Annotated in this window: 51 protein-coding genes (1 of these 51 cut by a window edge); 28 read left to right on the forward strand and 23 right to left on the reverse strand. The window is 71.8% G+C overall.

What is annotated here, in order from left to right:
- Positions 1 to 245 precede the first annotated feature (245 nt).
- Together AB0469_RS29570 and AB0469_RS29575 are read left to right on the forward strand one after the other, a co-directional pair.
- A complete protein-coding gene (locus AB0469_RS29570) occupies positions 246 to 2,297 on the forward strand; it encodes a TPM domain-containing protein (RefSeq protein WP_366454607.1) in 2,052 nt (683 codons plus the stop codon).
- Positions 2,298 to 2,358: 61 nt separating this feature from the next.
- The gene (locus AB0469_RS29575) at positions 2,359 to 3,075 is read left to right on the forward strand and encodes a PspA/IM30 family protein (RefSeq protein WP_366454503.1); all 717 of its coding nucleotides are present in this window, start codon (positions 2,359 to 2,361) and stop codon (positions 3,073 to 3,075) included.
- A gap of 150 nt (positions 3,076 to 3,225) precedes the next feature.
- Here the strand turns inward: AB0469_RS29575 and AB0469_RS29580 are convergent, their stop codons facing one another.
- The 7 genes from AB0469_RS29580 to AB0469_RS29610 form a co-directional block, all read right to left on the reverse strand.
- Positions 3,226 to 5,790: a SpoIIE family protein phosphatase gene (locus AB0469_RS29580; RefSeq protein WP_366454608.1), complete on the reverse strand. Its 2,565-nt coding sequence runs from the start codon at positions 5,788 to 5,790 to the stop codon at positions 3,226 to 3,228.
- A gap of 236 nt (positions 5,791 to 6,026) precedes the next feature.
- The gene (locus tag AB0469_RS29585; protein WP_366454609.1) at positions 6,027 to 6,455 is read right to left on the reverse strand and encodes an ATP-binding protein; all 429 of its coding nucleotides are present in this window, start codon (positions 6,453 to 6,455) and stop codon (positions 6,027 to 6,029) included.
- 154 nt (positions 6,456 to 6,609) lie between these two features.
- The gene (locus AB0469_RS29590; RefSeq protein ID WP_366454504.1) at positions 6,610 to 7,032 is read right to left on the reverse strand and encodes a (deoxy)nucleoside triphosphate pyrophosphohydrolase; all 423 of its coding nucleotides are present in this window, start codon (positions 7,030 to 7,032) and stop codon (positions 6,610 to 6,612) included.
- A 33-nt stretch (positions 7,033 to 7,065) separates the two neighbouring features.
- A complete protein-coding gene (locus tag AB0469_RS29595; protein ID WP_366454505.1) occupies positions 7,066 to 7,269 on the reverse strand; it encodes an SPOR domain-containing protein in 204 nt (67 codons plus the stop codon).
- Positions 7,270 to 7,467: 198 nt separating this feature from the next.
- Positions 7,468 to 8,220 (reverse strand): GntR family transcriptional regulator, encoded by a 753-nt coding sequence (locus AB0469_RS29600; protein WP_366454506.1) that lies wholly within the window; start codon positions 8,218 to 8,220, stop codon positions 7,468 to 7,470.
- 138 nt (positions 8,221 to 8,358) lie between these two features.
- A complete protein-coding gene (locus AB0469_RS29605) occupies positions 8,359 to 9,495 on the reverse strand; it encodes a DUF4190 domain-containing protein (protein ID WP_366454507.1) in 1,137 nt (378 codons plus the stop codon).
- Between the two features lie 165 nt (positions 9,496 to 9,660).
- A complete protein-coding gene (locus tag AB0469_RS29610; RefSeq protein WP_366454508.1) occupies positions 9,661 to 11,235 on the reverse strand; it encodes a S8 family peptidase in 1,575 nt (524 codons plus the stop codon).
- Positions 11,236 to 11,456: 221 nt separating this feature from the next.
- Here AB0469_RS29610 and AB0469_RS29615 point away from each other — a divergent pair, with 221 nt between their 5' ends.
- The 3 genes from AB0469_RS29615 (at position 11,457) to AB0469_RS29625 (ending at position 14,585) form a co-directional block, all read left to right on the forward strand.
- A complete protein-coding gene (locus AB0469_RS29615; RefSeq protein WP_366454509.1) occupies positions 11,457 to 12,569 on the forward strand; it encodes a pyridoxal-phosphate dependent enzyme in 1,113 nt (370 codons plus the stop codon).
- 220 nt (positions 12,570 to 12,789) lie between these two features.
- Positions 12,790 to 13,599, forward strand: a complete 810-nt coding sequence (locus AB0469_RS29620; protein WP_366454510.1) for an isocitrate lyase/phosphoenolpyruvate mutase family protein — start codon at positions 12,790 to 12,792, stop codon at positions 13,597 to 13,599.
- Between the two features lie 44 nt (positions 13,600 to 13,643).
- Positions 13,644 to 14,585: an EamA family transporter gene (locus tag AB0469_RS29625; RefSeq protein WP_366454511.1), complete on the forward strand. Its 942-nt coding sequence runs from the start codon at positions 13,644 to 13,646 to the stop codon at positions 14,583 to 14,585.
- Positions 14,586 to 14,737: 152 nt separating this feature from the next.
- On the opposite strand, the gene AB0469_RS29630 is transcribed toward AB0469_RS29625, so the two are convergent.
- From AB0469_RS29630 to AB0469_RS29645, 4 genes are all read right to left on the reverse strand, one after another.
- Complete coding sequence (locus tag AB0469_RS29630; protein WP_366454512.1) at positions 14,738 to 15,529, reverse strand: trypsin-like peptidase domain-containing protein; 792 nt, start codon at positions 15,527 to 15,529, stop codon at positions 14,738 to 14,740.
- A complete protein-coding gene (locus AB0469_RS29635) occupies positions 15,526 to 16,620 on the reverse strand; it encodes an alpha/beta hydrolase-fold protein (RefSeq protein ID WP_366454513.1) in 1,095 nt (364 codons plus the stop codon). Before AB0469_RS29635 ends, AB0469_RS29630 begins: the two co-directional genes overlap by 4 nt.
- Positions 16,621 to 16,870: 250 nt before the next feature.
- Entirely contained in the window at positions 16,871 to 18,004 is a 1,134-nt protein-coding gene (locus AB0469_RS29640) for an alpha/beta hydrolase-fold protein (protein WP_366454514.1), read from the reverse strand.
- A gap of 141 nt (positions 18,005 to 18,145) precedes the next feature.
- Positions 18,146 to 18,583, reverse strand: coding sequence for a MarR family transcriptional regulator (locus tag AB0469_RS29645; RefSeq protein WP_366454515.1), 438 nt, complete (start codon positions 18,581 to 18,583; stop codon positions 18,146 to 18,148).
- 77 nt (positions 18,584 to 18,660) lie between these two features.
- Here AB0469_RS29645 and AB0469_RS29650 point away from each other — a divergent pair, with 77 nt between their 5' ends.
- The 6 genes from AB0469_RS29650 (at position 18,661) to AB0469_RS29675 (ending at position 23,484) form a co-directional block, all read left to right on the forward strand.
- The gene (locus AB0469_RS29650) at positions 18,661 to 19,632 is read left to right on the forward strand and encodes a superoxide dismutase (RefSeq protein WP_366454516.1); all 972 of its coding nucleotides are present in this window, start codon (positions 18,661 to 18,663) and stop codon (positions 19,630 to 19,632) included.
- A gap of 122 nt (positions 19,633 to 19,754) precedes the next feature.
- Positions 19,755 to 20,369 (forward strand): DUF308 domain-containing protein, encoded by a 615-nt coding sequence (locus tag AB0469_RS29655; protein WP_366454517.1) that lies wholly within the window; start codon positions 19,755 to 19,757, stop codon positions 20,367 to 20,369.
- Between the two features lie 184 nt (positions 20,370 to 20,553).
- The gene (locus AB0469_RS29660; RefSeq protein ID WP_366454518.1) at positions 20,554 to 21,435 is read left to right on the forward strand and encodes a peptidoglycan-binding domain-containing protein; all 882 of its coding nucleotides are present in this window, start codon (positions 20,554 to 20,556) and stop codon (positions 21,433 to 21,435) included.
- A 304-nt stretch (positions 21,436 to 21,739) separates the two neighbouring features.
- On the forward strand, positions 21,740 to 22,120 hold the full coding sequence (locus AB0469_RS29665) for a CPCC family cysteine-rich protein (protein ID WP_366454520.1): 381 nt from the start codon (positions 21,740 to 21,742) through the stop codon (positions 22,118 to 22,120).
- Complete coding sequence (locus AB0469_RS29670; protein ID WP_366454521.1) at positions 22,117 to 22,848, forward strand: HEAT repeat domain-containing protein; 732 nt, start codon at positions 22,117 to 22,119, stop codon at positions 22,846 to 22,848. Before AB0469_RS29665 ends, AB0469_RS29670 begins: the two co-directional genes overlap by 4 nt.
- A 3-nt stretch (positions 22,849 to 22,851) precedes the next feature.
- The gene (locus AB0469_RS29675) at positions 22,852 to 23,484 is read left to right on the forward strand and encodes a DUF6000 family protein (protein WP_366454522.1); all 633 of its coding nucleotides are present in this window, start codon (positions 22,852 to 22,854) and stop codon (positions 23,482 to 23,484) included.
- A 247-nt stretch (positions 23,485 to 23,731) separates the two neighbouring features.
- Here the strand turns inward: AB0469_RS29675 and AB0469_RS29680 are convergent, their stop codons facing one another.
- The 3 genes from AB0469_RS29680 to AB0469_RS29690 all read right to left on the reverse strand — a co-directional run bounded on the left by AB0469_RS29680 (position 23,732) and on the right by AB0469_RS29690 (position 28,715).
- Positions 23,732 to 26,614, reverse strand: a complete 2,883-nt coding sequence (locus AB0469_RS29680; protein ID WP_366454523.1) for an N-6 DNA methylase — start codon at positions 26,612 to 26,614, stop codon at positions 23,732 to 23,734.
- Between the two features lie 207 nt (positions 26,615 to 26,821).
- Positions 26,822 to 27,358 carry an NUDIX domain-containing protein gene (locus AB0469_RS29685; protein WP_366454524.1) on the reverse strand — a complete coding sequence of 179 codons (537 nt, stop codon included), beginning with the start codon at positions 27,356 to 27,358 and terminating at the stop codon, positions 26,822 to 26,824.
- A 1-nt stretch (position 27,359) separates the two neighbouring features.
- Positions 27,360 to 28,715 carry a tetratricopeptide repeat protein gene (locus AB0469_RS29690; RefSeq protein WP_366454525.1) on the reverse strand — a complete coding sequence of 452 codons (1,356 nt, stop codon included), beginning with the start codon at positions 28,713 to 28,715 and terminating at the stop codon, positions 27,360 to 27,362.
- Between the two features lie 194 nt (positions 28,716 to 28,909).
- On the opposite strand from AB0469_RS29690, the gene AB0469_RS29695 reads away from it, so the two are divergent.
- The 4 genes from AB0469_RS29695 to AB0469_RS29710 all read left to right on the forward strand — a co-directional run bounded on the left by AB0469_RS29695 (position 28,910) and on the right by AB0469_RS29710 (position 31,903).
- Entirely contained in the window at positions 28,910 to 29,659 is a 750-nt protein-coding gene (locus tag AB0469_RS29695) for a hypothetical protein (RefSeq protein WP_366454526.1), read from the forward strand.
- Positions 29,660 to 29,737: 78 nt separating this feature from the next.
- Positions 29,738 to 30,649 carry an aminoglycoside phosphotransferase family protein gene (locus tag AB0469_RS29700; RefSeq protein ID WP_366454527.1) on the forward strand — a complete coding sequence of 304 codons (912 nt, stop codon included), beginning with the start codon at positions 29,738 to 29,740 and terminating at the stop codon, positions 30,647 to 30,649.
- Positions 30,650 to 31,342, forward strand: a complete 693-nt coding sequence (locus AB0469_RS29705) for a class I SAM-dependent methyltransferase (protein ID WP_366454529.1) — start codon at positions 30,650 to 30,652, stop codon at positions 31,340 to 31,342.
- A gap of 15 nt (positions 31,343 to 31,357) precedes the next feature.
- On the forward strand, positions 31,358 to 31,903 hold the full coding sequence (locus tag AB0469_RS29710; RefSeq protein ID WP_366454530.1) for an HAD domain-containing protein: 546 nt from the start codon (positions 31,358 to 31,360) through the stop codon (positions 31,901 to 31,903).
- A gap of 203 nt (positions 31,904 to 32,106) precedes the next feature.
- Here AB0469_RS29710 and ychF read toward each other — a convergent pair whose 3' ends face one another.
- A complete protein-coding gene (gene ychF / locus AB0469_RS29715; protein WP_366454531.1) occupies positions 32,107 to 33,195 on the reverse strand; it encodes a redox-regulated ATPase YchF in 1,089 nt (362 codons plus the stop codon).
- A gap of 136 nt (positions 33,196 to 33,331) precedes the next feature.
- Between ychF and AB0469_RS29720 the strand changes: the two genes are divergently transcribed.
- On the forward strand, positions 33,332 to 33,838 hold the full coding sequence (locus tag AB0469_RS29720) for a DUF6542 domain-containing protein (RefSeq protein ID WP_366454532.1): 507 nt from the start codon (positions 33,332 to 33,334) through the stop codon (positions 33,836 to 33,838).
- Positions 33,839 to 33,841: 3 nt separating this feature from the next.
- Here the strand turns inward: AB0469_RS29720 and ppgK are convergent, their stop codons facing one another.
- Together ppgK and AB0469_RS29730 are read right to left on the reverse strand one after the other, a co-directional pair.
- Positions 33,842 to 34,591, reverse strand: coding sequence for a polyphosphate--glucose phosphotransferase (gene ppgK, locus AB0469_RS29725; RefSeq protein ID WP_366454533.1), 750 nt, complete (start codon positions 34,589 to 34,591; stop codon positions 33,842 to 33,844).
- Between the two features lie 32 nt (positions 34,592 to 34,623).
- Positions 34,624 to 35,631, reverse strand: coding sequence for a 4-hydroxy-3-methylbut-2-enyl diphosphate reductase (locus AB0469_RS29730; RefSeq protein WP_366454534.1), 1,008 nt, complete (start codon positions 35,629 to 35,631; stop codon positions 34,624 to 34,626).
- Between the two features lie 86 nt (positions 35,632 to 35,717).
- On the opposite strand from AB0469_RS29730, the gene AB0469_RS29735 reads away from it, so the two are divergent.
- From AB0469_RS29735 to AB0469_RS29750, 4 genes are all read left to right on the forward strand, one after another.
- Entirely contained in the window at positions 35,718 to 37,091 is a 1,374-nt protein-coding gene (locus AB0469_RS29735) for an APC family permease (RefSeq protein ID WP_366454536.1), read from the forward strand.
- 33 nt (positions 37,092 to 37,124) lie between these two features.
- Positions 37,125 to 38,384, forward strand: a complete 1,260-nt coding sequence (gene xseA, locus AB0469_RS29740) for an exodeoxyribonuclease VII large subunit (RefSeq protein WP_366454537.1) — start codon at positions 37,125 to 37,127, stop codon at positions 38,382 to 38,384.
- A gap of 25 nt (positions 38,385 to 38,409) precedes the next feature.
- A complete protein-coding gene (locus tag AB0469_RS29745) occupies positions 38,410 to 38,649 on the forward strand; it encodes an exodeoxyribonuclease VII small subunit (RefSeq protein WP_366454538.1) in 240 nt (79 codons plus the stop codon).
- A gap of 96 nt (positions 38,650 to 38,745) precedes the next feature.
- Positions 38,746 to 39,333, forward strand: a complete 588-nt coding sequence (locus AB0469_RS29750) for a malonic semialdehyde reductase (protein WP_042815071.1) — start codon at positions 38,746 to 38,748, stop codon at positions 39,331 to 39,333.
- Between the two features lie 183 nt (positions 39,334 to 39,516).
- Here AB0469_RS29750 and AB0469_RS29755 read toward each other — a convergent pair whose 3' ends face one another.
- Positions 39,517 to 40,035, reverse strand: a complete 519-nt coding sequence (locus AB0469_RS29755; RefSeq protein WP_366454610.1) for a DUF4245 domain-containing protein — start codon at positions 40,033 to 40,035, stop codon at positions 39,517 to 39,519.
- Between the two features lie 226 nt (positions 40,036 to 40,261).
- Here AB0469_RS29755 and glpX point away from each other — a divergent pair, with 226 nt between their 5' ends.
- Positions 40,262 to 41,293, forward strand: a complete 1,032-nt coding sequence (gene glpX, locus AB0469_RS29760; RefSeq protein WP_079429574.1) for a class II fructose-bisphosphatase — start codon at positions 40,262 to 40,264, stop codon at positions 41,291 to 41,293.
- Between the two features lie 95 nt (positions 41,294 to 41,388).
- Here the strand turns inward: glpX and AB0469_RS29765 are convergent, their stop codons facing one another.
- Both AB0469_RS29765 and AB0469_RS29770 read right to left on the reverse strand, forming a co-directional pair.
- A complete protein-coding gene (locus AB0469_RS29765) occupies positions 41,389 to 41,760 on the reverse strand; it encodes a WhiB family transcriptional regulator (protein WP_366454611.1) in 372 nt (123 codons plus the stop codon).
- 167 nt (positions 41,761 to 41,927) lie between these two features.
- On the reverse strand, positions 41,928 to 42,620 hold the full coding sequence (locus AB0469_RS29770; protein WP_366454539.1) for a DUF1707 domain-containing protein: 693 nt from the start codon (positions 42,618 to 42,620) through the stop codon (positions 41,928 to 41,930).
- Positions 42,621 to 42,768: 148 nt separating this feature from the next.
- Between AB0469_RS29770 and AB0469_RS29775 the strand changes: the two genes are divergently transcribed.
- Positions 42,769 to 44,433 (forward strand): fumarate hydratase, encoded by a 1,665-nt coding sequence (locus tag AB0469_RS29775; protein WP_366454540.1) that lies wholly within the window; start codon positions 42,769 to 42,771, stop codon positions 44,431 to 44,433.
- Positions 44,434 to 44,475: 42 nt separating this feature from the next.
- Here AB0469_RS29775 and AB0469_RS29780 read toward each other — a convergent pair whose 3' ends face one another.
- Positions 44,476 to 45,042, reverse strand: coding sequence for a hypothetical protein (locus AB0469_RS29780; RefSeq protein ID WP_366454541.1), 567 nt, complete (start codon positions 45,040 to 45,042; stop codon positions 44,476 to 44,478).
- Positions 45,043 to 45,240: 198 nt separating this feature from the next.
- Between AB0469_RS29780 and AB0469_RS29785 the strand changes: the two genes are divergently transcribed.
- Positions 45,241 to 45,849 (forward strand): hypothetical protein, encoded by a 609-nt coding sequence (locus AB0469_RS29785; RefSeq protein WP_366454542.1) that lies wholly within the window; start codon positions 45,241 to 45,243, stop codon positions 45,847 to 45,849.
- 93 nt (positions 45,850 to 45,942) lie between these two features.
- Positions 45,943 to 46,722 carry a glycerophosphodiester phosphodiesterase family protein gene (locus AB0469_RS29790; protein WP_366454543.1) on the forward strand — a complete coding sequence of 260 codons (780 nt, stop codon included), beginning with the start codon at positions 45,943 to 45,945 and terminating at the stop codon, positions 46,720 to 46,722.
- Positions 46,723 to 46,867: 145 nt separating this feature from the next.
- Here the strand turns inward: AB0469_RS29790 and AB0469_RS29795 are convergent, their stop codons facing one another.
- Positions 46,868 to 48,397 (reverse strand): ricin-type beta-trefoil lectin domain protein, encoded by a 1,530-nt coding sequence (locus AB0469_RS29795; RefSeq protein WP_366454544.1) that lies wholly within the window; start codon positions 48,395 to 48,397, stop codon positions 46,868 to 46,870.
- 108 nt (positions 48,398 to 48,505) lie between these two features.
- On the opposite strand from AB0469_RS29795, the gene AB0469_RS29800 reads away from it, so the two are divergent.
- The 3 genes from AB0469_RS29800 (at position 48,506) to AB0469_RS29810 (ending at position 53,089) form a co-directional block, all read left to right on the forward strand.
- Entirely contained in the window at positions 48,506 to 49,909 is a 1,404-nt protein-coding gene (locus AB0469_RS29800) for a class II fumarate hydratase (protein WP_366454545.1), read from the forward strand.
- A 121-nt stretch (positions 49,910 to 50,030) separates the two neighbouring features.
- The gene (locus tag AB0469_RS29805) at positions 50,031 to 50,750 is read left to right on the forward strand and encodes a DUF402 domain-containing protein (RefSeq protein WP_366454546.1); all 720 of its coding nucleotides are present in this window, start codon (positions 50,031 to 50,033) and stop codon (positions 50,748 to 50,750) included.
- A 251-nt stretch (positions 50,751 to 51,001) separates the two neighbouring features.
- On the forward strand, positions 51,002 to 53,089 hold the full coding sequence (locus AB0469_RS29810; protein WP_366454547.1) for a SpoIIE family protein phosphatase: 2,088 nt from the start codon (positions 51,002 to 51,004) through the stop codon (positions 53,087 to 53,089).
- A 106-nt stretch (positions 53,090 to 53,195) separates the two neighbouring features.
- On the opposite strand, the gene AB0469_RS29815 is transcribed toward AB0469_RS29810, so the two are convergent.
- Positions 53,196 to 55,493, reverse strand: coding sequence for a transglycosylase domain-containing protein (locus AB0469_RS29815; protein WP_366454548.1), 2,298 nt, complete (start codon positions 55,491 to 55,493; stop codon positions 53,196 to 53,198).
- Between the two features lie 243 nt (positions 55,494 to 55,736).
- On the opposite strand from AB0469_RS29815, the gene AB0469_RS29820 reads away from it, so the two are divergent.
- Positions 55,737 to 56,392, forward strand: the 5' portion of a protein-coding gene (locus tag AB0469_RS29820; protein ID WP_366454549.1) for an SPFH domain-containing protein. Its footprint extends 259 nt past the window's final position; the window shows 656 of its 915 coding nt (coding positions 1–656); it begins with the start codon at positions 55,737 to 55,739; its stop codon lies beyond the right edge, outside the window.

The following is a 56,392-nucleotide window of genomic DNA, read 5'->3' on the forward strand; positions in this document are numbered from 1 at the left end:
CCCAACCCTTCTCCGCGACCGCCCCGGGGGACACCGCCCCCGCCCCGTCCCGGCCGGCCGTCCGGGTTCCGCCCTGCCCGGACCCCGCCCCCGGCCCCTCGCGGGGGAGATGGCGGGCCCGTACCGCGAGAACACCGCCCCCGCCCCTCCGGGTGCGGGCCCACACGACCCCCCATACCCTCCCAAATGTGCACCCGCCGCGAAGCTGGACGCCGCGACAGCGCCCCGCGCTGCGCTTCGTCGGCGTGCTGCTGGCGCTGGTCGGGTGGGTACTGGTGGCCGCGCCCGCGGCGCGGGCGGACGATCCCATCACCCTCGACCGGGGGCAGATCACCGACCGCGTGGGCGCCCTCGGCAGCCGCAGGCCGGAGGTCACCGCCGCCCTGGAGCGGCTGTACTCGAACCGGCGGATCCAGCTCTTCGTCACCTACGTGCACGACTTCTCCGGCCGCTCCCCCCAGAGCTGGGCCGACGCCACCGCCCAGAAGAACGGCTTCGGCCAGGACGACCTGCTGCTGGCGGTGGCCACCGGTACACGCCAGTACGCCTATTCGGCCGACGTGGAGTCCGGTTTCACCGAGGCGCAGCTCGCGGACGTCGCCCGGACCGCCATCGAGCCGGCCCTGCGGCAGAACGACTGGGCGGGCGCCGCGATCGGCGCGGCGAACGGCTACGACGCGGTGCTCGGCGGCAAGCCCGTGCCCACGCCCTCCATCACCCCGGGCCCGCCCGACCCCGGCGGCGGGGCGGCGCGCGGGGAGGGCGGCATCGGGGACTACGTGCTGCCGGTGGTGGTCGTCGGCGGGGCCGGGGCGCTCGGGGTGTACGCGTACCGGCGCAGCAGGCGCAGAGGGGCCGGGGGCGGCGGCCGCGGGACGGCGACCCGCCACCCCGGCTGGGACGGCCGGCGGGCGGAGCCCGTCCCGCTCCCCGAGCTCGACGCCCGGGTCGGGACCCTCCTGGTGGAGACCGACGACGCGGTCCGCACGAGCACCGAGGAACTCGGTTTCGCGGCGGCCCAGTTCGGCGAGGAGGCCGTCGCCGCGTTCACGGCGGCGGTGGCGTACGCCCGGGGCGAGCTGACGCAGGCCTTCCGGCTGCGCCAGCAGCTGGACGACGCCCACCCCGAGGACGACGCGACCCGCCGCCGGATGCTCGACGAGATCCTGGCCCGCTGCGCGGAGGCCAACCGGCGGCTGGACGCCGAGTCGGCGGCCTTCGACCGGCTGCGGGACCTGGAGCGGAACGCTCCCGCGGCGCTGGCCGCCGTGGAGGCCCGCTTCCGGGAGCTGAGCGGCCGGACGACGACGGCCGGGGCGACGCTGACGGCCCTGGCCGGCCGGTACGCGGACTCCGCGTCCGCGCCGGTCGCCTCCAACGCCGGACAGGCCGAGGACCGGCTGCTGTTCGCGACGACCAGCCTCGGCGAGGCGCGGGCGGCGCTCGACGGCGGGGACAGCGGCCGGGCCGCCGTGCACGTCCGGGCCGCCGAAGGGGCGGTGGACCAGGCGGCGACCCTGGTGGACGCGGTGGAGCGGCGGGCGCAGGAGCTGGCGGAGGCCGCAGGGAAGCTGCCGGGCGCCCTGACCGAGACGGAGGCCGACCTCGCCGACGCGCACGGCCTGCTCACCGGCACGGCCGCGGGCTCCTCCACGGCGGACCTGCGGGGCCGGATCGCCCGGGCGGAGGCCGTACGGGACGAGGTGCGGCGGGAGCAGGCGGCCGGCCGGTACGACCCGATCGACGCGCTGCGCCGGGTGGAGGAGGCCGACGCGGCCCTGGACCAGGCCCTGGCGGGGGTGCGCGAGCAGGAGTCGGGGCGGCGGCGGGCGGCGGCTCTGCTGGACCAGGCCCAGCTGTCGGCCCGCAGTGCGATCGGCGCGGCGGCGGACTACGTCACCACCAGCCGGGGAGCCGTGGGCAGTGAGGCCCGTACCCGGCTGGCGGAGGCGCAGCGGCGCCTGGAGCGGTCGGTGTCCCTGGCGGGGCCGGACCCGGCGGAGGCGCTGGCGCAGGCGCAGCGGGCGGACTCCCTGGCCCGGCAGGCGCAGCGGCTGGCGGAGCAGGACGTACGGGAGTACCGGAACCCGTACGCCGGGCAGCAGGCGGGCGGCGGCCGGGGCGGGGCCGTGCTCGGCGGGATCATCCTCGGCGAACTCCTGCGCGGCGGCGGTCGCGGCGGCTTCGGCGGCGGGGGCCGGGGGGGCGGCGGTTTCGGCGGCGGGGGCGGGAGCGGCCCGGGTTCCTTCGGCGGTGAGGGCACCCGGGGCCGCCTGGGCGGCGGCGGCCGCTTCTGAACGACGCCCCCCACCGCGCTCCACCGCCCCGGCCCGCATCCACCCCCAGGAGGGACCCGTCATGAGCAAGCAGACCATCCTCGGCCGTGTCACCCAGCTGGCGAAGGCGAACATCAACGCGCTGCTGGACCAGGCGGAGGATCCGCAGAAGATGCTCGACCAGCTGATCCGCGACTACTCGAACAACATCTCGGAGGCCGAGCAGGCGGTGGCCACCACGATCGGCAACCTGCGGATGCTGGAGGCCGACCACCAGGAGGACGTGGACGCGGCCGCCGAATGGGGCGTCAAGGCCCTCGCCGCGAGCCGGAGGGCGGACGGGCTGCGGGCGGCGGGCGCGGCGGCGGAAGCGGACCGGTTCGACAACCTGGCGAAGGTGGCCCTGGGCCGGCAGATGCAGTCGGAGAAGGAGGCGGCGGTGGCGGAGCCGGTGATCGCCGCCCAGACGGAGGTGGTCGGCAAGCTGAAGGCGGGCCTGGACTCCATGAAGGAGAAGCTGACGGCGCTCCAGGCCAAGCGGGACGAGCTGGTGGCCCGGGAGCGGACCGCGCGGGCGCAGAACACGATGCTGGACGCGGTGAAGAACATCGACGTCCTGGACCCGACCAGTGACCTGCACCGCTTCGAGGAGAAGGTCCGGCGCGAGGAGGCGCTGGCCCAGGGGCGGCAGGAGCTGGCGGCCTCCTCGCTGGACGCGCAGTTCGAGTCGCTGGAGGAGCTGGGCAGGGCCTCGGAGATCGAGGCCCGCCTGGCCGCCCTCAAGGCCGGGGCGGCGTGAGCCGACGGCCCCCGGCCCGGGCGGCCCGAGGCGGACGGCTGAGGCGGGCGCCCCCGGCCCGGGGACGTCCGTCCCTCCTCACCCGCGCACGCCGACTCACCCGCGCACGCCGACTCACCCGCGCGTGCCGACCCGTCCGCGCACGCCGACTCACCCGTACATGCTCAGCAGCTGCTCCGCGGAGAGTTCGGTGGCGGCCTCGCCCGGGGTGCCGCCGGGCATCGGGAGCGGGAGTTCGAACCAGACGGTCTTGCCGCGGTGGGTGCGCCGGGTGCCCCAGCCGGCCGAGAGCAGGCCGACCAGCTGGAGGCCGCGGCCGCCCTCGTCGGTGTCCCGGGCACGGCGGCGGCGCGGCTGGGCGAGGTTGGCGTCCCAGACCTCGCACACCAGGGTGCGGTCCAGCAGCAGCCGCAGCCGGATCTCGCCCTCCCCGTACCGCAGGGCGTTGGTGACGAGTTCGCTGACGAGCAGTTCGGTGGTGTCGAGGAGGCCCTCCAGGCCCCACGCGGGCAGCTTGGCCCGGGCCAGTTCGCGGGCCCGGCCCACCGAGCGGGCCTCGCGGGGCAGTTGCCAGTCGCCGACGGCGTCCACGGACAGCCCCTGGACCCGGGCCATGAGCAGGGCGATGTCGTCCTCGCCGTGGCGGGTGTGCAGGGTGTTCAGGACCTGGTCGCAGACCTCCTCCAGCGGGCGGGCCGGGTCGGCGACCGCGCCGCGCAGGCCGCGCAGGCCCTCCTCCAGGGGGTGGTCGCGGGACTCGACGAGTCCGTCGGTGTAGAGGGCGAGCAGGGCGCCTTCGGGGAGTTCCACCTCGACTTCCTCGAAGGGTTCGCCGCCGACCCCGAGCGGCATCCCGGTCGGGATCTCCAGCAGCAGGCCGGGGCGGGGGTCGGCGCCGTCCTCGGTGGGTTCGACGAGGACGGGCGGCATGTGGCCGGCGTTGGCGATGGTGCAGCGCCGGGTCACCGGGTCGTAGACGGCGTAGACGCAGGTGGCGAGGTAGACCTCCGAGCGGTCGGCGTCGCGGGAGTGCAGGGCGGAGCGGGAGGCCTGTTGGGCGCCGCCGGGGGCGCCGAGGCCGCGGGCGACCTCGTCGAGGGCGGTGAGCACTTCGGCGGGTTCGAGGTCCAGCAGGGCGAGGGTGCGCACGGCGGTCCGCAGCTCGCCCATGGCGACGGCGGCGCGCAGTCCGCGTCCCATGACGTCGCCGACGACCAGGGCGGTGCGGTGGCCGGGCAGTTCGATGACGTCGAACCAGTCGCCGCCGACCTCGGTGGCGGCGTTGCCCGGCAGGTAGCGGCAGGCGATGTCCAGGCCGGCCGCCTCGGGGTCGCCGGGGGGCAGCAGGCTGCGCTGGAGGATCAGGGCCCGCTCGTGTTCGCGCCGGTAGAGGCGGGCGTTGTCGATGCAGACGGCGGCGCGGGCGGCCAGTTCGACGGCGACGGCCCGGTCGCGCTCGCCGAAGGGCTCGCTTCCCTTGGTGCGGGAGAACTGGGCGAGGCCGACGACCGTGTCGTGGGCGACCATCGGCACGATCAGCGTGGACTGGACGAGGTCGTCGGTTCCGCCGCCCTCGATGAGCCGGGTCCGCGCGGTGCGCAGGGCGACGGCCCCGGGGGAGGCGGCCGGGTAGCGGTGGGTCTCCCCGACGGAGGCCGGGGCGCCCGGTCCCGAGAGGGGGGCGTCCGAGACGGCGGAGGCGAAGGCCACGCGCCGCAGCGGTGCCGAGGGGGCGCGGCGGGCGCCCTGTCCGGGGAGGGAGGGGACTCCGGGGCCCTGGGGGCGGGCGGGGCGGTCGTCGTCGCCGAGGAGGAGCCCCTCGTAGAGGTCGACGGCGGCCAGGTCGCAGAAGCCGGGGACGGTAACGTCGAGGAGTTCGCGGGCGGTGGTCTCCAGGTCGAGGGAGTTGCCGATGCGGTGGCCGGCCTCGTTGAGGAGGGCGAGGTTGCGGCGTACCCCGGCGGCCTCGCGGGCGGCCAGGTGGCGCCGGGTGACGTCGGTGCCGAGGCCGGCGATGCCGATGGGGCGGCCGGTGCCGTCGTGCACGCGGTAGAGGTTGATGGACCAGTGCCGGTTGTCGCGGCTGCCGGGGGCCGCGCCGGTGATCCGCAGGTCGGTGACGGACTCGCCGGTCTCCAGGACCCGGCGCAGGGCCACCGCCATCCGGTCGGCCTCGTGCGGGGGCAGGTAGTCGTGCACGGTGCGGCCGCGGTGCTCCTCGACGGCGCCGCCGAACACGGTCGCGAAGCGGCGGTTGGCGCGCTGCACGGTGAGGTCCGTACCGAAGAGCAGGAAGCCGAAGGGAGATTGGCCGAATATGGCCTGCGAGGCGGCCAGGTCGGATTCGATGCGGCGCAGGGCGCGGACGTCGACCACGACGCAGAGCGCGGCGCGCTCGCCGGTCTCGGTCTGGGTGGGCATCACGTAGATCTCGGCCACGCCGTGCGCTCCGTCGCCGCCCGGGATGCGGAACGGGATCAGGCCCGTCCATTCCTTGCCGTCGAGGATCTCCGCGACCTTGCGGTGCCCGCCGTCGCGCAGCTCGGGCGGCATGAAGGCGTCGACCGGGTCGCGTCCGACGGCCTGGGCTGCGGGAAGTCCGAACAGTTCCTCGGCGCGCAGGCTCCACTGGTCGACGAGCCCGTCCGGGCCGATCGAGAACGACGCGACCTTTATGTAGTCATATATCGAGCCAGGCGGACTGCTGTGCCACAAGGAGTCGTGCCACGACTCCCCGGGTACGCGGGTCTGATGTGCCTGCGCAGGTATCTCGCTCACGCGACCGTCCCCTCCAGCTCACCGCAACCGGACCGGCCATGACCGAAGTATTCAGCACCACGGCCCCGTACGGCACGGCGTTCACGATCACAAAAGGGTCCCGTTGTTTTCCGGCCACGTCCGGTGGTCATCCCTGACGTGCTCCGGGAGACCCCCTGCCGCCCTTCACCTTGTTACTCACCAGGAAGAGCCAACTCGAACCACACGGTTTTCCCCGACTTCCCGTGCCGAGTGCCCCAGCGGCGCGCGGAGACGGCGACGAGGTGCAGTCCGCGCCCGCCCTCGTCGTCGGCGCCGGCGACCCGTTCGCGGGGCGGATCCGGAAGCGGATCGGAGACTTCCACGAGCAGCGCCGGGCCGCCGGCGGGGCCCGGCGCGGCGGGATTGCGCCGCTCCAGACGGACGCCGATGGGGCCGGAGGCGTAGCGCAGGGAGTTGGTGACCAGTTCGCTGACCAGCAGGACGGTCACGTCACCGACGGCGTCCAGGCCCCAGGAGCGGAGGGTGCCGCGCACGGCGTGGCGGGCGGTGCGGACGGCGCCGGGCTCGGCGGGGAAGGCCCACTCGGCGCATTCACCGTCTGTGTCGATCACGCCGATCACTTCCCGGGCCACCAGCGACCCCAGTCAGGTTCGTCGGGGACGAATGGGGGACGAGATTGGGACTAATAGCGACATACCCGATATTCGGGGCGTCGTACCACCCGATCCCCCGCCCACCGGCGCACTGTGGCGCGGACGGCCTAGAACGGCGGGGTCATGCGCCCCGGTGCGCCCCGCCTGCTCCCTGGCCGCCGAGCCTGCGGCCCGCTTCGGCGACGAAGGGCCGGTCCTGGTCGAGCCAGTCGACGGAGTCCAGTTCGTGGGGGGCGAGCCAGCGCAGCTCGTCGTGGTCCTCCAGCGGCGCGGGCTCGCCGGAGAGCAGCCGCGCGGTCCACACGTGCAGCACGAGGCCGGGCTTCAGCGGCCACTCCCCCGGGATCCGCTCCAGCGCCTCGGTCTCGACGCCGAGCTCCTCGCGCAGCTCGCGCACCAGCGCCTCGGGCACGGTCTCGCCCGGCTCGGCCTTGCCGCCGGGGAGCTCCCAGCGGCCGGCGAGCTCCGGGGGTGCGCTGCGACGGGCCGCCAGCAGGCGCCCGTCACGACAGAGGGCTCCGCCCACGACCACGCGTACAGTCATGGACGGAGCCTATGCCAGGCCCTGCGGGGGCCTTCAATTCCTGCTCGTGGCGGCCGGGCTGCTGTCCGCCTGCTCGATCCGCTCGACCCAGTAGAGCTGCTGGTGACCCCGGTCCTCGAGGCTGTCGACGACCTTCTGGGCCTCGGCCCGGGTGGGGTACCGGCCCACCCGGTAGCGGTTGCCGTTGTCGTCCTGACGTATGACCAGCCATGGAAGCAGGGCACCGCTGTCGCTCATCGCGCTCCACCCTCCGCCGATGTTCCTGCCCAGGAAACCGCATTGCGCATATGCCCGAGCTTACGCCCGACCTTCACTGAGCGGATACGGGTTTTCACCAAGAGGTACCTGGGGGGCGTACGCATCCGGCCAGGCGTGCGAAGGCGCCGCCGGGGCTCGTTCGAGACCCCGCCGGCGCTCCGGGCGCGGACCGTGCGGCTAACGGACCGGCAGGTGGTACGAGAGCCGGTACCGGTCCGCCGGGACGACCACGTCCGCCGTCTCCACCGCCCGCCCGGACGCGTAGTACGTCCGCGTCACCACCAGCACCACGTGCCCCGGCACCCCGCCGAGGACCATGTTCTCCTCCGCCAGGCCCGGCCGGGCCCCGACCTCCTCGACCACGTTGTCCACGACCACGTCGATCGCGGCCATCCGGTCGACCACCCCCGAGCCCCCCAGCGGCCCCTCCTCCGGCAGCATCACCGGGGTCCGGCCGGTCACCGACAGCGGCTCCCAGGACGTGGACAGCATCATCGCCTCGCCCGCGTCGCGGAAGACGTACCGGGTGCGCATGACCCGGTCCCCGGGCTCGATGCCCAGCCGCTTCGCGATGTCCGCCGGCGCCGCCTCCTGCTCGCTGTTCGACTCCCACGTGCCGTGCGCGCCCGACTCCGCCTGCTCCTGGCGGAACGGGGTCGACGCCCCGCCCGTGCGGTAGCCGGAGCGGGCGACCCGGCGCGGGACCGGCTGTTCGCGCACGTACGTACCGGACCCCGAACGGCCTTCGACCAGGCCCTCCGCCATGAGGACCTTGCGCGCCTCCAGGGCGACGGTGTCGGAGACGCCGTACTCCTCGCGGATCCGGGCCTGCGAAGGGAGCCGGGTGTGCGGGGGCAGGGACCCATCGACGATCTTCCGTCGCAGATCCCCGGCGACGCGAAGATAGGCCGGCTGCTCACCGAAAGTCACGGGCCACTCCCATCAGGTTGACAGACAGCTACACCCTGGCAACCGACTGTTGAGCTGTGCAAGTGCGGGCCAGAGTTTCACCCGATGTGATGAAGCCTGGTCACTCAAACCCGTTACCGCGCGTTACCTCCAAGGCCCTCAGGCCGCGCCGGACGAGGGCCCGTCCCCCGCTCCCGCCCGGTCCTCCTCGCGCCACTCCGGAACGCGCGTCGACAGCCCGTACGCCCCCCGCAGCGCCTTCTCGCCGGCGACCGTCAGCGCACCCTCCGCCGCGTCCCACGCCTGCCGGAAGTCCGCCGGCCGGACCGCCCGCGCCGCCCGCTGCCACTGCGCACGCGCCGCCGCCAGCTCCTTCAGCCGGGCCCCCGCCTCCGGGTGCGCGGAGACGGCGTCCCGCAGCACGCGTTCCTGCGCGGCCAGCGCCTCGTCGACCTCCCGCGCCCACGACCGGTACTCCGGCAGCGCCTCGTCGAGCTCCCGGTCGGGGGCGCCCCCCAGCGCCCCGTCCGCCGCGTTGAGGGCGGTCAGGAGCGAGACCTGTTCGGGCGTCAGCATCCCCGCGTCCTTGCGCAGGCTCCCCGTGTGGTCGTGCCCCGCCGTGCCGATCACGCACAACAGCCGCCGGTCGCCCGCGCGCCAGGAGTCCCGCGTGGGGGCGAAGTAGTACATCTCCGCGTAGTCGGGCAGCGCCCACGCGTCCATCGCGTACGCGTCCTGCGCCTTCCAGCACGCGTCCGTGGCCAGGTCCTTGAGCTTCGAGGCGCCCGGGAAGCCGCCGGGGCCGAGCGCGGTCGCGGACGTCACCTCGGCGTCGTGCACCCGGGCGCAGTCGATCCGGTAGGTGAAGGGCGTCTCGTCGAGGAGGTCCCCGCCGGGGACGTTGAAGCAGTCGCCCGTACGCAGCCGGTCCATGTCGGTCAGCTGGCCCTCGACCGCCTCCGGGGCCGGCCGCGAGCCCAGCCGCTCCAGGAAGGGCCGGGCGTAGCTCGTGAGCCCGTACAGCATCACCGACGTCGTCGCCAGGGAGACCGCCAGGCCGGCGACCGCCAGCGCCCTGCCCCGCTCCCGCCTGCGCCGGATCTGCACCAGCGCCACCAGGCCGAAGACCACTCCGAGCGGCGGGAAGCAGAGCAGCCCGACCAGCAGGGAGGCCAGGGCGAAGCCGTTGAGCGCGGGCGGTCCCGCCGGGCCGTGCGGCGGCCCCCACCCCGGCTGCGGCGGCGGCGGCCAGGAGTGGCCGGAGCCGGCGGGGCGGGGCGGTTGCGGGGTGCTCACAGCGTGAGGTGCTCCATCACAAGGGGGCTCGAAACGGCTGCGCGCGCACGACCTCACGCGAACGGCTGCCCGAAATAGTACGCAGCGGGGGCGACCCGGTGATCGGTCGCCCCCGCCTTCACCGGGCGCTCCCGCCCGGCGTCACGCCCCTTCGGCCCGGGCGGGTCAGAACTGCAGCGCCCAGGAGTCGATCCTGCCGGTGTCGGCGGCCGCGTTGTCGCTCACGCGCAGCTTCCAGACCCCGTTGGCCACCTCGGAGGAGGCGTTGACCGTCACCGTCTTCACGATGTCGTCCGCGCTGCCGCCGGTGCGGTTGTGCAGGTTGTAGAGGGTGCCGTCGGGGGCGACCAGGTCGACCTTCAGGTCGCCGATGTAGGTGTGCCTGATGTCCACGGAGACGCCCAGTGCGGCCGGCGCGTTGCCGGAGACCCCGCTGACGGTGATCGGGGACTCGACCGTGGCGTTGTCGGCGACCGCGTAGTCGGCGGTGTTCTCGAAGCGCGGTCCGGTGGGCGGGGTGGTGCCGGCGCCCACGTTCAGCAGGCGGTTGGGGGAGCCGGTGCCGGGGCCCGTCACCACGTTCGGGGTGGCCGCCGCGACCAGGCCGTCACGGACCTGCGCCGGGGTGCTCGACGGGTTCTGCGAGAGGTAGAGGGCGGCCGCGCCGACGACGTGCGGGGTGGCCATCGACGTACCCGAGATGGTGTTCGTCGCCGTGTCTCCCGTGCCCCACGAGGAGGTGATGGAGGAGCCCGGCGCGAAGACGTCCAGGATCGAGCCGTAGTTGGAGTAGCTCGCCTTGGCGTCGGTGCTGGTGGTCGCGCCGACGGTGATGGCCTCGGCGACGCGCGCCGGGGACTTGGTGGAGGCGTCGGTGGACTCGTTGCCGGCCGCCACGCCGTAGGTGATGCCGGACGCGATGGAGTTGCGCACCGCGGTGTCGAGCGCCGAGTCGGCCCCGCCGCCGAGCGACATGTTGGCCACGGCGGGCTTGACGGCGTTGCGGGTGACCCAGTCGATGCCCGCGACCACCTGGGCGGTCGTGCCGGATCCGTTGTTGTCGAGCACCCGGACGCCGACGATCTTCGCCTTCTTGGCGACGCCGTAGGTGCTGCCCGCGACGGTGCCGGCGACGTGGGTGCCGTGGCCGTGGCCGTCCTGGGCGGTGTTGTCGTTGTCGATGGCGTCGTAGCCGTAGGAGGCGCGGCCGGCCAGGTCCTGGTGGGTGATGCGGACGCCGGTGTCGATGATGTACGCGGTGACGCCCTCGCCGGCCTTGTCCGGGTAGGTGTAGCTCTGGTCGAGGGGGAGCGCGCGCTGGTCGATGCGGTCCAGGCCCCACGACGGCGGGCCGGGCTGGGTGGCGTCGACGGTGAAGGTGCGGTTCTGCACGACGGACGCGACGGCCGGGTCGGCCGCGAGCTTCTTCGCCTGCGCCTCGGAGACCTCGACGGAGTAGCCGTTGAGGGCGGCGCTGTAGGTCCGGTCGATCCTCGCGCCGTACCGCTGGGCGACGGCCCTGCCGCTGTCGGTGGTGGAGCGGGCGGCGGAGTCCTTCAGGGTGACGATGTAGCTGCCGGGGACGGACCCGGCGGCGCCCGCGTTCTCGATGACGCCCTGCGCGCCGCCGGCGGGCGCGGCCGAGGCGGGTAACGCGGCGGCGGCGCCGAGCGCGAGGGCCGCGACGGCGGTCGCGCTGGCGCCGGCGATCTTCCGGCGGGTGTGACGCATCACGGACATGTGAGGGGTCCTCCTCGTAGGCGGTGCGCTGCGTGGGGGTGCGGGCCGGCGGCGGAGGGCGCACGGAATCGCGGATTTACCATGCACATGTCAATCAAGAACGCCCAACGGGCCGTCGCCGCAAAAAGGTTGACCCACCCGTGCGCCATCCCACAAGAGCCCCACGGACGCGTAACATCCGTGCCATACGACGGCCATGAACGAGCAAAGGTGCTCCGCACATGACGCACGCACTTCCTGGTTATGTCTGCCCCGAGGACGGCACGCGCGCGGACGTGCGGACCGCCCCCTGGTGCTGCCCGGTCTGCGGCGGCCCGTGGGACCTCGACTTCACCCCGGATCCGGCCACCGCCCTGGAGCCGGCGGCCGGCCCGCCCTCCCTGTGGCGGTACGCGCCGGCGCTGCCGCTGCCGGGGGCGTTCTCGGTGACCCTGTCCGAGGGGCACACCCCGATGCTGCCGCTCGGGGACCGGATTCACGCCAAGCTGGACTTCCTGATGCCGACGCTGTCGTTCAAGGACCGGGGCGCGGTGATGCTCGCGGAGCTGGCCCGGCGGCTGGGTCCGGAGCGGGTCGTCGCGGACAGCAGCGGGAACGCGGGGACCTCCGTGGCGGCGTACTGCGCGCGGGCCGGCCTGGGTTGTGAAGTTTTCGTGCCGGAGGGCACCTCGGAGAAGAAGACCGGTCAGATGCGGGCGCACGGGGCGGCCGTACGGGTCGTGCCGGGCGGCCGCGAGGCCGCCGCGAAGGCCGCGCGGGCGGCGGCGGACGAGCCGGGGGTCTTCTACGCGAGCCACGTCTTCAACCCCTACTTCCTGCACGGCACGAAGACCTACGTGTACGAGGTCTGGGAGGCCCTCGACGGCCGGCTCCCCGAGGTGCTCGTCGTCCCCGTCGGCAACGGCACGCTGCTGCTGGGGGCGGCGCTGGCGGTGGCGGAGCTGGGCCGGCGCGGAGTGCGGGCACCGGCGCTGGTCGGGGTGCAGGCGGAGGCGGTGTCGCCGCTGGCGGCCGCCTTCGCGGAGGGCGCGGAGGAGGCCGAGCCGGTGGCGCAGCGGCCGACCCTCGCGGAGGGCATCGCGATCCCGGCGCCGCCGCGGGGCCGCCAGATCCTGGCGGCGGTGCGGAAGTCGGGCGGCACGATCCTGACGGTCCCGGACGCCCGGATCCGCGAGGCCCAGCGGGACCTGGCCCGCCGCGGGCTGTTCGTGGAGCCGACGGCAGCGGCCTGCTGGGCGGCGGTGGGGCCCGGCGCGCCCTCGGACCCCCTGGAGGGCCGCGCGGCGGTCATCCCCCTGTGCGGTGCGGGCGCCAAGTCGGGCTCGGCGCCCTGATCTGCTGCGCGGGGCCGCCTCGAACGCCGGCGGGGCCGTGAGCAGCTCCGCCGGCGTTCGAGGCGGCGGGCGCGAAGCGCACGTACGGGGTCCGGGGCGGAGTCCCCGGGGAACGGTGGAAGGGCGGGTAGGGGACGTCGCCCCGCGCAGCGGCGCCACCCGCACCGTCCACGTCGGAAAACCGCCAGCCGGCCGCGCCCGGTTCTGCTGGACTACCCCCATGACCACGCTCCTTGAAAAGGCCATCGCCTTCACCGCCCTGCACACCCCCGCCGCGCCCCTCGCCCTCGCCAACGCCTGGGACGTGGCCGGCGCCCGCATCGTCGAGGCGGCCGGCGCCCCGGCCGTGGCCACCACCAGCGCCGGCGTCGCCTGGTCCCTCGGGGCGCCCGACGGCGACGCCCTCGCGCGGGACCGGGCCCTGGACCTCGTCGCCCGCGTGGCCGGCGCCGTCTGCGTCCCCGTCACCGCCGACATCGAGGGCGGCTTCGCCGCCGACGCCGCCGGGGTCGGGGAGACCGTCGCCGGGGTCCTCGCCGCCGGCGCGGTCGGCATCAACATCGAGGACGGCACCCGCGCCCCCGCCGAGCACGCCGAGCACCTGGCCGCCGCCCGGGCCGCCGCCGACGCCGCCGGGATCCCGCTGTACATCAACGCCCGCGTGGACACCTACCTCTTCGGCCTCGGCGAGAGCGCGACCCGTCTGGACGAGACCCTGGCGCGCGCCTCCGCCTACCTCGCCGCCGGAGCCACCGGCGTGTTCGTGCCCGGCGTCACCGACCCGGCCGTCGTCGCGGAGCTCGCCCGGGGCATCGACGCGCCGCTCAACGTCCTCGCCGGCCCCGGCGCCCCCTCCGTCGCCGAACTCGGCGCCCTCGGCGTGGCCCGCGTCAGCCTGGGCTCGTGGGTGGCGGAGGCCGCGTACGCCGCCGTCCGCCGCGCCACCGAGGAGCTGCTCGCCGACGGCACCTACGGCTCGCTGGCCGGAGCGCTCCCGTACGGCGAGCTGAACGCCCTGCTCAAGGGCTGAGATACCGGGAAGCGTGCATGCGCCACCGACCGTAGGATCCGGCCATGAGCACCTCGATACCGGCACGGCCGGAGGCGAAGGGGCGGGGCGCCTCCCCGCGCGGGACCGGCGGCGCCGTCTGGACGGCCCTCGGCACCGTGTACGTCGTCTGGGGCTCGACCTACCTCGGCATCCGGATCGTCGTCCAGACCATGCCGCCGTTCCTCTCCGCCGGCGCCCGCTTCATCACCGCGGGCCTGGTGCTGGCCGGCGTCGTCGCCTGGCGGTACGGCCCGTCCGCGCTGCGCGTCACCCGCGCGCAGCTCGGTTCGACGCTGCTGGTCGGCTTGCTGCTGGTGCTCGGAGGCAACGGCCTGGTCGTGCTGGCCGAGACCTCGGTGCCGTCCGGGCTGGCCGCGCTGCTGGTGGCGGCGGTGCCGATGTGGGTGGTGGTGCTGCGGGCGGCCACCGGGGACCGGCCGCCCGCGCGCACCCTGGCCGGGGTGCTGCTGGGGCTCGCGGGGCTGGCGGTGCTGACCAGCCCCGGGCTCAGCGGGGAGGTCCGGCTGTCGGGGGTGCTGCTCGTCCTGTCGGGCTCGATCGCCTGGTCGCTGGGCTCCTTCTCCGCCGGGCGGCTGCCGCTGCCGGGCAACCCGTTCACCGGCAGCGCGTACCAGATGGTGTGGGGCGGGCTCGGCGGGGTGCTCGTCGGGCTGGCGCGCGGCGAGCAGCACGGTCTGGACCCGGCCTCCTTCTCCACCGCCTCCTGGCTGGCCCTGGGCTACCTGGTGCTGATCGGTTCGGTCGTCGGGTTCACCGCGTACGCGTGGCTGCTCCAGTCGGCCCCGCTGTCGCTGACGGCCACGTACGCGTACGTCAACCCGGTCGTGGCCGTCGCGCTCGGCGCGCTGGTCCTGGACGAAGCACTGACCCTGCCGATCGTGCTCGGCGGCGCGATCGTGGTGGCGGCGGTGGGCGTGATCGTCAGCACCGAGCGCCGGAAGTAGGCCGCGGGACGGGGACCGGGGGCCGCGGGACGGGGACCGGGGGCCGCGGGACGGGGACCGGGGGCCGCGGGACGGGGACCGGGGGCCGCGGGACCGGGACCGGGGGCCGCGGGACCGGGATCGGGGGCCGCGGGACGGGGCGGGGGGCGGCCTCAGCCCCGGGCCGCCGCCTCGTAGAGGGCCTTGGCCTTCCCGTCGTACAGCGCCGCCGTGGAGTCCACGTCGGTGTCCCCGCCGCTGAGCACCCCGATGAGCCGTCCCGGCTGGCCCGTGCCGCCGCGGTCGGCGATCCAGGGACTGCCGCTGGTGCCCGTCCAGAAGCCCGCGCAGCTGATGTACAGCATGTCGGGGTCGTCGGTGTCGTGGCGGGTCTGGGTGGTGCAGGAGACCGGCTTGTTCTGCGGGTTGTGGTCGGACTCCGGGTAGCCGATGACGGTGACCTCGCGCTCGTAGCCGGAGGTCCAGTCCGGCTTGGGCGCCTCGCCCTGGCCGACCCGCTGCTGGAGGCTGCGGCCGTCCTCGTCCGGCTCGACGGTGAGGAAGGCGAAGTCGGCGGTCTCGTCGCCCCACTTCGTCCAGCGCTCGTCCACGTGGATCGAGCGGACCTTCCACACCCCGAGGGGCTGGGTGCCCGATCCCTCGCCGGAGAAGGCGGGCGCGAAGGAGAGCTCGCCGATGGCGAGCCCGTCGTGCGCCACCTCGCCCGGGCGGCCGTCCTCGCCCGCGGGGGCCACGCAGTGCGCGGCGGTCGCGACGACGTTGCCCCGGGGGCTGTCGACCACGCTCGCCGTGCACCAGTGCTCCCCGTTCGCCATGAGCACGCCGACGGTGGGGAAGGGGTGGACCGGCTGCTCGCCGGACGCCCCGAGGAGGACGACGGCGGCTGCCGCCACGATCCCCGCGGCGGCGGCCGCGGCCGTCGCCCCCTTCACCACCGGGCTCATCGCACGCCGGGGTCGGGTGTCGGTCCCTGCATCACCTTGCTGATCCACTCCAGGGAGCCCTCCCTCATGCCACGTACGTACGATTTTCCGTTGTGCTCACCATCCTGGATCACCTGGAGCCGGGTGTGCACGGGTCCCTTCCCGTACTCCCTCATGAACTTCTCGGCCAGGTCCCGGCCGCTCTCCTTGGTGCCGATCTGGAAGCTGATGTAGACGTCGGGTCCACCCTCCCTGATCAGCTTCTCGGCGAGCTTCTCGGGGTTGTTCTCGTCCATCGCCTCGCGGTTCCCCCGCCACAGCGGGGAGTCGGGGACGAAGTCCACGCCGCTCGCGATGACCGCCTTGAAGCGGTCGGGGTACTTCAGGACGTCCTTGAAGGCGCCGAACCCGCCCGAGGAGGAGCCCATGAAGGCCCAGCCGTCGCGGGAGGTGAAGGTCCGGAAATTGGCCTTCGTGAAATCCGGGACGTCATCGGCCATCCAGGTGCCCATCTTGGGCTCTCCGGGGATGTCGGAGCCGTCGTAGTGGTGCTTGGTGTCGGCGTTGATCACGGGCATGACCAGGATGAACGGCAGGCTGGTGCCCTTCTTGGCCCCGTCGATCACGGCCTGCTGGAGGCCGAGGCCCGGGCCCGTGCCCCAGTAGTTCTTGGGGTAGCCGCGGCCGCCGGGCAGGGAGATCAGGACCGGGAAACCGCTCTTGGCGTACCTCGGGTCGTCGTACTCCTTGGGGACCCACACCCACACGTCACCCGTGAATCCGGACTTCTTGCCGGTCAGGGTGGTCATGGCGATCTGCGTGCCGTCCGGCAGCCGGCTGGTGCGCACGAAGGAGGACTTCGGGCCGGTGGGCATCAGCACCCCCGGGCCGCCGATGTCCTCGGCGGCCGCCGACTCCTGGATCTTCCCGAAGGAGACGGGGTCCCCCATGTCGGAGAAGAGGCCGAACGCGTACGCCGCGCCGCCCCCGGCGGCGAGGGCGAGCGCGAGGGCGGCGCCGATCAGGATCCGGCGCTTCCGCGGGCGGCGCCCGGGGCTGCGGCCGCCCCCGGTCGCGGGGTCGCCGTCGCCGCCTTGGTGGTCATACTGCACGGATTGTTCCCGTTCCCTCTCCGGCGCCCCGGTTGGGCGCGGGTCGGACCGATAGGTCCCCCTTATCGCTTCTACAGAGGTGTCAACGACCGTAGGGGTTGCCTGGGACCGGGGCGACGTGGCGAGGGCCACGTGGCGGACGCCCGTACGGACGGGCGGGGCTTGCACGCACGGGTGGGGCGGCGGGCGGGTCGGCGGGCGCGGGCAGGCAGGCGGGCGGGGCGGCGGGCGCGGGCAGGCGCCCGGCGGCTCAGCCGGCCTCGGGCTTCGGACCCTTCAGCACCTTGCTGACCCACTCCAGCGAGCCCTCCTTCATGCCGCGCACGTAGTGCCAGCCGTTGTGCTCGCCGTTCTGGATGTCGCGGATGGTCGTCTTGACGGGGCCCTTGCCGTACTGCTGGACGAACTTCACCATCCGGTCCTTGCCGGACTCCTTGGTGCCGACCTGGAAGTTGATGTAGACGTCCGGGCCGCCGCTCGCGATCAGCTTCTCGGCGAGCTTCTCGGGGTTGTTCGCGTCCATCTCCGCCTGGTGGCCCTTCCAGAGCGGGGAGTCCGGGACGATCTCGCCGCCGCTGGCGATCACGGCCTTGAAGCGGTCCGGGTACTGCAGGAGCGTCTTCATGCCGACGAAGGCGCCGGAGGACGAGCCCATGAAGGCCCAGCCGTCGCGCGACTTGTACGTGCGGAAGTTGGCGCGGGCGAAGTCCGGGACGTCCTCGGCGATCCAGGTGCCCATCTTCGGCTGGCCGGGTATGTCGGCGCCGTCGTAGTAGTACTTGTTGTCCGGGTTGAGCACCGGCATGATCACGACGAAGGGCAGGCTGGTCCCGGCCTGGACGCCCTCGCTGATGGCCTTCTGGAGGCCGAGGCTGCGGTCGGCCCAGTAGTTCGTCGGGAAGCCGTTGCCGCCCGGGAGGGCGATGAGGACCGGGAAGGCGCTCTTGGCGTACTTCGGGTCGTCGTACTCCTTCGGGGCCCAGACCCAGACGTCCCCCTCGAAGCCGGACTTGGCGCCGGCGAGGCGGGTCTTGGCGATGACCGTGCCGTCGTCGAGCTTGGTGGTCTGCTTGAAGTCGGACTTCGGGCCGGCGGGCAGCTGCACGTCCGGGTCACCGGTGGGCGTGGGCGAGGCCGAGGGGCTCGCACCCTTCTTCGCCGGGCCGCCGTCCGTCCCGGCGGCGGCGGGCTGGTGGTTCTTGCCGAAGCTGACGGCCTGGCCGTTCCCGTCGAACCACTCGTTCTCGTAGGCGGCGAAACCCACGCCGCCGAGGACCAGCGCGCCGACGACGCCGGCGCCGATCCCTATCGTGCGACGCGACTTCCTGCGGCCCCCCGCCCCCTCGGGCTCGCGGCCGGACGACTGCTGAGGGTACTGATCCACGAACTTCGCTCCGAACGGTCTCGGCTGCCCCTGCGGCGGGGCAGCACACGGACATCCCCTTGACTGGTCCTGATGAGCGAATTCTGCGGATAGTTCCAAATCCCTGCAAAAACGTGTCCGGAACTTTGGGTTTCGACTCGCTCACTTCAGCGTGTCGAGCACCTCCGCGCACCGCCCCAGCAGGGCGATCAGCTGGTCGCGCTCCTGCGGGGTCAGGGCCGCGGCGAGCGTCCGCTCCACGCGCACGGCCCCCGCGTCCGCGAGCTCCATCGCGGCGCGCCCCTCCGGCGTGAGCCGGGTCTCCAGCACGTTGCGGTGCCACTCGTGCGGGGTCCGCTCGACGAGGCCGCGCTCGTGGAGGTTCTTCAGCACGGTGTTCATCGTCGGCGCGGTGACCCCGCAGAGGCGGGCGAGGGCCGCGGCGGAGATCCCGGGCTTCTCGGCGAGCCAGAGCAGGGCCGCGTACTGCGGAACCGTCACCGCGGCCGGCTTGCAGGCGGTGGTCTTCGCCGCGACGAGCGCCTGCTCGGCGCGCTTGATGTGCGAGCCGATGCGCTCCTCGGCGGGCATGGAGGTCATGACGGCATCTTATGACCCTTGCCAATCATTAGAACTCTAACTACTCTTCGAACTCACTTACTCAGAAGGATGCACCCATGCGCAAGCTGTCACATGTTCTGCCCGTCGCCGCCGCCCTGGCCCTCACCACGGCGCTCACCACCGGTGCCGCCCCCGGCCCGGCCCGCGTGTCGACGGCGTTCACCCTGCCCGGCGCGAAGGCCTACCCCGAGGGCATCGCCGCCGACGCCCGTACCGGCGCGGTCTACGTCGGCTCGTACGCCGACGGCACCGTCTACCGGGCCCGCCCCGGCGCCCGCGCGGCCGAGGTCTTCCTGCCCTCCGGCACCGACGGCCGGCACACGGCCAACGGCCTGCGCGTCGACGCCCGCGGCCGCCTGTGGGTGACCGACTCCACCGCCGGCGTCACGGTGTACGACACGGCGACCGGCACCCGCCTGGCCCGCTTCGACGTCGACGCCGCCACCCCGCACTTCATCAACGACCTGACCATCACCCCGGACGGCACCGCCTACCTGACGGACAGCGTCCGCGCGGTGATCTACCGCGTCACCCCGGCCCAGCTGCGCGCCGGCTCGGGCGCCCTGACGGCGGCCTACGACCTGAGCCGGCAGGTCACCCCGCCGCCGCCCGGCAAGTTCACCCTGAACGGCATCACCTCCGACGCGGCAGGCCGCTACCTGCTGGCGGTGGACATGACCGCCGGCGAGCTCCACCGCGTCGACCTGGCCACCGGCGCCCTCAGCCGGGTCACCCTCACGGGCGGCGACCTGAAGGCCGCGGACGGCCTGGACCTCTCCCCCGGCGGCACCCTCCGGGCGGCCCACAACATCACCAACACCCTGACCCGCTGGCAGCTCACCCCGGACGGCACCCGCGCCCGCCTGGTCCACAGCATCACGGACCCGGCCCTCCAGATCCCCACCACCCTGGCCCACACCCCGGCCCGCACCCTGGTGGTCCGCTCCCAGTTCGACAAGGGCGGCCCGATGACCCCGTCGACGGGAACCCCGACCACCTTCTCGGTCGCCTCGGTCCGGGGGCTGTAGCCGCCGCTGCGCCGAACGGCGCGGTGACCCGCGGCGACCTAAAATGGCCTCAAGAGTCAGCAAGGCACGTCCGGCGGCTCCACGGCACCCCCGCGGGCCGCCCGGCCGGCCCGGGAGGCGTGATGACCGTATCCCCCGACGCTTCACCGCAGTACGCGCACACCGACCCCGAGGACACCCTCAAGGTGCTCGGGGGCTCATGGCACTGGGCTCTGGGTCTCGCCCTCGTGACCCTGATCCCGGGCATCCTGATCCTCGTGTGGCCCCACGAGACGCTGCACATCCTGGCCGTGATCATCGGCCTCCAGTTCCTGGTGGCCGGCGGCTTCCGGTTCGTCACGGCCTTCTCGCACGGCAGGGAGTCGGGCGGCAGCAGACTGGCGGGCGTCCTGATCGCCCTGCTGCTGCTCCTGGCGGGCGTACTGGTGCTGCGGCACCCCACGCAGACGATCGCCCTGCTGTCCCTGGTCGTCGGCATCTCCTGGCTGCTGACCGGCGTCCTCGCGGCGTACGTCGCGATCGCCGACCGCACCCTCCCCCACCGCGGCCTGCGCTTCGGCCTGGGCGCCCTCGGCGCCGTCGCCGGAATCGTCGTGCTCTGCTTCCCGGTGGACTCGGCCGTGGCCCTGACCCGCCTGCTGGGCCTGTGGCTGGTCCTGCTCGGCGCGTTCGAACTGGTCATGGCCTTCGCCCTCCGCTCCACCACCCGCAAACTCACGACCCCACCGCCCGGGTGACCCGGGCGGAACCCGAAGGGCCGGACTCCTGGAGCCCGGCCCCTTCGGCGCGCCCACAACTCGGCGCGCACCGGCGCCGGTTGCCCGCGTCCGGCACCTCCGCTCCCGGTTGCGGACGGTCCGTATCGGAGGAGGGTGGAACTGTCGGGGGGATTCCGAACCATGCCACGCGGGAGGTGCGGCGATGGCCCACGACGACCAGTTCACGGCGACCGGACCGTCCTTCACCGGCGCGGGATTCCCCCGCGCCGGCTTCTCCACCAAGTCGACGGACACCGTCCACGGGGTCAACGCCGTCGGGACCTCCTGCGGCGTGTACGGGGAGAGCCTGGCGGCCGGCCAGGAGTCGGACCGGCAGCCCGAAGTGGACCGGACCGGGGTGTTCGGCGACGGCGACAGCTACGGGGTGCACGGCATCGGCCGGACCTTCGCCGGGGTGCTCGGCTTCGTGCGCCGCCCCGAGAACGCGGGAGGGGTCTTCGGCATAGGGCTCCGCGGCACACCCGGGGTCGTGGGCCAGAGCCGCATCGACTTCATGCCGACCCTGCCCCGGGGCGACCTGACGGAACACGGCGGGGAAGGCACCGGGGTCCTGGGCGAGAGCGGCCGCGGCGCCGGGGTGGCCGGGACCAGCGGCGACGGGCCTGGCGGCGCGTTCTCGTCGGCCAGGGCCGCGCAGGTCCGCCTGGTCCCGTCACTGGACGCCGTTCCGGCGACCGGCCGCCCGGGCGACCTGCTCGCCGTCCTGAGGGGCGGGTTCGCCACCCTGTGGTTCTGCGCCCTCGCCGAGGAGGCGGACCGCCCGGCGGTCTGGGGCCGGGTACAGCTGGGCCAGGCGTCCGTCCCGAACCCGACGCTCGAACAGGGCGCCCAGGGCCAGGACGTCAAGAACGCCCAGGGCCTCCTCCTGGCCCACGGCCACGACCCCGGCCCCGTGGACGGCGTATTCGGCCCGCTGACACTGGCCGCCACCCGGTCCTTCCAGCAGGAGGCCCGCATCGTCGTCGACGGCCAGATCGGCCCCCAGACCTGGAGCGCCCTGCTGAACCACTTCCCCGCCGCGTAGCCGGCACCGCCCGGCGCACCCGGCCGTGCCCCCCCCCATACGACGAAGAGCGCCCGACCCGCTCCACCGCAGGTCGGACGGCCTTTCGCCGGACGTGTCAGACGTTGAAGCGGAATGCCTGCGGCCCGATCCTGACCTGCGGCGGAGCCCCATCCAGGGCTCTGACCTGGGATTTCCCAGTTGGCATGCGTTGGCTCCCGACGGCCGTTTACGAGCGTCCCGCGGACTGGCTGCGGACTGGCCGGGCCTGCGGAGGCCGAGAAATCCATGGCGCACCGGCCGGACCTGCAACGAGACTGCGCAGGTGAGCGACCGCTACCCCTGTCCCTGCTGCGGGCACCGCGTGCTCGACGCCATGCCCGGCTCCTACGAGATCTGCCCCGTCTGCTTCTGGGAGGACGACGGGGTCCAGTTCCGCTGGCCGACCATGGACGGCGGAGCGAACATGGTCTCCCTGATCGAGGCGCAGCGGAACTACCAGGACTTCGGCGCCTGCGACCAGCATGGCCGCCAGTACGTCCGCCCGCCGGCCGCGGACGAGCCGATCGACCCCGCCTGGCGCCCAATCGACCTGACGCGCGACTCCTTCGAGGGCTGGGACGCGAACGAACGCGACCCGTGGCCCGACGACCGCTCGGTGCTCTGCTGGTGGCTCCCCACTTTCTGGCGCCGGGAGCATCCATGACCACCCACATCGAGAGACTCATCCAGCAGCTCGATGACTCGACCGGACCGTCGTACGACGCCCGCGCAGAACTGATCGACATCGGCTCCGACGCCATCCCCGTCATCATCGACGGACTGCCCTTCCTTGGCGGCTTCGGTCAGCTGACCGCCATCGAGGTCTTCGAAGAGGTGGCGGACCCACGCTGCGGCCCCGCCCTGATCACGCTCCTGAGCAGCAACGACCCCACCATCCGCGAATGGGCGGCGATGGCCCTGGCGAGCCTGAAGATCGACGGCGCTGTCGAGCCCGTGCGCCACGCCTACCGCGCCTGCCTGGAACGGGCGACGCCACCGGACTGGAGCGAGCCGGACGGCATCCGCTGGGCCCTGACGGAACTCGGTGCCCGCAGCCCTGTCGTCCCGCCGCTCACCGTGCGCCTACGCGCCATCGCTGCGGACGACGCCCCTGGCTGGCCCTCGGCCCACTTCACCGAGATCATCAACGACCTGGCCGACCACGCCCAGGTGATCCTCTACTCCCAGTTCTGGCAGGTGGACGCCGGCCGCACGTACGGCGTCTCCGGCCCCAGCCTGGACTGGGAACTCGACTGGACCGCGCCCTGGGAGCACTTGGTCGAAGAGTCCCGCACCTGGTCTCTGCTGGAAGCCTCCGAAGCCCCCGCCGGCGACAACATCTTCGTCGCCCCCACCTGGATCGACCGTACCGACCTGTACCCAGAGAGGTGACCGATGCCGTTCCAGCACCCCGAGGAGATCGGCTACGGCTACGTGATCGAGCGCTACGCGGCAAGGAAGGACTCAGGCCACGCGCGCTACCTCGTCCTGCAAAGTGGTCGATTCCTGCGGCTCGAGTGGCCTCACGCCGAACATTTCGCCCGTCACCTCATCGACGACTCGGCCACGATCACCGATGCCGAGCTGGAGGCCCTTCTCGGCTACGAGTGGCGCTCACGCCTCACCGCCGCCTGGCTGATCGGCGTAGGCCGACGCGCCACGTTCCGTGAACGCATCGGCGACCTGCTCCTGGCCAGCGAGTTCTGCTTCTCCGGCAGCGCCTACTGCTTCGCCCTGGCCCGCTTCGGCACCCACGCAGACGCCGAGATCCTCACCGCCTACCTCGACCGCTACCTCCCCCGCGCCGACCTCCGCTACGACCAACCCGCCGCCCTCGGCGCCCTCCTCCGCCTCGACGTCCACCTCGGCACCCACCACGCGGACCGCTTCACCCAGCCTGACGGTCTCTGGGACCAGTGGGTCAATGCTTTGGCCCACCTCCGCGACCACCACGCCTACACCCCCGTCGAGCGTCGCCGCTGGACGGACCTCCAATGCGACTTCGCCAACGGCTGGTCCCGCCCATAGCCAGAGCGGGCGAGAGTGAGCAGGGCGCGCCGGCCGACACTCAGGCGCCGCCAGCGGGCATCGATCTCCCAACGGCGCTGACGAAGCTTGGCGGTCGGGAAACACAGGGCCGAGCTGGACAGGTCGACACCCGACGGGTAGTCGGGCAGACGAAGCCTCTGGTGGAGACGGATTTCTTGGTCGACAACCCACCTACCAGGGACTTCGCCCAACTGCTCCAGACCGACGGGTTGGAAAGAGCTCATTCTCAGTCGGCAATCCACCGACGCAGAGAGTTAAACACTGAGTCGCTATCCAGTTCATGCCCTCGATCAAGGCTCTTTAGCATCGCTGTGGAGTTCGTCAGGCGATCGGGATAATAGAGCTCGGGCGCCAGGCATGCAGGACAGTCGCTTAGCAGGCAGAACGGCGAGAGTGGGATTGTCTCCCCCTGCTGGGTAAGCATGTAGAGACTATCATCCACCAGAGGGCGAGCGTTCTCGAAACTAATTGGCTCAAAGTCCGGATGATCACCCATCAAAGCCAACCCAGAGATCTTATACTTGCCCGCATCCGGAAGCCAATGCAGTCTATCCATATGCACCCATTTGGCCCGAGCGAGAAACGCACACCAGGAAAGACTGCTGAGCATCAAAGACTCGATCTGCTCTAGACTCCTCTCAAATTCGGCACGCGTCCGCGGTCCAGCCCCATGACGGATCTTATTTCTCATGCGCAGCAATTCATCTAGATCTGCCATCAACCCCTTGCCTCCCTTCTTTCGCTGGGTCGCCTCTGCTAGCCCTGCCGCCTCATCTCCGTTCTCCCTAGCATCCGCCCCCACCGCCCGGATTACCCCCACCCAATGGCCCAGCGAGACGCCGCCTTTTTCAACTCCCTCGCTCCACTGAGAGATCGCGCTCAAATCCTGGCGGCCACGATCAGCCGCGATAGCGAGGGAAACAATACCCAATGACAAAATCAGCGACTCAACACACTGAATCGCCGCTTCATGTTTTTCGGCCAACGAAAGACTGTGCCTAAACTTCCGAACAGCCCGGGCAATTCCGTATGGATACGCCTCTTGAAAGACCCTGTACGGCTCGTTTTGCTTGCGCAGATTTTGCGCGATCAGCGAGCTGAGGTCCGCAGCTTCTTCCAACCTGATCCTCCGCTCACTACTGCTACCGCCATCAAAGATTCTTGTTCGAGAGTACTGAAGTTCCCGCCGGATTTTTTCCGCCTGCTGCAGCCCTTCACCTAGCCGAGAAATAGACGCTCGAATTCCGTCGACATCACCATCGCATCTCGGGATTCGAATTTCCGCCAAATCCCTCCACTTGATGCGCGGAATCACGTCGTAGCGAGGGAACTGACTCTCCGCCTGCGGGCTCGCCAAGTAGGCGATCAGATACTCCGCTGGGACGGCTTCACGGCTTAGCCTTATTGCAAGGAGCCCCTGCCCTGCCTGTACGCCCTCATACTCGGACGGAAGGGTCGTCCAGTACCGATTCCCGGCGAGATCGCGGCCGACAATGTCACCCTCGCGAAGCCTATACTTCGGTTCCCGATCGACAGTCCGCAAAGGGAGACTGGAGACTGGAGGAAGAGAGGGCCCTAGGTGAGAGGGCGGCAAAACCCTGTGCCTCACATCAACTTCAGGGTCCTTCCTCTCTTTGTCAATCTCTGCCGAGATGACCGATCCTGCGAAAATCTGAGAGAAATCCCCTAGCCTCAGGCCCTCTTGCGCCAACTTCCTCGCCTCGTGAACCTGCCTGTAACGCCCGGGTGAAAGATCGTAGCCCTGCGATGCAATCTCACCCTTAGCAACACAAAAACTTTGCTCATTTCGTCCGCGCTTTCGCTCGCCCTTGCTCCTTTGTGACCAGCGATACAGCAAGTCAGGCAGGTTATTCTTGGCGTGCTCTACGTCATCCAGAGGTTTGGCAGGCGAGTGACCGAGCTTTTCGCTCGGCAGCAACGGCGTCCTCCTGTCGTCCAGGCTCCATCCGTCAGCTGTCACCTCATAAAACCAGACGCTATCTTTCGCCTCACTGGTCGATTTGGTAAAGAAGAGCACAGCGGTAGAAATCCCGGCATAGGGCTTAAATGCCCCGCTGGGGAGTTTCACCACCGCTTCTAGCTTGTGCTCCTCCACCAAGAACCGCCGCAACTCCACGTGAGCCTTGGTGGAACCGAACAACAGCCCCTCAGGAACAATGACCGCGGCACGGCCTCCTGGCTTCAGCAACCTTGACGTCAAGGCGAGAAATAGGAGCTCCACCTTCTTCGTCTTGCTCAATTCAAGCAGCTCGGGCGCGACCCGATCCTGTTCCAGGGTTCCAGCAAACGGAGGATTGGTCAGCACCAGCGAATAACTCTCGGAGTCATCTGCCAGTCCATCAGCGAGCACATCTCGGCAGCGGATGTCCGGGTCTTCGACACCATGGAAAAACATGTTCATGGAGCCAACCCGCAGCATGGTCCGATCGAAGTCGAAGCCTTTGAATCCGGCATCCATTTTCGGACCGTCTTGACGCGAACGTTCGACATGTTCGGCAGCGGCGACCAGGAATCCGGCCGTGCCGCAGGCCGGATCACAGATTTCGTCACGGTCGGATGGATTCGTCATCTCAATGAGCAGCTGAACGATATGCCGAGGCGTACGAAATTGTCCGTAGCGTCCAACTGTGGCAGCCTTACTCAGCATGTACTCGTAAAGATCCCCTCTAGCGTTTTGTTCACCTGAGGGGATTTCGCTAAGTATGTCGACGACCTTGGCCAGCAGACTGGGTGTCGGGATAGTCAGCCGCGCATCTGCCATGAGCTCCGGATAGCCGAACGCGTCCGGTAGATGGTTTCGCAGCCAAGGAAACACCTCATCGCGGACAATAGCCAACATATTCTGAGGTGCTTCGGTGATGAAGTGAGACCAGCGCAGCCGCCGATCGGACTCCGCGAAGACGAAGTTGTCGATGGTCTGGCCTGTCCTCGCTGCCTCCCGTTCCTGAGCGGACTGCAGTTCATCGAGCCCCCTGATGTACATCAGGTACGTAAGCTGCTCGATGATCTCCAGTGGGTTCGACACGCCCCCAGACCAGAAGGCATCCCACAGTCGGTCGATCTTGCTCTTGAGGTCACCTGAGATCACGTATCGGAGGCTAACGGGTACCCGTCTTGTTTCGCTCACGGATTCAGTGACTGGCTGCGCCCCGGTGCTCCTAAAGCTGGGAGGCTTCAGACGTCATGGCCACCCTGCTGCTCGGGAGCATCGTCTCAGCCGAGCCTGCGCACTGTCAGTCGCAGCCAGCGAAGGCGGGAAGTGCGACGCCTGGACGGCTGGCAGGCATGGCGATTCTCACGTTGCCTGCCAGCCGTCCAGGGAGACCTCCGATCCGTTGTTCAAGTAGTGGTGGAGAGCGCTGGCTGTGGTGTCGACGAACGCGTCGGGGATGGCGTTGGCGTCGACCCAGCGGACTTGGGAGTGCTTGCGGGGTTCGCGGTTTTCGGGTTCGCCGGTCCATTCGTGGGCGGCGAAGACGATCGTGAGGAATCCGTTGGGGGCTTCGACGCCCCAGGCGCCGTGGATGATGTGGGCGACCTTGAGGGACTCGGGCTTCACGATGAGGCCCGTCTCCTCGTAGAGCTCGCGGACCGCGGTCTCCGTGATGGGCTCGCCCGGTTCGCTCTTCCCGACGGGGAGGTCCCACATCCCCTGTGCGAACTTGGCGTTCTGGCTTCGTTGGAGGAGGACGACGCGGTTGGTGGCCTTGTCGTGGACGATGACGGCCGCGACGAGCAGGGTCATCGATTCGAGCGCCGGCTTGAGGGCTTGGGAGCGGTCGTCGGTCTGCTGGGCCACGGTGTTCCCTTCGTCGGACGGGTTGTTGGGCATGTTAGGCGAGGGCCTCGCGAGCGCGGCGGGCGAGATCGGCGGCACCGGGAACGCGGCGGCGCTGGTAGACCGCGAGCGTGGAGCGGATCGAAGTGATCGCCTTACGGGTGCGGTCGGAGGTCATGCCCTCCATGAGGACCAGGGCCTGGGTCCAGGCGGCGACAGCCTCGTCAGCGCGGGCCTGGGCGGCGAGGCTGTCGCCGAGGTCGGCGTGGGTGAGGGCGTGGACGCGCTTGTACTTCTCGGGGTCCCAGCGGGTGAGGGCGTCGCGATGCTGCTGTTCGGTGCCGATGTGGTCGGCGAGGTCGGTCAGGGTGCGGGCGGTGTGGCTGGCCACGGTGCCGGCGGCGGGGCCGCTGACGCGGGAGTAGGTGGGCTGGGGGCCGTCGTCCCGGAGGAGGGCGTCTTCGGCTGCGAGGAGGGCACGTGCGGCCGATGGGCTCGCGTCCGTGGCGGCGTAGGCGCGGGCGTGGGTGATGTGGAGGAGGGCCTCGGTCTGGCCGTCGACGTGGCCGAGGCCGCGTCGCAGGGCGCCTTCGACGAGGTCGACGCAGTGGTGGGGCTGCTTGAGGCTCAGGGCCTGGTGGGCGAGGGCGCGCATCATCCAGGCGGCGTGGCCGTGGGGGTCGGCTTCGCAGGCGAGTTGATAGCCGACCTGGTAATAGCGCTGGGCGGCGCCTTCGTGGCCCAGGTCGTGGTGCTTCCATCCGGCGAGGTAGGCGAGTTCGGCGACGGCGCCGAAGGCGGCATGACGTAACGGTTCCGAGGGGAAGCGTCCCCGGAGCATTGGGGCGGCGGTGTCGGCGAGGTACGTGGTGACGGTGGTCAGTCCGTGACCACCGCCGAGTCGTTCGTCGGCGGCGCTGAAGGCCGCGGTGATCTGGCGTACGACGTCGATGTCCTCGGCTCCGACGAGGGAGCGGCCCGTGCGGGCGCGGAGCATCCGGGAGGTGGCTTCGTGGTCGTGGAGCAGCGGCATGGCGACGCCGGCCGTGGTGAAGGCTGCGATGGCGAGGAAGCGGCGGCGTTCGACGTCGGCACGGCCGAGGTCGGTGACTGCCTCGACCGGGTCGCCGTTCGAGGTGGCTTCGGCGTCGCCAGAGTGGAGGCCGAGCTGGGTCGGGGTGACGACGAGGCCCAGGCGGCGGGAGAGGGCTTCGGCAAGGTACTGGCCGGCCTGGCCCGAGGGTGTGCGGGTGCCGTTGGCCCAGTGGGAGATCGCGGACTTGTTGGTCTGGAGGAGTTCACCGTTCTCGGCGGCGATGCGGCGGACGTCCTTGGCGAGGGCTTCGTACGTGCATCCGGCTGCGTGGATCGTCTCGCGCAGGCGGGAGTTGGGGTCGGTCGACGCTGGCACGTTCCTCCGTCCCGGAGCTGTAAACCGCGTATACCGCTTGGACTCGGTCACACCGTACCCACTCTGCGTAGCGGGCGGTTCACTTATCGACAGCCGCCCCACTCTCGGGCCGGGCGGCCCCTAAGTTCCGTACGCCCCCTGCCGGGCTCGGGCATTCCTATGCCCTGGCCCGGACGATCAGAGACGGAGACACGGTGACCACCATCGACACCGCGACCATCACGGTCGAGCTGCCCGACGCCTTCGACCCGCGCTGGAGCCGCCTGCCCGGCGTCCAGGTCGACGGCCGACGCATCACCATCGACCCGGCCGAGTACTTCTTCCGCTTCGAGTCCAACACCTGGCTCGTCGCCGACTGGGAGCTGGTCAAGGCCCAGCTCCTGGACGTGGACGAGACGACCGAGAGCGCGGTCGAGCAGCTCGCGCTCGACTTCATCAAGAACCACGGCGAGTCCACCTCCGACGCCGCCCGCGTCCTGATCACCGCGCACGAGGTGTACGCGTACCTCTTCCGCGACGAGCACCTCGCCGGCCTCGGTCTGCCGCAGATCACCGCCGACCACCTGAGGATGCTCCGCGAGGCCGCCACCCTCATGGCGCTCAACAAGGTCGAGCTGGACGGGCACATCTCCAACGTCGGCCCGTGCTGGTTCTTCCCCGCCGCCACCTCCGTCGTCTTCGACCTGGAAGACGCGATGGGCGGGATGCTCGACGAGGTCTACCACGGTGGCTGGTTCAACGAGCACCGACGCATCGAGTCCATCAAGGCCCACGCCGCCCTCGGCGGCCGGCTCGTGCACGGCTGCCAGTCCGTGCCGGACCAGACCGGTGGTGTCGTCGCGCCCTACGGTGCCTCGATGGCCAACTTCCGTGACGACCTCGCCGCGTTCAAGGCGAGCTGGATCGAACAGGTCTACGCCCACCGCGTGACCGCGGCCGAGTAGCCCCCACCCCTCTACGGCTTCGGGGCGGGCCGGCACGCTCGCCCGCCCCGGAGCCCACCAGCCCCTGGAGACACCCCCATGGACCAGAGCCTGACCGCCGCCCTGCTGGACGACCTGTGTGCCCTCATCCGCAAGCCCCTCCCCGAACGCGCGGAGATCCGCGTCTGGGGCATGTCCGGCGTCGAGCGCGTCACCTTCCCCGACGGCACCACGGCCGTCTTCAAGTACGCCAAAGAGCCCTTCGACCGCGAGGCCCAAGCCCTGCGGATCGCCCACCAGCGCGGGCTGCCGGTCCCCGAGCTTCATGCCACCGCCATGCAGGACAAGTGGCTCGGGATGCTCATGGACGACCTCGGCACACCGGTACGGGACGCCGACGACCTCGACGGCGTAGCCGCCGCCGTGATGCTCCACGCCGCCCGCCCGGCCAGCGGTCTGCCCTTCCTCGACGGCGCGGGCCTCGCGGCCCTGCCCGGCCGGGCCCTCGACCACCTCCAGCGGCTGCGGAAGGCCGGCCGGTGGACGGACTGCGACGACATCGAGACCGCTCTGCGGAAGATCTCCGCAGCGGCTGAGGCCCGTGCTCAGGGGGCGACGCTCGACCCGTTCGGCTGGGTGCACTCCGAGTTCCACCCCACGAGCGTCCACATCGGGGAGGATCGCCGGCACCTCCTCGACTTCGCCCGCGCCTTCACCGGCCCCGGCCTGATCGACCTCGCCTCGTACCACGGCACCACCGACACCCCGGACCCCGTCCAGCTGAGGGTGTTCCTGGAGCAGTACGTCGCCGCCGGAGGGCACGAGGACGCCCTCGCCGCCCGGGGCGGCCTGACCGCCGAGGCATGGGCCCTGGGTTGGCACCGCATGTGGGCCGTCGAGTGGTTCATGGAGCAGGCGATCCGCTGGATCAACGACCCGACCAGGGACTTCGCGTACATCCCCGTCGTCCGCCGCCACCTGAACGACGTGGTCCAACTCCTGGAGGTCTAGGTGCTCGCCCAGGTCTCCCCCTGGTACGCCCACGCCGCCCAGCGTCTCGCCACCGCACCGGCCCACGCCCTCACTCCTCCGGCACGGATGGAGTGGAGCACCCACCCCGGCCTGGGCCCCGGCGCGGAGATCCTCAGCCGGGACCTGCGCGGCAAGCGCATCCTGGAGCTGGGCTGCGGCCCCGGCCACAACGTCGCCCACCTCGCCCAGCACCACCAGGCCCGCGTCACCGGAGTCGACCTGGTCGGCCTCCAGGTACGGCGAGCACGCTCCCACTATGGCCACATCGACGGCGCCACCTTCTCCGCCGGCCACGCACTGCACCACCTCCAAGCCAACGGCCAGACCTTCGACGCGATCTACTCGGTCTTCGGCGCCGTCGGCCTGGCTGCTCCGGAGCTTCTGCTCGTCGCGATCTCCCGCCACCTCGTGCCCGGCGGCGTACTGGCCTTCTCCGTACCCCACCCGGCACGGGCTGGAAGACATCCTTCGACGGACGACCGTCCCCGCGAGGACTACGTCACCATGCCCGACCGCACCCGGCTGCCCATCGCCCGCTGGGAGTTCGACGCCCGCCGCTGGGCCGCCCATCTCTCCCGGACCGGCCTGCGGATCACCTCGGCCATCGAGCTGCGGCACCCGCGTCTCGACCCGTGGCCCACCACCCTCCTGATCACCGCCCGGAAACGCTGACCGACGGAGGCAACGATGCCATTGCCCTACCTCCTGCTCGACATCGACGGCGTCCTCATACCGTTCCCGGCGTCCGACGGCAGCACCCCACCCACCCACGTCCGCCACACCGTCCTGCCCGCGGGCCGCGACCCCGACAACCCGGTACCGATCTGGCTCAACCCCGCCCACGGCCCGTTGCTCGCCGGCTTCCTGACCAGCGGCCTCGTCGCCCCCGTGTGGTGCACGAGCTGGCGCAAGGACGCCACCACCATCGTCGGGCCGCTCCTCGGGCTGCCGGAGTTCCCGTACCTCGATCTCCCCCGCCCCGAGATCACCACCAGCCACCCCAACGGCTACCTCTGGAAGCGCGACCACGTCGAACCGTGGCTCGGCGGGTCGGCGGTCGCCTGGGTCGACGACGACTTCACCGACCTCGATCACGCCTGGGCGGCGGAGCGGACCGCCAAGGGAACGCCGACTCTCCTCGTTCAGCCCGACTCACACCACGGGCTGCAACCCGGGCATCTGGCCGAGCTCACGACGTGGGTCTCGCAGTTGCCCGCAGCCCGCGCCGCCTGACGGCTGATGTCCTCGCTGCCACGAGCAGTGCGGGCATCAACGCATGCAGTTTTGTGGCTGGCAAGCAGCCGACCGAAGAGCCGGCCGGACGCCCCCGCCACGAGCCGTGGCGGGGGGATCGGGCCGTGGCGTCAGCGGTGTGCGGACCGCAAAGGCCGCCCGACCCGCTCCACCGCAGGTCGGACGGCCTTTCGCCGGACGTGTCAGACGTTGAAGCGGAACTCGACCACGTCGCCGTCCTGCATGACGTAGTCCTTGCCCTCCATGCGGGCCTTGCCCTTCGCGCGGGCTTCCGCGACCGAGCCGCAGTCGACCAGGTCCGCGAAGGAGATGACCTCGGCCTTGATGAAGCCGCGCTGGAAGTCGGTGTGGATGACACCGGCCGCCTCGGGGGCCGTGGCGCCCTGCTTGATCGTCCAGGCGCGGGTTTCCTTCGGGCCGGCCGTCAGGTAGGTCTGGAGGCCCAGGGTGGCGAAGCCGACGCGGCCGAGGGTGGCCAGGCCCGGCTCGTCCTGGCCGACCGACTGGAGGAGCTCCAGGGCTTCCTCGTCGTCCAGCTCGGCGAGGTCCGCCTCCAGCTTGGCGTTGAGGAAGATGGCCTCCGCCGGGGCGACCAGCGCGGACTGCTCGGCCTTGAAGGCGTCGTCCGTCAGCTCGTCCTCGTCCACGTTGAAGACGTAGAGGAACGGCTTGGTGGTGAGCAGGTGCAGCTCGTGCAGGAGGTCGCCCTGCTCGGTGCCCTTGGTGATGCCCTGGGAGAAGAGGGTGTCGCCGTTCTCCAGGATCTTCTGGGCCTTCTCGGTCGCCGCCAGGACCGCGACCTTGTCCTTCTGGAGGCGGGACTCCTTCGTCAGGCGGGGGATCGCCTTCTCGATGGACTGGAGGTCGGCGAGGATCAGCTCGGTGTTGATCGTCTCGATGTCGTCCTTGGGCGAGACCTTGCCGTCGACGTGGACGACGTTCTCGTCCTTGAAGGCGCGGATGACCTGGCAGATCGCGTCGGACTCGCGGATGTTCGCGAGGAACTTGTTGCCCAGGCCCTCGCCCTCCGAGGCGCCGCGCACGATGCCGGCGATGTCGACGAAGTCGACCGTGGCCGGGAGGACGCGCTGCGAGCCGAAGATCCCGGCCAGGACGGCGAGGCGCTGGTCCGGGACGCCGACGACGCCGATGTTCGGCTCGATGGTGGCGAACGGGTAGTTGGCCGCCAGTACGTCGTTCTTGGTCAGGGCGTTGAACAGGGTCGACTTGCCGACATTCGGCAGGCCGACGATTCCGATCGTGAGCGACACGTTGGCGACTTCCCGTAGCTGAGTGGGGGCGGCGGCCCGGAGTGGGCCGTCGGACAGTTTACTTTCCTATGAGCGCGCACGTGGTTGTACGCGTGTCCGGGCGGGCTGGACGGGGGGTCGCGCCTAGGTTGGTGGGGTGGAGCGATACAGGACGCGTTCGGTACGTCACCCCCAGGTGCCCGCACAGGCGGCGCGCCGCCCCCGGCCCCCCGCCCCGGCCCCCGCCCGGCGGATGCCGCGGCCGCGGCTGACCGGGCTCGGCGGCGGGCTGTTCGCCTGCGTGGCGATGCTGCTGGTCGCCGGGATCGCCTGGCTGCTGTTCGACTCCTCGCTGTTCGTGTACGGGCTGCTGTTCCTGCCCGTGGCCGCCGCGACCGCCCTGTGGGTGCGCCCGGCGGACCTGATCACCGCGCCGGTGTGCGTGCCGATCGCCTTCGCCGCCGGAGTGTGGCCCGTGTCGGGCGGCTCCGGCGGCTTCGGCGGGGAGCTCATGGGGGTGGTGTCGGCGCTGTCCCTGCACGCCGGGTGGCTGTACGCGGGGACGCTCGTCGCGGGCCTGATCGCGCTGGCCCGCCGCGCCGCGCTGAGCGGGCGGCGCAGGGCGGCCGCGGCCCGGCGCGGGAGCAGCAGCGCCGCCTACTGACCCCTACCGCGTCAGCCCGTCCCGCGCCGCCATCGCCGCTCCCACGATGCCGGCGTTGTTCTGGAGCTTCGCGGGGACGATCTCGGCGCGGACGTTCTCGATGAGGGGGAGGAACTTCTCCGGTTTGCGGCTGACGCCGCCGCCGAGGATGAACAGGTCCGGGGAGAACAGCATCTCCACGTGCACCAGGTACTTCTCCAGCCGGCGGGCCCAGCGCTCCCAGCTGAGGTCCCCGTCCTCCTTGGCCTTGACCGAGGCCCGGGTCTCGGCGTCGTGGCCCTTGAGCTCCAGGTGGCCCAGCTCGGTGTTCGGCACGAGCCGGCCGTCGCGGAAGAGGGCGCTGCCGATGCCCGTGCCCAGGGTGAGGAGGAGGACCGTGCCCGGCACCCCGCGCCCCGCCCCGTAGGTCATCTCCGCGACGCCCGCCGCGTCGGCGTCGTTGAGGACGGTGACCGGGCGGCCGCCGAGCCGTTCGGAGAACAGGGACGCCGCGTCCAGGCCGATCCAGGCCTTGTCGACGTTGGCGGCCGTCCGGGTCACGCCGTGGGTGACCACTCCGGGGAAGGTGACGCCGATCGGCCCGTCCCAGGAGAAGTTCCGGACGACCTCGGCGACGCCTCCGGCCACCCCCTCGGGGGTGGCCGGATGTGGTGTCAGTACCTTGTGGCGCTCCTGCGCCGGCTCGCCGCGGTCCAGGTCCACGGGCGCGCCCTTGATCCCCGTACCGCCGATGTCCACTCCGAAGATCTGCATGGACTCACGGTACGAACGCACCGCCGCGCGGGCTACTCGTCGGAGCCCGCGGCCATCAGTTCGGCCGCCTCGGTGCGCAGGTCGCGGCGCAGTTCCTTGGGCAGCGAGAAGGTGATCGACTCCTCGGCGGTCTTGACGATCTCCACGTCGGCGAAGCCGCGCTCCGCCAGCCATTCCAGGACCTCCTCGACCAGGACCTCCGGCACGGAGGCGCCCGAGGTCAGGCCGACCGTGGTGACGCCCTCCAGCCAGGCCTCGTCGATCTCGCTGGCGAAGTCGACCAGGTGTGCGGCGCGGGCGCCGGCGTCGAGGGCGACCTCGACGAGGCGGATGGAGTTCGAGGAGTTCTTCGAGCCGACGACAACAACCAGGTCGGCGTCGGCGCCCATGGCCTTGACGGCGGCCTGGCGGTTCGAGGTGGCGTAGCAGATGTCGTCGCTGGGCGGGGAGACGAGCAGCGGGAACTTCGTCTTCAGCGCGTCGACCGTCTCCATCGTCTCGTCGACGGAGAGGGTGGTCTGGGAGAGCCAGACGACCTTGGACTCGTCGCGGACCTCGACCTTGGCCACGTCGTCGGGGCCGTCGACGATCGTGATGTGGTCCGGGGCCTCGCCGGAGGTGCCGATGACCTCCTCGTGGCCCTCGTGGCCGATGAGGAGGATGTCGAAGTCCTCGTTGGCGTACCGGATCGCTTCCTTGTGGACCTTGGTGACCAGCGGGCAGGTCGCGTCGATCGTCGCGAGCCGGCCGCGCGCCGCCTCCTCGTGCACCACGGGCGCCACGCCGTGCGCGGAGAACATGACGATGTTGCCCGGCGGGACCTCCTCCGTCTTCTCGACGAAGACGGCGCCCTTCTTCTGCAGCGTCTGGACGACGTACTTGTTGTGCACGATCTCGTGGCGGACGTAGACCGGGGCGCCGTACTGCTCGAGGGCCTTCTCGACGGCGATCACGGCGCGGTCCACGCCCGCGCAGTAACCGCGCGGGGCGGCGAGCAGGACGCGGCGGGAAGCGGGTGCGGGGGCAGTCATACGCTCCATCGTACGGGGGGCTCCAGGAGGCCGGACGTCCCCCGTCCGGCAGAGACTGGGTCGAACGTCCGTCCCCACGACCCCCCGGAGGAACGATGGCAGCCGCTGTGGATCCCGGTACGGCCGCGCCCCCGGCGCTGCGCCGGAGCCTGGGCTTCCGCGACCTGGTGGTGTACGGGCTGCTCTTCATCGCGCCCATGGCCCCGGTGGGGGTGTTCGGCACCCTGGACGCGAAGTCGCACGGGGCCGTCGCGCTCGTCTACCTCGCCGCGACCGTCGCGATGGGCTTCACGGCGTTCTCGTACGCCCAGATGGTGCGGGTGGCACCGCAGGCGGGGTCGGTCTTCACCTATGCCCGCAAGGGGCTGGGCGAGGGGGCGGGGATGGTCGCGGGGTGGATGGCGCTGCTCGACTACCTGCTGATCCCGGCGGTGGCGTACCTGTTCTCGGGGATCGCGATGAACGCGCTGGTGCCGCAGGTCTCGCGGTGGGCGTGGACGGCGCTGGCGGTGGCCGTGACGACCCTGCTGAACCTGTGGGGGGTGCGGGTGGCGGCGCGGGTGGGCTTCGCGGTGCTGGCGATGGAGATCGTGGTGCTGCTGGTCTTCCTGGTGTCGGCGGTGGCGGTGCTGGCGCGGGACGGGGCGCGGCGCGGCTGGCTGTCGCCGCTGGCCGGCGACGGCTCGCTGGACTTCTCGACGGCGGCCGTGGTGGGGGCGGTGTCGGTGGCGGTGCTGTCGTACCTGGGGTTCGACGCCATCGTCTCCTTCGCGGAGGAGGTGGCGGGGGGCGGTGCGCGGGTGGCCCGGGCGGTGCTGTTCTGTCTGGCGCTGACCGGGGTGCTGTTCGTCGCGCAGACCTATCTGGCGGCGCTGCTGGCCCCGTTCTCGGCGGCGGAGCTGGCGGCGGACCCGGGGTTGCAGGGGCCGGCCTTCTACACGGCGGTGGAGGCCTCGGTCGGGGGCTGGCTGCACGACCTGGTGGCGGTGAGCAAGGCGGTGGGGGCGGCGTTCGCGGCGCTGGCCGGGCAGGCGGCGGCCGGGAGGCTGCTGTTCGCCATGGCCCGGGAGCGGCGGCTGCCGGGGGTGCTCGCCCGTACCCGTGCGGGCACGCCGAGGGCGGCGCTGCTGGTGGCGGCGGGGGTGACGCTGGTGGCGGCGGTGTGGGCGGCACGGCGCGACGACGGGCTCGACCACCTGGTCTCCGTGGTGGACGTGGGGGCGCTGGTGGCGTTCACCCTGCTGCACGCGTCGGTGGTGGGCTGGTTCGTGGTGCGCCGGGCGGAGGGCGCGCCGCGCTGGGGCAGGCACCTGGTGGTTCCGGTGCTGGGTGCGGCGGTGACGGTGGCGGTGATCGTGGAGGCCTCTCCGGCGGCGCAGGCCGTGGGGGTGGTGTGGCTGGCGGTGGGGCTGGGGGTGCTGTTCTTCCAGCGGGGGCGTGCGGGCTCCGACACCCCGCCCGGCGCCTGAGACGCTGTCAGCGTCGGCGGTTAGCCTGCCTGCATGGGTCTGAATACGTCGGCGGAGGCGCCGCTGCCGGTCGGTCAGGTGTCCCGGCTCATCGGGGGCTGGATCGACCGGCTGGGCCAGGTGTGGGTGGAGGGGCAGATCACGCAGCTGTCCCGGCGGCCGGGGGCGGGGGTGGTGTTCCTGACGCTGCGCGACCCGTCGCACGACATCTCGGTCAGCGTCACCTGCTTCCGGCAGGTCTTCGACGAGGTCGCGGACGTGGTCGCGGAGGGTGCGCGGGTCGTCGTCCTGGCGAAGCCGGAGTGGTACGCCCCGCGCGGTCAGCTGTCCCTGCGGGTCACGGAGATACGGCCCGTCGGCATCGGGGAGCTGCTGGCGCGCCTGGAGCGGCTCAAGCGGTCGCTGGCCTCGGAGGGGCTGTTCGCGCTGGAGCGCAAGAAGCCGCTTCCGTTCCTGCCGCAGCTGATCGGCCTGGTGGTGGGGCGGGCCTCGGCGGCCGAGCGGGACGTGCTGGAGAACGCCCGGCGGCGCTGGCCGGCGGTGCGCTTCGAGGTGCGCAACGTGGCCGTGCAGGGGGTGCACGCGGTGCCGCAGGTGGTGCGGGCGGTCAAGGAGCTGGACGCCCTGGACGAGGTCGACGTGATCATCGTGGCGCGGGGCGGGGGCAGCGTGGAGGACCTGCTGCCGTTCTCCGACGAGGAGGTCGTGCGGACGGTCGCGGCGGCCCGAACGCCGGTGGTCTCGGCGATCGGGCACGAGCCGGACTCCCCGCTGCTGGACCTGGTGGCGGACCTGCGGGCCTCGACGCCGACGGACGCGGCGAAGAAGGTCGTCCCGGACGTCGGCGAGGAGCTGGAGCGGGTGCGCCAGCTCCAGGGGCGGGGTCTGCGGGCGCTGCGGGGGCTGCTGGAGCGGGAGGAGCGGGGGCTGGCGCACGCGCTCGCGCGGCCGGTGTTCGTGCATCCGCAGCGGATGGTGGAGACCCGGGAGGACGAGCTGGAGGCCCTGCTGGCCCGCAGCCGGCGCACGCTGGGGCACCTGCTGGACCGGGCGGAGTCGGAGCTGGAGCACACGCGCGCCCGGGTGGTGGCGCTGTCGCCGGCGGCCACGATGGAGCGCGGGTACGCGGTGCTCCAGCGGGCGGACGGGCACGTGGTGCGGGCTCCCGGGGAGGTCGCGCCGGGCGAGGAGCTGCGGGCGCGGGTGGCGGAGGGCGAGTTCGCGGTGACCGTGCTGGAGGCCCGCTCGGGAACCGGTACGGACGGACACGTTCCGGCAACAAAGTCGCTGTAACACACATCTACGATGGGACACGGGAATGTCTGAGACCGATACCGCGCTGGGCTACGAGCAGGCCCGCGACGAACTCGTCGAGGTCGTCCGCAGGCTGGAGGCCGGCGGCACCTCGCTGGAGGAGTCGCTCGCGCTCTGGGAGCGCGGCGAGGAGCTGGCTCAGGTCTGCCGCCACTGGCTGGAGGGCGCCCGCGCCCGGCTGGACTCGGCGCTGGCCGCCCGGGAGGCGGCGGACGCGGCCGGCGGGGACGGCCGCGAGGAGTGATCCGGGTCACCAGCACCGGCAAGTAGTTGAAATTTCATCTACTTCTGTCCTAAGGTCGGGGTACCGCTTCACCTCCGTACAGAAGAAGGCTTACCGATGTCTCTCGTGCTCGACGCCGCTGCTCAGGACCTGCTGTTCCGCGAGGCCCGCACCGCCAACTCGTTCTCCGACGAGCCGGTGACCGACGAGCAGGTCCAGGCCATCTACGACCTGGTGAAGTACGGCCCGACCGCCTTCAACGCGACCCCGCTGCGCGTGACCCTGGTCCGCTCCGCCGAGGCCCGCGAGCGCCTGGTGAACCTGATGTCGGACGGCAACAAGGCCAAGACCGCCGCCGCCCCGCTGGTCGCGATCCTCTCCGCGGACAACGAGTTCCACGAGGAGTTCGACACCCTCCTGCCGCACTACCCGCAGGTCAAGGGCTTCTTCACCGAGCGTCCGAACCGCGAGCGCTTCGCCGGCATGAACGCCGCGCTGCAGGCCGCCTACTTCATCGTGGGCGTGCGCGCCGCCGGCCTGGCCGCCGGCCCGATGACCGGTGCCGACTTCGAGGGCATCAACAAGGAGTTCCTCGACGGCGACCACTCCGCCCTGATGGTCGTCAACATCGGCAAGCCGGGCGAGGACGCCTTCCACCCCCGCTCCCCGCGCCTGTCCTACGACGAGGTCATCACCACCGTCTGAGCCCCGGCCCGACGGCAACGCGCAGAAGGCCGCCCTCCCCGGTTCCCCGGGGAGGGCGGCCTTCTCGCGTCGTCCGGCACGGCTGCGCGGCGCCCGCCGGCCCCGGCCCGAAGGGGCTCGCCGGCCCCGGCACGAAGGGGCTCGCCGCCCCGCCGCGCGAAGGGCCCCGGCGGCCCCGACGGCCTACTGCCCCTGCTTGAACTCCAGCGCCGCCGCCATCGCGCCCAGCCGCTCGAAGGAGGCCGTTCCGGTGACCACCGTGACGTGGCCCTGCTCCTGGCGCACCAGCGCGTCGTACTTCTCGCCGTCCCAGCGTTCCCACGCCCGGTCGCCGACCTGCTGGGTCTGCCCGGTGGGTGCGGCCTTCTGGGTGAGCTTGTCCAGGTTCTTCTTCGAGGCGTCCGTGGACTGCTCGATCGCCACGTACTGCTGGTCCGGGTCCAGGAAGCCCAGGTGCCAGGCGTTGGCGTTCTTGCGCTCGAACGTCACCGACGTCGCCCGCCACTGCTCCGGGAGGCCCACCGGGGCCGCCACCGGGTACGGGGCCGCGCGCCGGGCCGTGAGGGTCTCCACCCGGTAGTCGACCGTGCGCGTCGGGTCGGCTTTGTCGTCGTGCGGGACGAAGATGTAGATCCCCGCCACCACGACACCGATCAACGCCAGCGACCGGACCATGTCCCAGACCGTCTGCTTGCCTTTCATACCTGCCACCCCACCATCGTCCCGCATGGCCGACGGCGATCACCGCCGGGGTCGGCGCGGCGGCCCGGGCGGGCGGCGCGCGAGGGGCGCGGCGCGTCCGCTCAGCCGGACGCGCTGACCGATAATCCGCTCATAAGTGACCCGCTCTGCTCAATATGTCGACGAACCGATAGAGTTTCAGCACCCTCACACTCCCGGCCGTCGTCGTACAGAAAGGTGCGCTCCGATGACCGAGCACAACCTGCCGCCCCAGCTCGAAGTAGCCCCCGACTCGCCCGACCGCAACCTCGCACTCGAACTCGTACGGGTCACCGAGGCTGCGGCGCTCGCCGCGGGCCGGTGGGTCGGCCGTGGCGACAAGATCGGCGCCGACGGCGCCGCGGTCAATGCGATGCGGACCCTGATCTCCACCGTCTCGATGAACGGCGTCGTCGTCATCGGCGAGGGGGAGAAGGACGAAGCCCCGATGCTCTTCAACGGCGAGCACGTCGGTGACGGCACCGGCGCCGAGGTCGACATCGCCGTGGACCCGATCGACGGGACCACCCTCAACGCCAAGGGCATGCCGAACGCCATCGCCGTCCTGGCGGCCGCCGACCGCGGCACGATGTTCGACCCGTCCGCCGTGTTCTACATGGACAAGCTCGTCACCGGCCCCGAGGCCGCCGACTTCGTCGACATCAACGCCCCGGTCTCGGTCAACATCCGCCGGGTCGCCAAGGCCAAGAGCATCGCCCCCGAGGACGTCACGGTCGTCATCCTGGACCGCCCCCGCCACGAGGGCATCGTCAAGGAGATCCGCGAGACCGGCGCCCGGATCAAGTTCATCTCCGACGGCGACGTCGCCGGCTCGGTCATGGCGGTGCGCGAGGGCACCGGCGTGGACCTGCTCATGGGCATCGGCGGCACCCCCGAGGGCATCATCTCGGCCTGCGCCATAAAGTGCCTCGGCGGCACCATCCAGGGCAAGCTCTGGCCCAAGGACGAGGCCGAGCGCCAGAAGGCCATCGACGCGGGCCACGACCTCGACCGCGTCCTGACCACCAACGACCTGGTCTCCGGCGAGAACGTTTTCTTCGTCGCGACCGGCATCACGGACGGCGAGCTGCTGCGCGGCGTCCACTACCGCTCGGAGACCGCGACCACGTCCTCGCTGGTCATGCGCTCGAAGTCGGGCACGATCCGGCAGATCGACTCCACGCACCGCCTGTCGAAGCTGCGCGCCTACAGCGGCATCTCCCTGGGCCGCGCCCAGTAGGAGGACCCGCGGCCGGCGACGGCACGCCCGAGGGGCGGTCCCTGTGCGGGGGACCGCCCCTCAGTCGTCTCCGGTACGGGCCGGCCCGCCAGGGGTCAGCCCGCCGCGGCGACCGGCCCGGGCGCGCCGGGCAGCAGCTCGGCGGCGCGGCGCCTCCTGCGGCCCAGCACCACCCGCCGCTCGGCGGCGGTGAGACCGCCCCAGACGCCGTACGGCTCGGGCTGGAGCAGGGCGTGCTCCCGGCAGGCGACCATCACGGGACAGCGGGCGCAGACCCGCTTGGCGGCCTCCTCGCGGGCCAGCCGGGCCGCGGTCGGCTCCTTGGACGGCGCGAAGAAGAGCCCCGCCTCGTCCCTGCGGCACACCGCCTCCGTGTGCCAGGGCCCGTCCTCCTCTTCCCTCGCCGGCACCCGCGGCTTCGGCACGGCGACCGGGCGCGTCTGAAGACTCTGGAGGGCTGCCTGCAGGGACTGATGCGGCGGATGCGGCACGGTCTACTCCTGACGACGTGTACGCGAGCGAGAGACGATGCACCTGTCCCTACCCGCTGCGCGTGCCCGTATGCACCGTGCGCGGCGTGCCCGCCGAGGATCGTCCGAAACCCAACCACCCGCGGGCGGGCCCGGCGGAGGGCTCAGCCCAGCCGCTTGCGCAGCTTCTCCGCGAGGTCGACCAGGCGGGCTCCGAGCTTGGCGCGGGCCTCGATGTTGCCGAGCAGGGCGAAGCCGCGGACGATCACGACCGGCGCCTGGGGGTCGGCGGTCGCGCCCTCGCCGCGCACCTCGAAGTTGCCGAGGACGCCGCTGCCGTAGCCGCGCAGGGTGACGTTCTCCGGGACCAGGATCTCGACGTTGCCGAGGACCGAGACCACGTTGAACTCGGTGACCTGCTGCTCGAATACGGCCTCGGTGAGGTCGATGCTGATGTCGCCCATGACGGAGACGGCGCGGGTGTGCGCGCCGGGACGCCAGCGGCCCTTGCGGGCGGAGCTGCTGCACACGGCCACCACCGACTCGACCGGGCCGATGCCCGGCGCCGCGGGGGCCGGGGCGGCGGACCGGTGCGCGGCGGCAGCGGCGGCGGCTCCGGCCGGCAGGTCCCGTACGAGCACCTCCAGCTCCCCCACCGTCTTGACCGCGTAGAGGGTGTCGAGGCGCTCGGAGTGCTCCTCGGCGGTCAGCCGGCCCTCGGCGAGGGCGTCGGAGAGGATCTGCGCGATCCGGTCCCGGTCGGCGTCGGAGGCGCGCAGCCCGCCGGCGTCCGGGGCGGCGGGCGCCCCGGGAGCGGGCGCGGGGGCAGGGGCGGCGGGGTGCTTTTCCAGGTCCACGCCCGTCAGCATAGCGAGACACGATAGATCGCGATACTGGTCGGTGAGCCCTACCTCACAGACGAGGCCGCGCCGGGAGGTTCTACGCTGGATAGCCGCGCTGCCAAATCGGGCGTCAGCGCTGTCTGCCGAGTGAGGATTGGCCACCATGCCGGAGTTCGCGTACACCGACCTGCTGCCCTTGGGCGAGGACACCACCCCCTACCGGCTGGTGACCTCCGAGGGCGTCTCGACCTTCGAGGCCGACGGGCGTACGTTCCTCAAGGTCGAGCCGGAGGCGCTGCGCAAGCTCGCCGAGGAGGCCATCCACGACATCCAGCACTTCCTGCGCCCCGCGCACCTGGCCCAGCTGCGCCGCATCATCGACGACCCGGAGGCGAGCGCGAACGACAAGTTCGTCGCCCTCGACCTGCTCAAGAACGCCAACATCGCGGCGGCCGGCGTGCTGCCGATGTGCCAGGACACGGGCACGGCGATCGTGATGGGCAAGCGCGGCCAGAACGTCCTCACCGAGGGCGGCGACGAGGCGGCCCTCTCCCGCGGCATCTACGACGCCTACACCCGCCTGAACCTGCGCTACTCGCAGATGGCCCCCCTGACCATGTGGGAGGAGAAGAACACCGGCTCGAACCTGCCCGCGCAGATCGAGCTCTACGCGACCGACGGCGGCGCGTACAAGTTCCTCTTCATGGCCAAGGGCGGCGGCTCGGCCAACAAGTCCTTCCTCTACCAGGAGACCAAGGCGGTCCTCAACGAGGCCTCCATGATGAAGTTCCTGGAGGAGAAGATCCGCTCGCTCGGCACGGCCGCCTGCCCGCCGTACCACCTGGCGATCGTCGTCGGCGGCACCTCCGCCGAGCACGCGCTCAAAACCGCCAAGTACGCCTCCGCCCACTACCTGGACGAGCTCCCCCGCGAGGGCTCCGCGCTCGGCCACGGCTTCCGCGACGAGGCCCTGGAGCAGCAGGTCTTCGAGCTGACCCAGAAGATCGGCATCGGCGCCCAGTTCGGCGGCAAGTACTTCTGCCACGACGTCCGCGTCGTCCGCCTCCCGCGCCACGGCGCCTCCCTCCCGGTCGCCATCGCCGTCTCCTGCTCCGCCGACCGCCAGGCCGTCGCGAAGATCACCGCCGAGGGCGTCTTCCTGGAGCAGCTGGAGACCGACCCGGCGCGCTTCCTGCCGGAGACCACGGACGAGCACCTGGACGAGACGGCCGACGTGGTCCGCATCGACCTGAACCAGCCGATGGACGACATCCTGGCGACGCTCACCAAGCACCCGGTCAAGACCCGCCTCAGCCTGACCGGACCCCTGGTCGTGGCCCGCGACATCGCGCACGCCAAGATCAAGGAGCGGCTGGACGCCGGCGAGGGCATGCCGCAGTACCTCAAGGACCACCCGGTGTACTACGCCGGCCCGGCCAAGACCCCCGAGGGCTACGCCTCCGGCTCCTTCGGCCCGACCACGGCCGGCCGCATGGACTCCTACGTCGAGCAGTTCCAGGCGGCGGGCGGCTCCAAGGTCATGCTGGCCAAGGGCAACCGCTCGCAGCAGGTGACCGACGCGTGCGGCGCGCACGGCGGCTTCTACCTGGGCTCCATCGGCGGCCCGGCGGCCCGCCTGGCGCAGGACTGCATCAAGAAGGTCGAGGTCCTGGAGTACGAGGAGCTCGGCATGGAGGCGGTCTGGAAGATCGAGGTCGAGGACTTCCCGGCGTTCATCGTCGTGGACGACAAGGGCAACGACTTCTTCCAGAACCCGGCCCCGGAACCCACCTTCACCCACATCCCGGTCCGCGGCCCGGGCCTGTAACACCGAGAGGGGCCCGCACCGGCAGGTGCGGGCCCCTCGTCGTCACTGCTCGCCGGCGGCCGGGGGCGGGTCGCTCTCCATCGCGGCGAGGGCCCGCTGCGAGGCCTCCAGCCCGATCTCGAGGATGTCCCGGCTGAAGTTCTCCGGCTCCTTCTCATAAAGGGCCCTGCCACGCTCGGAGGTGAAGCAGGAAGCCGGAACCGCGTCCTGCCCCTCCGGAATGAACTTGAGCACCTCCTCCTCGGCGGCCAGCGCGGCCACCATCGCGCCCCGGTACTTGTGGCGCTCGGACCTCGGAGCATTGAGCGCCCCGAGCGAGGCCCAGCGACCGTATCGGAACGCGACGTCGGCGAACTCACCGGGATCGATGATCTCGGACGGCCTGTCCCCGCCGTAGGCAGGCGGAGGGGGCGGGATCTCCTCGTCCATCACGAAGGCGAAGCGCCTGTCCCGCCCACAGGCCCGGCACGTCCCCTCGTACACCGTCACGAGGTCCTCGCCGCGCTGCTCCAGATGGTGCCGACGCTCGAAGCCGCCACTGCCCCCGCACTCGCACGGGTGCAGGTCCATGTACAGGTGTGCTTCCAGGGAGGAACGGGCTTTCAACATCCCGTGATCGTAAGGTCCGTTGCACGGCCTGCGCCCCGGTCCGCCGTCCGGGTCCGTAGGCCGCTGTGGCGAGGGCCCCTCCCCCGTGCGGGGGAGGGGCCCTCACGCATGTCGGTCCGGCGGTAGACGTGCTGGTCAGGGGGTTCCGGCGAGGCTGTTCCCGTCAGCGGGACAGCCTCTTCGAAACCGGAGTCCACGATGAAGAACCGTACGCGCGCCCTCGCCCTGGCCGGATCGGCCGCCCTCGTCGCCACCCTGGTCGGGGCCGCCCCGGCCCCGGCCGCGCCCGCCGCGCCCAAGGTCGCCTCGGTGCACGGCGGCGGCACGGTCTCCTACCCGTACGTGCCGAAGGAGCACGACATCCGCTTCACCGTCGACGCGGAGCAGGTCCCCTGGAGCCGGCCGTTCCAGGGCGAGGGCGGGGATCAGGGCATGCCGGTCGACGCGCGCGGCACGGTGACGGTGTACCACGCCATGCCCGACCAGAACTTCACCGCTGTCGCCGAGGCGCGGGTGGACTGCCTGGTCACCGGAGGGAAGACGGCGGTGGTCACGGCGGTGGTGACCTCCTCGAACGTCGGCTGGGAGGGCAAGCGGATCGGGATCAGCGTCCAGGACGGGGAGCGCGGCGCCCCGGACCGGGTCGGCTTCTCCTGGGGCATCGCCAACGTGGACGTGAAGCCCGACGGGACGGCGGAGGCGCCCCGCGTGGGCACCTGCATGGCCCCGGCCCCCTTCACGGAGGTGGTCAAGGGCGGCTTCAAGGTCACCCCGGCGCCCCTGGCCCCCCGCCCCGCGAAGCCGTGACGGCGTCCTGGGCGTGACCGGCCCCGCGCCGGGTTAACGTCGGGGTCACAGGCCCGCACCTGGCCGTTCACCCCGGTTCGCAAGGATTCCCGCGTGGCAGCGACGACCCCCGCCCCCTCCCCCGAGACCACCCGCGCGATCCGCGTGGTCGCGCACCGGGGGGCATCCCACGAGCACCCCGAGCACACCATCGAGGCCTACCGGCAGGCCATCGCCGACGGGGCCGACGTCCTGGAGTGCGACGTCCGGCTCAGCGCCGACGGGCGGCTGGTGTGCGTGCACGACCGGACGGTGGAGCGGACCTCCGACGGGCGCGGGGTGGTCTCGGAGCTGACGTACGAGCAGCTGGCCGCGTTCGACTTCGGCGGCTGGAAGGGGGAGGCGCACCGGGGTGCGCGGGTGCTGCTCTTCGAGGACCTGCTCAAGGAGGCCCTGGCGGCGGACCGGCCGGTCGGGCTGGCCGTGGAGACCAAGCACCCCACCCGGGCCGGGGGCCGGCTGGAGGCCGAGCTCGTACGGGTGCTGAGGGAGCACGGGCTCGTGGACGGGTCCGACGGCCGTGTCGAGGTGATGAGCTTCTCCCGCACCGCGCTGACCCGGCTGCACCGGCTGGCGCCCGGGCTGCCCGCCGTCCACCTGATCGAGCGGCGGCTGCGCGCCCCGCGGCCGCCCTTCGCGGGGCATGCCGGTCCGGGGATCGACCTGGTGCGCAAGGACCCGGGGCTGGTGGGGCGGCTGAAGGCCAAGGGGCTGCGGGTGCGGGTGTGGACCGTGGACGAGCCCGCGGACGTGGAGCTGTGCGTCCGGCTCGGGGTGGAGACGATCATCACCAACCGGCCCCGCGAGGTGCGCGAACAGCTCGAAGCGCTCTGAGCGGGGCTCCAGGACACCGGGTACACGGGGCGCGGGGCCTGCCGGGGGCCACGGACGCGTGTGCGGACCGTGCGGTTGCGGACCGTCGAACACCCGGCCGGGAAGTCCGGCCGGGTGTGGGGGTTCTGGTGGTGCGGGGCCCCGGCTACGCGAAGCGCTGGTTGGCCGAGCCGTTGCAGGCCTGCAGGCGCAGCTGTTCGTGGGCTGCGGCGACGGTCAGGCACATGCCGGGGGCGGCGGCGGGGCGCAGGGTGGCTCCGTCCCGGACGAACCGCTGGTTGGCGCCGCCGTGGCAGTTCCAGAGGATCAGGCCGGTGCCGGCCCCGTAGGCGCCGCCGGTGACGTCGAGGCAGCGGTCCTGGCTCAGTCCGGCGTGGAGGGACTTGTTCACGGGGTCGTACCACCAGTCCTGGTTGCGGCCGCCGTGGCAGTCCCAGCCGACCACCTTGGTGTTGTTCGCGCTGGAGCCGCCGAAGGAGTCGAGGCAGTTGCCGGTGGCCTCGTTCTTCAGGGGCTCGTAGAGGTCGTCCCAGGCCCCGGCCTGGAGGACGGGGGTGCCGGTGCTGGCGGGGTCGGCGCAGGAGGCCTCGCGCAGCCCGGAGTCGTAGAGCTGGGTGAGGCAGGACGCGAAGGCGCCGTGGCCGCGGTAGTTGGGGTGGAAGGACTGGCGGGCGGTGTTCTCGTCCCAGGGGAAGTGGTCCCCGAGGTCGAGGTAGAGGCCGCGGGCCCAGGTGTCCTCCATGCAGACCTCGTGGCCGTGGAAGAGCCGCGAGTTGTCCAGGTAGGTGGCGCCGGCGGCGAGGGCGGCGGCGCGCATGCCCTTCTCGAAGGCGGGGACGGCGTAGTTGCGGCCCCAGGCGGCGTCGGAGTCGTAGCCGGCGCAGCCCCCGGGGAGCTTGCCGGGGAAGTTCGGGTTGTCGTTGAAGTCGGGGCCGATGGGGCTGGGGTAGCCCATCACGACGAGCTTGTAGTCGGAGTCGGCGTAGCCGGCGTCGCGCATGACCGTCTTGAGGTCGCCGATGGTGGCCTCGACCTTGGGGCGCAGACCGTCGACGCGGGCCTGCCAGCCGGGCCCGTACTTGGGTTCGCAGGTGCCCTGGCTGAGCACCCAGCGGGTGACGCAGTCGGTCATGACGGGGCCGAACTGGAGGTCGTCGTTGGCACCGGCGACCAGCAGCACCATCTTGATCTTCGTGTTGCGGGCCTTGACGGCCAGGTTGTCGCTCTGCACCAGCTCGTCGGCGTACTGCTTGCTGCCGCCGATGCGGATGTTGCCGGTGTAGCCGCCGGAGCAGGCGACGTTGAAGGTCAGGTCGGCCGGGATGCCGGTGCGGTGGATCGCGGAGTCCGGCGAGCGGTGGCACTGGTTGGCGGGGGTGTTGGTGGCGGGGTCGTAGTTCCCGACGCCCTCGCCGGAGATCTCGCTGTCGCCGAGGGAGATGAGCCCGGTCTTGCGCTCGGCGAGGGGGCGGATCGCCGGGTCCCCGTAGATCTTGGTGGCCTCGGCGGCGCGGATGGCTTCGAGTTCCGGTGAGAGGGGTGTGATCGAGCCGGATGCGGCGGGTGCCGCTTCGGCCACGGGGGTGATGGCGGTGGCGCCCCCGAGGGCGGCCGCGATCGCCGCGACCGCGGCGAATGTACATCTGAGCCTGGGTTTCGCATGAGAACGAGCCATGTACTGCCTCCCCGATAGCGGTGTTACCCCCGGTATTTACTGGCCGGTAGGGGAGATGGGAACAGTCCGAACAAGACAATTGCTCAACTTTCTGAGGAGGATGTGAAGATGACCGACGATCAGCAGGCAGCGGAGTTCCGGACCGAGCACGACTCCATGGGCGAGGTACGGGTGCCCGCGCACGCCAGATGGCGCGCCCAGACCCAGCGCGCCGTGGAGAACTTCCCGCTCTCCGGGCAGCGCCTCGAACGCGCCCACATCGCGGCCCTGGCCCGGATCAAGGCGGCCGCCGCCCTGGTCAACGCCGAGCTCGGGGTGCTGGACGGGGAGACCTCGGACGCCATCCGGTCCGCCGCCGCGGAGGTCGCCGAGGGCCGCTGGGACGAGCACTTCCCCGTCGACGTCTTCCAGACCGGCTCCGGGACCTCGTCCAACATGAACGCCAACGAGGTGATCGCCACCCTGGCCGGCGAGCGGCTCGGGCGCGAGGTCCACCCCAACGACCACGTCAACGCCTCGCAGAGCTCCAACGACGCCTTCCCGTCGTCCATCCACATCGCCGCCACCGCCGCCGTCGCCCACGACCTGGTCCCGGCCCTGCGCCACCTGGAGCTGGCGCTGGAGCGCAAGGCCGCCGAGTTCGCCGAGGTGGTCAAGTCCGGGCGCACGCACCTGATGGACGCCACCCCGGTCACCCTGGGCCAGGAGTTCGGCGGGTACGCCGCCCAGGTCCGCTACGGGATCGAGCGCCTGCACGCCGTCCTGCCGAGGCTCGCCGAGCTGCCGCTGGGCGGTACCGCCGTCGGGACCGGGATCAACACCCCGCCCGGGTTCTCGGCGGCCGTGATCGCCGAGGTGGCGCGGGCCACCGGGCTGCCGCTGACCGAGGCCCGGGACCACTTCGAGGCGCAGGGGGCGCGGGACGCGCTGGTGGAGACCTCGGGCATGCTCCGCACGATCGCCGTCTCGCTCACCAAGATCTGCAACGATCTGCGCTGGATGGCCTCCGGACCGCGCACCGGATTGGCCGAAATCAATCTGCCGGACCTCCAGCCGGGGTCCTCGATCATGCCCGGGAAGGTCAATCCGGTCGTCCCCGAGGCCGTCTTGATGATCGCCGCTCAGGTGACGGGCAACGACACGGCGGTCGCCGTGGCGGGCGCGGCCGGCAACTTCGAGCTCAACGTGATGCTCCCGGTGATGGCCCGCAACCTCCTGGAGTCGATCCGCCTCCTGGCCAACGGGAGCCGCCTGCTGGCCGACCGCACCGTGGACGGGATCACCGCCAACGCCGAGCGGGCCAGGGAGTACGCCGAGTCCTCGCCCTCCGTGGTGACCCCGCTGAACCGCTACATCGGCTACGAGGAGGCGGCCAAGGTCGCCAAGCGCTCCCTCGCCGAGCGCAAGACCATCCGGGAGGTCGTCCTGGAGTCCGGCTACGTCGACCGGGGTGTGCTGACGCTCCAGCAGCTGGACGAGGCGCTGGACGTCCTGCGGATGACCCGCCCCTGACCGGTCCCCGGCCCTCCCCCGGCCCTCGCCCGCAGGGTCCGGATCCGGTCGTTCGCATCCCCCGCCCCCTCCGTGACCTGCACCGCAGCGTCCCGGAGGGGTGCCGCCCTAAGATCTGCGCATGACAGGTGATTTCACGCCCGGGAGCAGCCAGGCGCACCCCGCGGCGCCGGGCGCGGCCGGCGGCGTGCGCTGGGCGCCCGGCGACCGGATCCTCTGGCGCTACCGCGGCCACGAGCCCGGACTGGAGGGCCGGGTGCACATCGCCCGCCCCGTGACCGTGGTCCAGGACACCGACGAGCTGCTCGCGGTCTGGATGGCGCCTGGCACCGAATGCGTCAAGCCGGTGCTCGCCGACGGCACCTCCGTGCACGAGGAGCCCCTCGCCACCCGCTACACCGCCCCGCGCACCACCCAGCGGGCGCGCTGGTTCGGCACCGGGGTGCTCAAGCTCGCCCGGCCCGGGGAGCCCTGGTCCGTATGGCTGTTCTGGGACCGCGGCTGGGTGTTCAAGAACTGGTACGTGAACCTGGAGGAGCCGCAGACCCGCTGGTCCGGCGGGGTGGACTCGGTGGACCACTTCCTCGACATCGCCGTCCACCCGGACCGCGGCTGGAAGTGGCTGGACGAGGACGAGTTCGCACAGGCGCGGCGGATCGGGCTGATCGGCCCGGAACAGGCGCGGCGCGTGGAGGAGGCGGGCCGCGCGGCACTGGAGGTCGTCACGGCCTGGGGGCCTCCGTTCTGCGACGGCTGGGAGGACTGGAGGCCCGATCCGGCCTGGGAAGTTCCCCTTCTGCCCGAGGACTGGGACCGCACCCCGGCGCATATGACGTCATGAGACCCTTGATGCGCCCCCGGGGTTCAAACGTAGGATCGTCCTCCGCCGGTCGTACGCGGGGGGCCATCCCGGTGCCGCTCCCGTAAATGACCTGCGGCGACCGGGACTTGACCGGAGGTCGACGCGGAAGAAAGGTAACGAGCGGGACGCGGAACCCGGGGGTGGTGGTGCCCCCGCCGCTGAGCGGGTATACCGCGACTGACCGAGTTGAGTGCAGCGCACATCGAGCGCAAACGGACGGAATTCCACGCGTGACGGAGTACCCCACCTCCCAGGAGGGCCCGCAGCCCACCGTCGCCCCCGGCGGAGGTACGGACGAGCTCGGCCACGGCAAGGCCCCCATCGCGGCCGCCGAGGCCGTACGCACGCATGCCGACTTCCCGCGCCCGCGCGGCACCGCCGGCGAGGGCTCCTCGGGCCACGGCCCCGCGGACTCGGACCCCGAGGGCGCGCGGTCGCGTGACGGCGGGGCCGCGCGCAACGCGGGCCGGGCCGACGAGGCCGCCGCCGGGACGCAGACGCCGCCGGGACCGGGCGCGGGCGGCCCGGGCCACGGCGCCGCCGAAGCGGGCGCGGCCCGGCGCGAGGGCGACCGGCTGCGGTTCGTCGGCGCGGCCACGCGCCGCATCGCCCGCGGCATCGACCTCGACGAGATCGTGCTCGGCCTGTGCCGGGCGACCGTTCCCACCTTCTCCGACGCGATCCTCGTCTACCTGCGCGACCCGCTGCCCGTCGGCGACGAACGGCCCGTCGGCCCGGTCGTTTTAAGGCTGCGCCGCACCGACCGGCTCCGGCCGATCGACGATCTGGGCCTGGCCGACGGCGGCGAGGCCGCCGGAGCCGCGGGGGGCGCCGGCGAACTCGACTTCAGCCAGCTGCCGCTGGTCGGCCCGCAGGGCGACCTGCCCGCGGCGGAGCTCTGCGAGATCCGGCCCGGCGGGGCCCTCGCCGAGGTGCTGCGCGGCGTACGGCCCGTGTTCGGGTCGGCCCCCGGCGCCCGTGACGCGCTGCCCGAACTGCTGGGCGCCGACCATCCGGTGCCGCGCGGCCAGCGGGCGATCCTCGCACCGCTGCGGGGCCGCCGCCGCGTGATCGGCGCGGCGGTGTTCCTGCGCAGCCCGGACCGCGACGCCTTCGAGCAGAACGACCTGCTCGTCGCCGCCCAGCTGGCCACGCACACCGCGCTCGGCATCGACAAGGCCGTCCTCTACGGCCGCGAGGCCTACATCGCCGACGAGCTCCAGCGCACGATGCTGCCCGACGGCCTGCCGCAGCCCACCGGCGTCCGGCTGGCCTCGCGCTACCTGCCCGCCGCCGAGACGGCCCGGGTGGGCGGCGACTGGTACGACGCCATACCGCTGCCCGGCAGCCGGGTCGCGCTGGTCGTCGGCGACGTCATGGGCCACTCCATGACCTCGGCCGCGATCATGGGCCAGCTGCGCACCACCGCGCAGACCCTGGCCCAGCTGGACCTGCCCCCGGCCGAGGTGCTGCACCACCTGGACGAGCAGGCCCAGCGGCTCGGCTCCGACCGGATGGCCACCTGCCTGTACGCGGTCTACGACCCGGTCTCGCACCGGATCACCATCGCCAACGCCGGCCACCCGCCGCCGGTCCTGCTGCACCTGGGCGGCCGCGCCGAGGTGCTGCGCGTCCCGCCGGGCGCCCCCATCGGGGTCGGCGGCGTCGACTTCGAGGCCGTGGAGCTGGACGCCCCGGCCGGGGCCACGCTGCTGCTGTACACCGACGGGCTGGTGGAGTCCCGGCTGCGTGACGTCTGGACGGGCATCGACCAGCTGCGCGAACGGCTCGCCACCACCGCGCAGCTGACCGGGCTGGACCACTCGCCGCCGTTGGAGGCCCTCTGCGACGACGTGCTGGACATGCTCGGCCCGGGTGACCGGGACGACGACATCGCGCTGCTCGCGGCCCGCTTCGAGGGGATCGCGCCCAGCGACGTGGCGTACTGGTTCCTGGACCCGGAGGAGACCGCTCCGGGCCGGGCCCGCCGGTTCGCCCGGCGGGCGCTGGCCCGCTGGGGGCTGGAGGAGCTGAGCGACTCGCTGGAGCTGCTGGTCAGCGAGGTGGTCACCAACGCCGTCCGGTACGCCGAGCGTCCCGTGACCCTGCGCCTGCTGCGTACGGACGTGCTGCGCTGCGAGGTCGGCGACGACTCCCCGCAGCTGCCGCGCCAGCGCCGGGCCCGGGAGACCGACGAGGGCGGGCGCGGCCTGTTCCTGGTCAACCGCATGGCGCGGCGCTGGGGCGCGACCCGGCTGAGCAGCGGCAAGGTGGTCTGGTTCGAGCTGTCCCTGCCGGGGGCGCACGACCGGCGCTGAGCCGGAGGGCCCGAAGGCCCGAGGGCCCGAGGGCCCCGAAGGTCCCGCGTACGGAAACACCGCCGCCCCGCAGCGTTCTCGCTGCGGGGCGGCGGTGTTCTCGTGCCTACTGCAACAGGTCCGGGCCGGGCGCCGGCGGCGTCGGCTTCTTCGTCGGCGGCTGCGGGTCGCCCGTCGGCGGGGTCGGGCCCTTCGTCGGCGGCGTCGGGCCCTTCGTCGGCGGGGTCGGGTCGGGCTTGCCGCTGCCGCTGCCGGAGGGGTCCGGGGTGCCCGTCGGGCGGGTGCCGGAGCTGGTCGGCGAGGGGCTGACGGAGCCGGAGGGACCGCTGGAGGGGACGGCGGTGCGGGTCGGGCCGACCGGGGTGCCCATCTTGGCGTCCGACAGGTCGAACTCGCCCGTGGTGACGCCCTTGAGCGCGGCCAGGGTGTAGGCCTGCCAGATCTGCGCGGGGAAGCTGGAACCGCCCGCACGGCCCTTGCCGGCCGTACCGGTCAGGGTGACCTGGCCGTGCGAGTTGGGGTCCTCGCCGAACATCGCGACGACGGTGACGAGCTCCGGGGTGTAGCCGGTGAACCAGGCGGCCACGTTGGACTCGGTGGTACCGGTCTTGCCCGCGGCCTGGTAGGCGTCGCTGCGCACGGCCTTGCCGGAGCCGTCCTGGACCACGCCGGTCAGGACCTTGGTGACGGTGTCGGCGGTCTCGCTCTTGAGGACCTGGGCACCGAAGGGGCTCGTCGGCTTGTAGTCGGCGCCCACGTGCTCGGCGCTCTTGACGATGGTCGGGGTGACCTTCTTGCCGTGGTTGCCGAAGGTGGCGTAGACGCCGGCCATCTCCACGGTGTTGGCGCTCATGGTGCCGAGCGACATGGCGGGCTTGTCGGCCGGCCAGCCCTCACGGTCCTTCATGCCGAGGGCGATGGCGGTCTTCTTCACCTCCTGCGGCTTGGCGTCCACGATCATCTGGGCGTACACCGAGTTCACGGAGGAGTTGGTGGCCTCCTGGACCGTGAGCATCGGGTCGCCGTAGTTGATGTCGTCCTGGTTCTGCGGGGCGAAGGGCGTGTCGCTGCCGACCACGGGGCGCTTGCTGGTGCCGTCGTAGAGGGCGTTCGGGGTGATCGGACGGCCGTCCTGGGTCTTCGCCCCGGTCTCCAGGGCGGTGGCCAGTACGACCGGCTTGAAGGTGGAGCCCGGCTGGTAGTCGGTGCGCAGGGCGTTGCTCTCGGCCTTCTCGGTCAGGCCCACGCCGCCGTACATGGCGACGATGTGCCCCGTCTTGGCGTCCACGGAGGTGGCGCCGGCCTGGACGCTCTGGTCCTGGGGGCGGTCCTTGACGTTCTTGCGGTCGAGCTTGGACTCCAGTTCCTCGTCGACGGCCTTCTCCAGCGCGGCCTGCTTCTTCTTGTCGATGTTGAGGGTGATCGTCCAGCCGCCGGCCGCGATGTCGGCCTCCTTGATGCCCTGGCGGCTCATCTCCGCCCTGGCGGCCTGCATCAGGTAGCCCTTCTGGCCGTCCATGCCGGGCTGCGGCTTGGGCTTGATGGGCTCCTGGAACTTCAGGGTGTCGCGCTTGGCCTTGTCGAGCTTGCCCATCTCGACCATGTTGTCGAGGACGGCGTTGAAGCGGATCAGGGCCAGCCTCTTGCCGTTGGGGCCCGCGGTGGCCCAGTCGTACTGGCTGGGGGCCTGGATGACGGCGGCCAGGTAGGCGCCCTGCTCCAGGGTCAGCTTGTTGGAGTCCACACCGTAGTAGGCCTGGGCCGCGGCCTGGATGCCGTAGGCGTTGCGGCCGTAGAAGTTGGTGTTCAGGTAGCCGGCGAGGATGTCGTCCTTCTCCATGCGCTGGTCGACCTTGAGGGAGATCACCAGCTCCCGGAGCTTGCGGGTGGCCGACTGGTCCTGGGTCAGGTAGTAGTTCTTGACGTACTGCTGGGTGATCGTCGAACCGCCGGCCGTGCCCTTGCCGCGCACGGTGTTGAAGACACCGCGCGCCACGCCCATGAAGTCGACGCCCCGGTCCTTGTAGAACGTCTTGTTCTCGATCGCGATGAACGCCGTCCGGACGTCCTCCGGGATCTTGTCGATCGAGACGATCTCGCGGTTCATCTTGCCCGTGCGGGCCATGACCGAGCCGTCGGCCCACTTGTAGGTGTTGCTCTGGAGGACCGCGGTCTTGTTCGGGTCGGTCGGCTCGTCCACCGAGAAGTAGAGGGCGACCGCGCCGGCTATGAGGAGCAGGATCCCGCCGAGGAAGGTCCCGAGGATCGTCTTCCAGGTGAAGAAGCGACGTATGCCGCCGCGCTTCTTCCCGGTCGGCTTGCCCGCGCGCCCGGCGGCACGGCCGGTCGGCGCCTTCCGCCCACCGCGCTGTTGCTGCGCCCGTCGCGCATCTGCTCGGCCCATCGCTCCCGCTCCGCTCGATTACCCCCCCGACGTCAGCTCAGAAAACTAACACCGCAGGCTGTGACAAAGGTTGACTAACCCTGATCAATACCGGTCAATTCGGACGTGAGAATCAGCACCCACTCCAATGGAACCGACGCCCACGATGCCGGAAGGGTTGCGGTCACCGCAAAAAGTGATATCACTTTGCTAGACGTTCTGGTCGGCCACGACCGGACGCGAGCGACCAAACGGGGGTAATCCATGACAGCCACGGTGACGGACGAACGACCGGTCGATGTACGGGAGTTCGTGGCGAACAGCGTCGGCGGCGGGCTCGCGCTGCTGTCGGGGCTGGTGGGGGCGGTGGCCGGGGCGGGCCTGATCGCCCTCGGCGCTTCGGCGGCCGCGACGGCGACGAAGGCGGCCCTGATCCCGCTCGGCATCCTGCTGGTGCTGGCCTCCCTGCTGGCCATGAGCGGGCTGAACACGGTGGCTCCGGGCGAGGCGCGCGTGGTCCAGCTCTTCGGGCGCTACCGGGGCACCATCCGCACGGACGGGCTGCGCTGGGTCAACCCCCTGACCTCGCGCGAGAGGATCTCCACCCGCGTCCGCAACCACGAGACGGCGGTCCTGAAGGTCAACGACGCCTACGGCAACCCGATCGAGCTGGCGGCGGTCGTGGTGTGGCGGGTCGCCGACACCGCGCGGGCGGTCTTCGAGGTCGAGGACTTCACGGAGTTCGTCGAGACGCAGACCGAGGCCGCCGTCCGGCACATCGCGATCGAGTACCCCTACGACGCCCACGACGAGGGCGGCCTGTCGCTGCGCGGCAACGCCGAGGAGATCACCGAGAAGCTCGCGGCCGAGCTGGCCCTGCGGGTCGATGCGGCGGGGGTGGAGATCATAGAGTCCCGGTT

Origin of the sequence: Streptomyces sp. NPDC093801, assembly GCF_040701585.1 — a bacterium.
In the GTDB taxonomy this organism is placed as follows: Bacteria; Actinomycetota; Actinomycetes; order Streptomycetales; family Streptomycetaceae; genus Streptomyces.

Bases quoted from the DNA above. Each gene is read 5' to 3' on its own strand.
- AB0469_RS29775 (WP_366454540.1), top strand. From the start codon at position 42,769: ATGCCGGAGTTCGCGTACACCGACCTGCTGCCCTTGGGCGAGGACACC.
- xseA (WP_366454537.1), top strand. From the start codon at position 37,125: ATGGGTCTGAATACGTCGGCGGAGGCGCCGCTGCCGGTCGGTCAGGTG.
- AB0469_RS29620 (WP_366454510.1), top strand. From the start codon at position 12,790: ATGACCACGCTCCTTGAAAAGGCCATCGCCTTCACCGCCCTGCACACC.
- AB0469_RS29590 (WP_366454504.1), bottom strand. From the start codon at position 7,032: ATGACTGTACGCGTGGTCGTGGGCGGAGCCCTCTGTCGTGACGGGCGC.
- glpX (WP_079429574.1), top strand. From the start codon at position 40,262: ATGACCGAGCACAACCTGCCGCCCCAGCTCGAAGTAGCCCCCGACTCG.
- ppgK (WP_366454533.1), bottom strand. From the start codon at position 34,591: ATGCAGATCTTCGGAGTGGACATCGGCGGTACGGGGATCAAGGGCGCG.
- AB0469_RS29675 (WP_366454522.1), top strand. From the start codon at position 22,852: ATGCCGTTCCAGCACCCCGAGGAGATCGGCTACGGCTACGTGATCGAG.
- AB0469_RS29655 (WP_366454517.1), top strand. From the start codon at position 19,755: ATGACCGTATCCCCCGACGCTTCACCGCAGTACGCGCACACCGACCCC.
- AB0469_RS29735 (WP_366454536.1), top strand. From the start codon at position 35,718: ATGGCAGCCGCTGTGGATCCCGGTACGGCCGCGCCCCCGGCGCTGCGC.
- AB0469_RS29615 (WP_366454509.1), top strand. From the start codon at position 11,457: ATGACGCACGCACTTCCTGGTTATGTCTGCCCCGAGGACGGCACGCGC.
- AB0469_RS29625 (WP_366454511.1), top strand. From the start codon at position 13,644: ATGAGCACCTCGATACCGGCACGGCCGGAGGCGAAGGGGCGGGGCGCC.
- AB0469_RS29670 (WP_366454521.1), top strand. From the start codon at position 22,117: ATGACCACCCACATCGAGAGACTCATCCAGCAGCTCGATGACTCGACC.
- AB0469_RS29710 (WP_366454530.1), top strand. From the start codon at position 31,358: ATGCCATTGCCCTACCTCCTGCTCGACATCGACGGCGTCCTCATACCG.
- AB0469_RS29730 (WP_366454534.1), bottom strand. From the start codon at position 35,631: ATGGAGCGTATGACTGCCCCCGCACCCGCTTCCCGCCGCGTCCTGCTC.
- AB0469_RS29785 (WP_366454542.1), top strand. From the start codon at position 45,241: ATGAAGAACCGTACGCGCGCCCTCGCCCTGGCCGGATCGGCCGCCCTC.
- AB0469_RS29650 (WP_366454516.1), top strand. From the start codon at position 18,661: ATGCGCAAGCTGTCACATGTTCTGCCCGTCGCCGCCGCCCTGGCCCTC.
- AB0469_RS29575 (WP_366454503.1), top strand. From the start codon at position 2,359: ATGAGCAAGCAGACCATCCTCGGCCGTGTCACCCAGCTGGCGAAGGCG.
- AB0469_RS29755 (WP_366454610.1), bottom strand. From the start codon at position 40,035: ATGAAAGGCAAGCAGACGGTCTGGGACATGGTCCGGTCGCTGGCGTTG.
- AB0469_RS29630 (WP_366454512.1), bottom strand. From the start codon at position 15,529: ATGAGCCCGGTGGTGAAGGGGGCGACGGCCGCGGCCGCCGCCGCGGGG.
- AB0469_RS29700 (WP_366454527.1), top strand. From the start codon at position 29,738: ATGGACCAGAGCCTGACCGCCGCCCTGCTGGACGACCTGTGTGCCCTC.
- AB0469_RS29795 (WP_366454544.1), bottom strand. From the start codon at position 48,397: ATGGCTCGTTCTCATGCGAAACCCAGGCTCAGATGTACATTCGCCGCG.
- AB0469_RS29805 (WP_366454546.1), top strand. From the start codon at position 50,031: ATGACAGGTGATTTCACGCCCGGGAGCAGCCAGGCGCACCCCGCGGCG.
- AB0469_RS29595 (WP_366454505.1), bottom strand. From the start codon at position 7,269: ATGAGCGACAGCGGTGCCCTGCTTCCATGGCTGGTCATACGTCAGGAC.
- AB0469_RS29780 (WP_366454541.1), bottom strand. From the start codon at position 45,042: ATGTTGAAAGCCCGTTCCTCCCTGGAAGCACACCTGTACATGGACCTG.
- AB0469_RS29610 (WP_366454508.1), bottom strand. From the start codon at position 11,235: ATGTCCGTGATGCGTCACACCCGCCGGAAGATCGCCGGCGCCAGCGCG.
- AB0469_RS29745 (WP_366454538.1), top strand. From the start codon at position 38,410: ATGTCTGAGACCGATACCGCGCTGGGCTACGAGCAGGCCCGCGACGAA.
- AB0469_RS29685 (WP_366454524.1), bottom strand. From the start codon at position 27,358: ATGCCCAACAACCCGTCCGACGAAGGGAACACCGTGGCCCAGCAGACC.
- AB0469_RS29750 (WP_042815071.1), top strand. From the start codon at position 38,746: ATGTCTCTCGTGCTCGACGCCGCTGCTCAGGACCTGCTGTTCCGCGAG.
- AB0469_RS29645 (WP_366454515.1), bottom strand. From the start codon at position 18,583: ATGACCTCCATGCCCGCCGAGGAGCGCATCGGCTCGCACATCAAGCGC.
- AB0469_RS29815 (WP_366454548.1), bottom strand. From the start codon at position 55,493: ATGGGCCGAGCAGATGCGCGACGGGCGCAGCAACAGCGCGGTGGGCGG.
- AB0469_RS29800 (WP_366454545.1), top strand. From the start codon at position 48,506: ATGACCGACGATCAGCAGGCAGCGGAGTTCCGGACCGAGCACGACTCC.
- AB0469_RS29660 (WP_366454518.1), top strand. From the start codon at position 20,554: ATGGCCCACGACGACCAGTTCACGGCGACCGGACCGTCCTTCACCGGC.